Origin of the sequence: Bradyrhizobium cajani (assembly GCF_009759665.1) — a bacterium.
In the GTDB taxonomy this organism is placed as follows: domain Bacteria; phylum Pseudomonadota; class Alphaproteobacteria; order Rhizobiales; family Xanthobacteraceae; genus Bradyrhizobium; species Bradyrhizobium cajani.
In genome coordinates, this window is the sequence record NZ_WQNE01000049.1 from 1 (window position 1) to 41,380 (window position 41,380).

General features: G+C 59.6%; 35 protein-coding genes, 2 tRNA genes and 6 pseudogenes. 25 read left to right on the forward strand and 18 right to left on the reverse strand.

Annotated elements, in window-relative coordinates; genetic code table 11:
- Nucleotides 1–323: 323 nt before the first annotated feature.
- Entirely contained in the window at nt 324–977 is a 654-nt protein-coding gene (gene chpT / locus GPL20_RS35145; RefSeq protein WP_157336759.1) for a histidine phosphotransferase ChpT, read from the reverse strand.
- A gap of 196 nt (nt 978–1,173) precedes the next feature.
- Between chpT and cysQ the strand changes: the two genes are divergently transcribed.
- Nucleotides 1,174–2,004: a 3'(2'),5'-bisphosphate nucleotidase CysQ gene (cysQ, locus tag GPL20_RS35150; protein ID WP_157336762.1), complete on the forward strand. Its 831-nt coding sequence runs from the start codon at nt 1,174–1,176 to the stop codon at nt 2,002–2,004.
- Here cysQ and GPL20_RS35155 read toward each other — a convergent pair.
- Complete coding sequence (locus tag GPL20_RS35155) at nt 1,998–2,483, reverse strand: YHS domain-containing (seleno)protein (RefSeq protein ID WP_157336763.1); 486 nt, start codon at nt 2,481–2,483, stop codon at nt 1,998–2,000. The two genes, cysQ and GPL20_RS35155, sit on opposite strands and share 7 nt — an antisense overlap.
- 139 nt (nt 2,484–2,622) lie before the next feature.
- Between GPL20_RS35155 and GPL20_RS35160 the strand changes: the two genes are divergently transcribed.
- From GPL20_RS35160 to GPL20_RS35185, 6 genes are all read left to right on the forward strand, one after another.
- A complete protein-coding gene (locus GPL20_RS35160) occupies nt 2,623–3,228 on the forward strand; it encodes a DUF1134 domain-containing protein (protein ID WP_157336765.1) in 606 nt (201 codons plus the stop codon).
- Nucleotides 3,229–3,347: 119 nt separating this feature from the next.
- Entirely contained in the window at nt 3,348–4,646 is a 1,299-nt protein-coding gene (locus GPL20_RS35165; RefSeq protein ID WP_157336767.1) for a coiled-coil domain-containing protein, read from the forward strand.
- A 158-nt stretch (nt 4,647–4,804) separates the two neighbouring features.
- A tRNA-Val gene (locus GPL20_RS35170) sits at nt 4,805–4,879 on the forward strand.
- Nucleotides 4,880–5,382: 503 nt separating this feature from the next.
- Nucleotides 5,383–6,585 carry an SIR2 family protein gene (locus GPL20_RS35175; RefSeq protein WP_254126004.1) on the forward strand — a complete coding sequence of 401 codons (1,203 nt, stop codon included), beginning with the start codon at nt 5,383–5,385 and terminating at the stop codon, nt 6,583–6,585.
- Complete coding sequence (locus GPL20_RS35180) at nt 6,585–7,121, forward strand: hypothetical protein (RefSeq protein ID WP_157336769.1); 537 nt, start codon at nt 6,585–6,587, stop codon at nt 7,119–7,121. The genes GPL20_RS35175 and GPL20_RS35180 overlap by 1 nt, the downstream gene beginning before the upstream one ends.
- Nucleotides 7,118–9,184, forward strand: coding sequence for an AAA family ATPase (locus tag GPL20_RS35185; RefSeq protein ID WP_157336771.1), 2,067 nt, complete (start codon nt 7,118–7,120; stop codon nt 9,182–9,184). The genes GPL20_RS35180 and GPL20_RS35185 overlap by 4 nt, the downstream gene beginning before the upstream one ends.
- Nucleotides 9,185–9,784: 600 nt before the next feature.
- Here the strand turns inward: GPL20_RS35185 and GPL20_RS35190 are convergent.
- Nucleotides 9,785–9,925, reverse strand: a complete 141-nt coding sequence (locus GPL20_RS35190) for a hypothetical protein (protein WP_157336773.1) — start codon at nt 9,923–9,925, stop codon at nt 9,785–9,787.
- Between the two features lie 347 nt (nt 9,926–10,272).
- On the opposite strand from GPL20_RS35190, the pseudogene GPL20_RS40345 reads away from it, so the two are divergent.
- The 3 genes and pseudogenes from GPL20_RS40345 to GPL20_RS35205 all read left to right on the forward strand — a co-directional run.
- Nucleotides 10,273–10,446 (forward strand): annotated as a pseudogene (locus GPL20_RS40345) (hypothetical protein); the annotation flags it as partial.
- A gap of 383 nt (nt 10,447–10,829) precedes the next feature.
- Nucleotides 10,830–10,905, forward strand: a tRNA-Ile gene (locus tag GPL20_RS35200).
- 17 nt (nt 10,906–10,922) lie between these two features.
- Nucleotides 10,923–11,243: a hypothetical protein gene (locus GPL20_RS35205; RefSeq protein ID WP_157336775.1), complete on the forward strand. Its 321-nt coding sequence runs from the start codon at nt 10,923–10,925 to the stop codon at nt 11,241–11,243.
- 7 nt (nt 11,244–11,250) lie between these two features.
- On the opposite strand, the gene GPL20_RS35210 is transcribed toward GPL20_RS35205, so the two are convergent.
- From GPL20_RS35210 to GPL20_RS35220, 3 genes are all read right to left on the reverse strand, one after another.
- Nucleotides 11,251–11,541 (reverse strand): hypothetical protein, encoded by a 291-nt coding sequence (locus tag GPL20_RS35210; protein WP_157336777.1) that lies wholly within the window; start codon nt 11,539–11,541, stop codon nt 11,251–11,253.
- A gap of 249 nt (nt 11,542–11,790) precedes the next feature.
- A complete protein-coding gene (locus GPL20_RS35215; protein WP_246251201.1) occupies nt 11,791–12,198 on the reverse strand; it encodes an anti-phage BREX system Lon protease BrxL in 408 nt (135 codons plus the stop codon).
- A gap of 149 nt (nt 12,199–12,347) precedes the next feature.
- A complete protein-coding gene (locus GPL20_RS35220; RefSeq protein ID WP_157336779.1) occupies nt 12,348–13,301 on the reverse strand; it encodes a PglZ domain-containing protein in 954 nt (317 codons plus the stop codon).
- 123 nt (nt 13,302–13,424) lie between these two features.
- Here GPL20_RS35220 and GPL20_RS40205 point away from each other — a divergent pair, with 123 nt between their 5' ends.
- Nucleotides 13,425–13,811 (forward strand): site-specific integrase, encoded by a 387-nt coding sequence (locus tag GPL20_RS40205; RefSeq protein ID WP_205751230.1) that lies wholly within the window; start codon nt 13,425–13,427, stop codon nt 13,809–13,811.
- A 371-nt stretch (nt 13,812–14,182) separates the two neighbouring features.
- On the opposite strand, the gene GPL20_RS39770 is transcribed toward GPL20_RS40205, so the two are convergent.
- The 4 genes and pseudogenes from GPL20_RS39770 to GPL20_RS35255 all read right to left on the reverse strand — a co-directional run bounded on the left by GPL20_RS39770 (nt 14,183) and on the right by GPL20_RS35255 (nt 17,738).
- Complete coding sequence (locus tag GPL20_RS39770) at nt 14,183–14,992, reverse strand: effector protein NopP (protein ID WP_283812245.1); 810 nt, start codon at nt 14,990–14,992, stop codon at nt 14,183–14,185.
- A gap of 179 nt (nt 14,993–15,171) precedes the next feature.
- Nucleotides 15,172–15,669: pseudogene (locus GPL20_RS35240) on the reverse strand (tyrosine-type recombinase/integrase); the annotation flags it as partial.
- A gap of 231 nt (nt 15,670–15,900) precedes the next feature.
- A pseudogene (locus GPL20_RS40210) lies at nt 15,901–16,575 on the reverse strand (site-specific integrase); the annotation flags it as partial.
- Between the two features lie 905 nt (nt 16,576–17,480).
- On the reverse strand, nt 17,481–17,738 hold the full coding sequence (locus GPL20_RS35255) for a cold-shock protein (RefSeq protein WP_157336783.1): 258 nt from the start codon (nt 17,736–17,738) through the stop codon (nt 17,481–17,483).
- A gap of 1,162 nt (nt 17,739–18,900) precedes the next feature.
- On the opposite strand from GPL20_RS35255, the gene GPL20_RS35260 reads away from it, so the two are divergent.
- The 8 genes from GPL20_RS35260 to GPL20_RS35295 all read left to right on the forward strand — a co-directional run bounded on the left by GPL20_RS35260 (nt 18,901) and on the right by GPL20_RS35295 (nt 28,641).
- Nucleotides 18,901–19,038: a hypothetical protein gene (locus tag GPL20_RS35260; RefSeq protein ID WP_157336784.1), complete on the forward strand. Its 138-nt coding sequence runs from the start codon at nt 18,901–18,903 to the stop codon at nt 19,036–19,038.
- A 238-nt stretch (nt 19,039–19,276) separates the two neighbouring features.
- The gene (locus GPL20_RS35265; RefSeq protein ID WP_157336786.1) at nt 19,277–20,752 is read left to right on the forward strand and encodes an acetyl-CoA carboxylase biotin carboxylase subunit; all 1,476 of its coding nucleotides are present in this window, start codon (nt 19,277–19,279) and stop codon (nt 20,750–20,752) included.
- A 1-nt stretch (nt 20,753) separates the two neighbouring features.
- Nucleotides 20,754–21,257 (forward strand): biotin/lipoyl-containing protein, encoded by a 504-nt coding sequence (locus tag GPL20_RS40215; RefSeq protein ID WP_157336787.1) that lies wholly within the window; start codon nt 20,754–20,756, stop codon nt 21,255–21,257.
- 1 nt (nt 21,258) lies between these two features.
- The gene (locus GPL20_RS35275; protein ID WP_157336789.1) at nt 21,259–22,866 is read left to right on the forward strand and encodes an acyl-CoA carboxylase subunit beta; all 1,608 of its coding nucleotides are present in this window, start codon (nt 21,259–21,261) and stop codon (nt 22,864–22,866) included.
- 1,681 nt (nt 22,867–24,547) lie between these two features.
- Nucleotides 24,548–25,561: an anthranilate phosphoribosyltransferase gene (gene trpD, locus GPL20_RS35280; RefSeq protein WP_157336805.1), complete on the forward strand. Its 1,014-nt coding sequence runs from the start codon at nt 24,548–24,550 to the stop codon at nt 25,559–25,561.
- Between the two features lie 14 nt (nt 25,562–25,575).
- A complete protein-coding gene (trpC, locus tag GPL20_RS35285) occupies nt 25,576–26,394 on the forward strand; it encodes an indole-3-glycerol phosphate synthase TrpC (protein WP_157336791.1) in 819 nt (272 codons plus the stop codon).
- 129 nt (nt 26,395–26,523) lie between these two features.
- Nucleotides 26,524–26,826 carry a hypothetical protein gene (locus GPL20_RS35290; protein WP_157336793.1) on the forward strand — a complete coding sequence of 101 codons (303 nt, stop codon included), beginning with the start codon at nt 26,524–26,526 and terminating at the stop codon, nt 26,824–26,826.
- A 288-nt stretch (nt 26,827–27,114) separates the two neighbouring features.
- On the forward strand, nt 27,115–28,641 hold the full coding sequence (locus GPL20_RS35295; RefSeq protein WP_254126018.1) for a class I adenylate-forming enzyme family protein: 1,527 nt from the start codon (nt 27,115–27,117) through the stop codon (nt 28,639–28,641).
- A gap of 662 nt (nt 28,642–29,303) precedes the next feature.
- On the opposite strand, the gene GPL20_RS35300 is transcribed toward GPL20_RS35295, so the two are convergent.
- The 4 genes and pseudogenes from GPL20_RS35300 to tnpA all read right to left on the reverse strand — a co-directional run bounded on the left by GPL20_RS35300 (nt 29,304) and on the right by tnpA (nt 32,312).
- The gene (locus GPL20_RS35300; RefSeq protein ID WP_246251203.1) at nt 29,304–29,891 is read right to left on the reverse strand and encodes a UPF0149 family protein; all 588 of its coding nucleotides are present in this window, start codon (nt 29,889–29,891) and stop codon (nt 29,304–29,306) included.
- A gap of 21 nt (nt 29,892–29,912) precedes the next feature.
- Nucleotides 29,913–31,450, reverse strand: a pseudogene (gene tnpC, locus GPL20_RS35305) (IS66 family transposase).
- Between the two features lie 50 nt (nt 31,451–31,500).
- The gene (gene tnpB, locus GPL20_RS35310) at nt 31,501–31,854 is read right to left on the reverse strand and encodes an IS66 family insertion sequence element accessory protein TnpB (RefSeq protein WP_157336797.1); all 354 of its coding nucleotides are present in this window, start codon (nt 31,852–31,854) and stop codon (nt 31,501–31,503) included.
- Nucleotides 31,851–32,312 carry an IS66-like element accessory protein TnpA gene (tnpA, locus tag GPL20_RS35315; RefSeq protein WP_157336798.1) on the reverse strand — a complete coding sequence of 154 codons (462 nt, stop codon included), beginning with the start codon at nt 32,310–32,312 and terminating at the stop codon, nt 31,851–31,853. The genes tnpB and tnpA overlap by 4 nt, the downstream gene beginning before the upstream one ends.
- A gap of 472 nt (nt 32,313–32,784) precedes the next feature.
- Here tnpA and GPL20_RS35320 point away from each other — a divergent pair, with 472 nt between their 5' ends.
- The 3 genes from GPL20_RS35320 (at nt 32,785) to GPL20_RS35330 (ending at nt 35,572) form a co-directional block, all read left to right on the forward strand.
- Nucleotides 32,785–33,027 carry a hypothetical protein gene (locus GPL20_RS35320; RefSeq protein WP_157336799.1) on the forward strand — a complete coding sequence of 81 codons (243 nt, stop codon included), beginning with the start codon at nt 32,785–32,787 and terminating at the stop codon, nt 33,025–33,027.
- A 189-nt stretch (nt 33,028–33,216) separates the two neighbouring features.
- The gene (gene hisC / locus GPL20_RS35325) at nt 33,217–34,314 is read left to right on the forward strand and encodes a histidinol-phosphate transaminase (protein ID WP_157336800.1); all 1,098 of its coding nucleotides are present in this window, start codon (nt 33,217–33,219) and stop codon (nt 34,312–34,314) included.
- Nucleotides 34,315–34,543: 229 nt separating this feature from the next.
- Complete coding sequence (locus GPL20_RS35330; RefSeq protein ID WP_254126002.1) at nt 34,544–35,572, forward strand: LLM class flavin-dependent oxidoreductase; 1,029 nt, start codon at nt 34,544–34,546, stop codon at nt 35,570–35,572.
- Nucleotides 35,573–35,973: 401 nt separating this feature from the next.
- On the opposite strand, the gene GPL20_RS35335 is transcribed toward GPL20_RS35330, so the two are convergent.
- A complete protein-coding gene (locus GPL20_RS35335) occupies nt 35,974–36,396 on the reverse strand; it encodes an MFS transporter (RefSeq protein ID WP_246251205.1) in 423 nt (140 codons plus the stop codon).
- A gap of 29 nt (nt 36,397–36,425) precedes the next feature.
- Here GPL20_RS35335 and GPL20_RS40350 point away from each other — a divergent pair.
- Both GPL20_RS40350 and GPL20_RS35345 read left to right on the forward strand, forming a co-directional pair.
- Nucleotides 36,426–36,998 (forward strand): annotated as a pseudogene (locus GPL20_RS40350) (recombinase family protein); the annotation flags it as partial.
- Between the two features lie 246 nt (nt 36,999–37,244).
- Nucleotides 37,245–37,587 (forward strand): annotated as a pseudogene (locus GPL20_RS35345) (transposase); the annotation flags it as partial.
- Nucleotides 37,588–37,703: 116 nt separating this feature from the next.
- Here GPL20_RS35345 and GPL20_RS35350 read toward each other — a convergent pair.
- Entirely contained in the window at nt 37,704–38,708 is a 1,005-nt protein-coding gene (locus GPL20_RS35350; RefSeq protein ID WP_246251207.1) for an aminotransferase-like domain-containing protein, read from the reverse strand.
- A complete protein-coding gene (locus tag GPL20_RS35355) occupies nt 38,653–39,324 on the reverse strand; it encodes a class I tRNA ligase family protein (RefSeq protein WP_347340052.1) in 672 nt (223 codons plus the stop codon). Before GPL20_RS35355 ends, GPL20_RS35350 begins: the two co-directional genes overlap by 56 nt.
- A gap of 27 nt (nt 39,325–39,351) precedes the next feature.
- On the opposite strand from GPL20_RS35355, the gene GPL20_RS35360 reads away from it, so the two are divergent.
- A complete protein-coding gene (locus tag GPL20_RS35360) occupies nt 39,352–40,035 on the forward strand; it encodes a hypothetical protein (protein ID WP_205751231.1) in 684 nt (227 codons plus the stop codon).
- Nucleotides 40,036–40,144: 109 nt separating this feature from the next.
- Here GPL20_RS35360 and GPL20_RS40035 read toward each other — a convergent pair.
- Nucleotides 40,145–41,380, reverse strand: a 1,236-nt coding sequence (locus tag GPL20_RS40035) for a thioesterase domain-containing protein (RefSeq protein WP_283812247.1), incomplete at its 5' end; no start/stop codon positions are given.

Consider the following 41,380-nt stretch of genomic DNA (forward strand, 5'->3'; position numbering starts at 1 on the left):
CAGGCGGAAGATGTTATCCAGGATCTTGGCGTTGTTCGGCTCCTGCTCGAACTTCACCAGCTGATTGTCGACGGTGTCCAGGCTCTCGCTGGTCTCCGTCAAAAACTCCCGCAACAGATCATCCATGAAAACAGGCCTTCATACAGGGAGGGCGCGCACGAGACGTGATGCGCCATTTCGGAATGGGGCCAGCTTCACCGCAAAGCGTTTAATATTGGTTGAGTATGTGCAAAAGAACGGAACCAACAAAGAGATAAGGCGCTCCGGACAAACCGAAGCGCCTCGTCAAGATTCGATTAACAGTCTGAGAGCGATGCGCGCGTTTACGAAGCGCTAACGATGATGGCTTCGCCTTCCGGTGCGAGCTTCACGGTGAGCCCGCAGGCCTGCGCCAGCAGCCGCGTATAATAAGGCTGAATCGCGTGCGCATCCGCGGCAGGCCCGCGCTCGCCGCTCAGGAGCTCGGAGATGTTCTGCGGCAGGCGCGCATTGTGTCCGGTCGCGGTGATGCGAAAGCTCATGGACTCGCCCTCGCCGATCGGATCGATCGTCAGCATGCCGCCACGCGGGATGGTGTGCTGGGCGACGACCAGCATGTTGAGCAGCAGCTTGACGCGATTCTTCGGCAGCAGCAGCCGCGGCAGATTCCACGTGATCGTGCACTTGCCGTCCTCGATGTGGCCGCGCGCCATGGTCTGGGCATCGCCGAGATCGATCTGCGCGCCGGAAGAGCCGGCCGCGCCGAAGGCAAGGCGGCAGAACTGGAGGCGGGCGGAGGCCGTCTTGGCGCTCTTGCGAATCAGGTCGAGCGCGAACTCGCGGTCTTCCGGCTTGGGATCGTCGTCGAGCACTTCGAGCCCGTTGACGATGGCGCCCACAGGGCTGATGAGATCGTGGCAGACCCGCGAGCACAGCAGCGCTGCGAGTTCGAGCATATCGGGAGCAGTAGCGGTACCGGTTGACGAGGTGCCAGACATTAAGGGGGTCCTGGAGGGTTCCTGGAATTGCACGGCGCGGACGCGGCGAATCACACATGCTTACGGATGCCGCGGGTTCTAACATTCGCAAGCCCGCGGCAGCTAGCTTGCGATCGGCTCGAAGCGGCCCTAAAGCCCAATCGAATCAATCGGGGCGAATCAGTCGGGAAGGAACGGAACTGCCGATGAATGAGGCATGCAGGTGAAGCGGATCATCGACGGCGCGGCCGCATCCGGCCTGATGGAGCCGCTCACCGCGCTGGTGGTGCAGGCGGGCGAAGCGATCCTCCGCGTGAACCGCGCGGCGATGCGGGTCGACGGCAAGCAGGACGGCTCGCCGGTGACCGAGGCGGACCTCGCCGCCGACCGCATCATTGCGGACGGCTTGGCGCAACTTGCGGGCGACATCCCGACGCTCTCGGAAGAGCGGACCCAGCTCGCCGCCCCGCCGTTTCATGGCAGCTTCTTCCTGATCGATCCGCTCGACGGCACCAAGGAATTCGTCGCCGGGCGCGACGAGTTCACCGTCAACCTCGCCCTCGTGACTGAAGGCGTGCCGCTGCTGGGCATCGTCGCCGCACCGGCGCTCGGCCTGCTCTGGCGCGGCATCGTCGGCCGCGGCGCCGAGCGCGTGCGGTTTGACGGCGCGACCATCGGTGCCGCCGAGCCGATCCACACCCGCAAGCTGCCGGCGCCGGGCGAGCCGTGGATCGCCGCGGTGAGCCGTTCCCACGGCGACCCCAGGAGCGAAGCGTTCATCGATCGCCGGCCCAATGCCGTCAGGCGGACGGTCGGCTCGGCCGTGAAATTCGGCCGGATCGCCGAAGGCAGCGCCGACATCTATCCCCGCTTCGGGCCAACCTCGGAATGGGACGTGGGAGCAGGTTGCGCGGTCGTGACCGCGGCCGGCGGCCGTGTCACCGACGGCCAGGGCGGCGAGCTCCGCTTCGGCGAGCGGCACGATACCGGCTTCATCATCCCGGCGTTCATCGCCTGGGGCGACCCGCAGGCGGCAGGTCACTACTGACTGAGCTGCTCCTGAAGACCCGGCCAGCGCTTGCCCACCTCATAGAGGAAGCGCTCCGGGTCGGCGGCGAAGGCGTCGCGATTGGCTTCCCGGCTGAACAGATAGAGCCGCTGCGCCGCGATCACGAAGAAGCGGGGATTGCCGGCGACGGTGACGCCGCGGGCAATATCGGCCGGATCATAGCCGCCAAATTGCGGCCCATAGATCTCGGGATGGGCCAGGAAAGAGGCCCGGTTGCCCTCGTTGCGGAAGCGCCAGACCGCGCCCCAGAGATTGGCCTCGAACTCCGCCGTCCCCTGCAAGGCGCTCCCGTCGACGAAATAGGCCACGGGGTCGAAGCCCTCGATGGCGACGCCCGTGAAACGGTTGACGACGATCCGCTCGGTGGTGGCGGCCTCTGCCGGCCTCCCCGGGCAGACGATCCAAATGCCCGCCAGCAGGCAGGCCAGGAGGCGGATCAAGGCAATTCCGGGGCGCAAAGGGCTATCTTCCTGCCGTTGTGCCGTCATAGTTGCTGCGGATAACATCCGAGTCGAGGGGACATCCGGCGCAGCCTAGAACCGTGCCTGTTGGCACCAGGTTAAGGACGTGATCGGTTTCGATACCAGGGGTTCTTTGATGACTTTCGCATCACGCTTCGCCGCGGTCGCGCTTGCCGCGCTGGTCGGCTGGATCGTGCCGGCCTCCGCCCAGCAGGCACCGCCGCCGAACCTGCCGCCGCCGCAGCGGACCCCGACGCCCAGTACCTATGGGCCGGACGAGCTGGTGACCGCCGGCCACCGCTTCTTCGGCAACGTCTCGCGCGGTCTCGCCTCGATCATCGAGAAGGCGGTCAGCCAATGGGGCCTGCCGAACGGCTATATCCTGGGTGAAGAAGGCTCCGGCGCCTTCGTCGCCGGCCTGCGCTATGGCGAAGGCACGCTCTACACCAAGAATGCCGGCGACCTGCGCGTCTACTGGCAGGGCCCCTCGCTCGGCTTCGACTGGGGCGGCGACGGCGCGCGCACCATGACGCTGGTCTACAACCTGCCCGCCACCAACGCGATCTACCAGCGCTTCGGCGGCATCGACGGCTCGGCCTACATCATCGGCGGCTTCGGCATGACGGCGCTCACCGCCAACAACATCGTGCTGGTGCCGATCCGCTCCGGGCTCGGCCTGCGGCTGGGAGCCAATATCGGCTATCTCAAATATACGCCGCGCGCGACCTGGAACCCGTTCTAGGCCTCCCCCTCCCGTCTGGGTACGGATCAAGGTTAACGACAGCGCGGGGCTGGCTTTTTGCCGGCCCGCCATGGCATTGTCGTTGGTAAATTTTTCCTTAGCTCTGGGAGTTCTGGCCCATGGTCGAACCGATCATGTACCTGGCGATCGGTTTCCTGCTCTCGATGCTGTGCGGGCTCGCCATCGTGCCGCTGGTGCATAACCGCGCCGTGCGCCTGACCACGCGCCGGCTCGAGGCCGCCACGCCGCTATCGATGGCCGAGATCCAGGCCGACAAGGACCAGCTCCGCGCCGAATTCGCGATGTCGGCGCGGCGGCTCGAGATGAGCGTCGAACAGCTCAAGAACAAGACCACGAGCCAGCTCGCCGAGCTCGGCAAGAAGAGCGACGCCATCAACCGCATGAAGATCGAGCTCGGCGAGAAGAACGCCACGATCTTCGCGCTGGAGGCGCGCGAGAAGGCGGTGAAGGAGCAGCTCCGCGCCACCGAGGAGGAATTCAACACCAAGACCGAGGCCCTGCGCGCCGCCGAGCATGCGCTGACCGACAAGCAGGGCGAGCTCGCGAAGATCAATTCCGAGCTGTCCGACCGTTCGATGATGGCGGAGAGCCGCCAGGTCGAGCTGGTCGCGGTGCGCACGCAGATCCAGGAGCTGAAGAATCGCGTCGGCGACGCCGAGAAGGAATTCGCCGCAACGCAGGCGCGGCTGGCGCAGGAGCGCCTGGAATCGGAAACCGCCTCGCGCGAGCTCGGCGAGGCGCGCGGCCGCGTCGAGAATCTGAGCCAGCGCGTCAACGAGCTCGATCGCCAGCTGATCGTGCAGGTGAAGGAGGCCGAGATGCTGTCCGGCCGCGTCGCCGATCTCGAAAGCCGCCTCGCCACGCAAGGCAAGCTGCTCGCCGAGCGCGACTATGAGAACAACCAGCTCCGCCAGGCCAATGACGGCAATGAGCGCATCATCAAGGAGTTGCGCGTCGAGATCGCCGCCTTGAGCGGCGGCAAATCCTCGGCCGCCTATGAAGCGCTCCGCACAGAGAAGGCCGCTCTGGAAGAACAGCTCCGGACCGCGCGCGACGAGCGGGCCAAGCTCCAGCGCGACATCAACGGGATCCAGCAGCAGGCCGAAAGCTCCTGGGCGACCGAGCGGATGGAGAATGCGCTGCTGCGCGAGCGCATCAACGACATCGCCGCGGAGGTCGCCAAGCTCGCGATGCAGCTCGAAGGCCCGAACTCGCCGATCGAGGCGCTGCTCGCGGCCGAGGCCGGCCAGCCTCCGAAGCCGGCGCCGCGCCCGGCCAATGACGCCGCGACCAATGGCGCGGCCGGGCCTACCCTGCCCGAAGGCGGCGGAACGCTCGCCGAGCGGATCCGCGCACTCCAGGCCCACGCCTCCCGCGCCCGCCAGCAGGGCGCGTAAGCGGGCCGAAACGCGGTTTCCTTACCGATTGCGTGACTTGCGGAAGGTTTTCCGCCCTAGCTGCGCCTGGAAACTTGACACCTTCGGCCCGCACTTCTAAATCGCGGGCTCCGATGTGCTGGCCGGCCGCAAGGTCCGGCCGCCTGCATGATGGTCCCGGGCGCATAGCTCAGCGGGAGAGCGTTCCCTTCACACGGGAGAGGTCCAAGGTTCGATCCCTTGTGCGCCCACCATTTCCCCTCTTCAATCAGTAAGTTAGCGACCTTGTTCCCTTCAAGTGTGCCCCGAAAAAGTTGGGGCACAGCAGGGGCATAACGCGCCTCGTGCAAAAATCGCTCTGCCGGGGTGCCCCTCACCGGCACCATTCAAGAGAGCCCGCAATGACCGTTGCACAATATCCGTAAGGATGTCGGCTGCAGCAACTATGATCGCTGGTGCTACCATGCCCGAGAAGCGCGCAGGCATGGCGCGCTGGGACAGCGCTCGTGCTCGCGCTCCTGAAAAGAAAGCCAACAGCACATTGATGAAGGCCGCGTGAGCTGCCGTATCGACTTCTTGCCGTTCAGCTTGCATTGTTCGAAACAATCGCCCAAACCGATTATTATAGGTTGGGGTGGAATAACTTGACTCCAGAAACAAAGGCTCGGCTTCTCGCCTCTATGAATGCGGGGCGGCTACTGGTGGTCTGCGGGGCAGGCCTGTCGATGGCGGCAGCAGTTTGCCTTCCGCGCGATCAGTGGCAGAGCAGTGCTTTGATAAGTACCGACTGGAATCAGATCCGAACTGCGATATCGCCTTGCGAGCCGACCTCGAGGCTCTCGCGGAACATTTCGCAGGGTTGAATACGCTGCAGTCGGTGTTCATTAAACACTTGGTCCCATGGCGGGCCTTTGTCCGACCCCCGAACGCGGGCCATGCCGCGATTGCTGATTTCCTCATAACCCGAGCGGCCATTGCCGGAATATCGAGCAACTACGACGCACTGATCGAGCGTCGGGCATGGGACTATGGGTCCGACTTTCAAGGCTCTCTGGACGGTGACGAAGCGACGGTCGATGCAACTCAGCACGGCCCATTGTTGAAATTCCACGGATGCTCTCATCGCGATCGCCTTTCAACGATCTGGGCGCGTTCTCAGCTGACCGAGCCAACGATTGCCGCGCGCATCCATAGAAGCAGAATATGGATGGCCGCGAATCTGCGGCAAAAGGATCTCCTGATCGTCGGGTTTTGGTCTGATTGGGAATATCTCAACGCCATCATCAGCTCGGCGTTGGAGAGCGTGCAGCCACTCTCGGTAACTGTGGTCGACCTCTCGCCGGCCGACGTCCTTCAGCAGAAAGCCCCTGAACTCTGGCAAATCGCACACGCTGAGAATGTGACATTCGAGCATGTTCAGGAGTCGGGCGCCGATGCGTTAGACGAACTGAGGCGCGCGTTCTCTGCAAATTACCTCCGTCAAGTTCTAGCCGCCGGCCGCGTGATTTTTGAGCAAACAACTGGTATCGTCTGCGATGCGGCTTGGCTCGACATGGCCAAATTCGATAGCGAGACGTTGTACGGATGGCGAAGAGACGCCGAAGGAGTGTCCACCGCCGAGCCGGCAACCCGAATACGCCCTGGCAATTCGGAAGCACTTGGATTCTTCCACCTTTTGCTTCGGCGGGCCGGTGCTACGCAGAGAGCGGATGGCTATGACCTCAATGGGCGTGTCATTCGTGTCATCAATGGCGCGGAAGCAGTCTTAAGCTCTCTCCGCGCCAAATTTGTCGAGCCTCCCGTCGCCATGACGGCAGACATCGTGGTCGCGGCAGGCGCTACGGATCTGGGTGTTCCGAGCAATGTCGTTCGCTCGGGGCGGCCGGGTGACCTCGTCCGGCCTGAGACCGGTGGAAGGTGGCTCGACTTGCCAAGTGCCCGGGCGGAGCTGAACATCTGATGGATATTCAAACTCAAGCCGAAATCGTCTTGCGAGACGCCCAATACGAGACGTGGACCTGGACCTGGACGGGACCAACCTCGCCGGTGACCTGTTTCGAGAGCGCGGCCCTGCTCGGGTTCGTCCACGTATTCGAGACTGCGAGTAAGCTTTTGGACGGGTGGAAGGCGAGCCAGCAGTCGTCACTGGCGCGGCATGCTCCCTCGCTCCGCGCGGCCGGCTCCAAGGCCTGGAATGTCTATTCGGTTTTTCTGACCAGCGATCCGACGGCTTCGCATACACGAGCCATAGAAAGAATAGAGGAGGACTTCTCGCTCACGCGCAAGATCGCCCGGGCGTCAGTAACCACGCCTGATGACGTAGAGCGCGCCCTTCTGCCGCTAATTTCTATCCGATCAAAGCCATTGCTAGGGGCCTCGAATTTCGAAAATCGGCTTCGAAGCCGGCTCAAGGACGTCCCGCACGATGCTGTCACTGCTTTTTTGAATGACACGCCAAGCATTGAAGTTGCCCGGATCTTAGGGGCAATCTCATGAGGCTCGATTTTATAGAGATCTCCGGATTCCGAGGCTTCCGGGATAAGGTAAGGGTGAGCTTCGGTCGAGGCTTTACGGTCATCACCGGCCGAAACGGCGTCGGTAAGAGCACTCTTTGCGACGCAGTTGAGTTCGCAATCACCGGCTCGATTGATAAATATGCGGTGGAGAAGGCGGCGAAGGAAAGTGTCAGTGATTATTTGTGGTGGAGGGGCGATGGCACACCAAACGCGCACTACGTCACTGTCTCATTCATCACCGATAGCGGGGAGCCGTTTACGATAACGCGCACGCGTGAATCTGGCTCGAATCGTTCGGAGGGCGAGATTCGCGCGGCTTTGTGCGTCGAGCCAGCGCCCGAGGACGCGCTCAAACAACTAACGCGCACATCGATCATTCGAGATGAGTGGATTGCCGCACTTAGCCTCGATCTAACTGAAACTGAGAGGTTCGACCTCGTCCGCTCAGCTCTTGGGGCACTTGAAGGTTCGGAGTCGGGAGCCAAGGCCAAGGAGGTTGTCGCCGCCGCCGAGGCGGCGCACACCCGGAACGATGCGGCATACGAAGCTGCGCGATCGAAATTATCTGATCGACTCGTTCAGCAGTCAGAGGCTCAAGCCACTCTGACCAGATCCGGCGATGTGGCAGCTGCCCTTCAGGTGGTCGCGGCCGCAGTCCCAAATGCACCCACGGAACTCTCGGCTCGGATCGCGGCAGGTCGGCGAGCCCTTGCTGATCGCCGCGGGCAACTCGGTCGGATGGGCGAAGCTCTTGTGCTCGGTCGGGACGTAGCACTTCGACAGCAGGCGTTCAACGCACCGGCCGCGGTTGCCGAGCGGCAACGGGCGTCAGATGCCTTGGAGCGCGCAAGACAGGCAAGGGACGCGGCCGAGAATGCAGTCGCCGAGGCAGAAGGCCGCTTGGCAAAAGAGGAAGCGACCGACGCAATTGCGACTTCCCTAACACTTCTCGTCGAGCACGGAGAAAAGCTGGGGCTTCATGATGATCGCTGCCCTCTCTGTGCAGCCACGCGCACGTCTGAAGAATTCGCTTCTGGCCTCGAAGTCGCCCGCCAGCGTATTGCGGCGTTGTCCTCAGAAGTTCGGACCGCACGCGAGGCCTTGGCGATCGCCAAGCTAAATGCGCGCGAACCCGCAGCGACTTTCCAGGCAGCTGAGGCCAAAGTTGCGGCCAACGCGGACGAGCAGCGAAGATTGCGGGCGCAGGAACTGGCTCACGTGGAATTCTATGACAAAGCAAGTCTGGACCACCGCTTCATCCAGGATCCTGACGGCTTGGAACAAGAGATCGCTCAAGAACGCGATCGACTCATCGAACTCGAACGGGCCCTTCTTATTCTTGATGCCTCTCAGTCTGTATCCCGGATGTCTTCTATTGAGGGCCAAGTCGCCGTGCTTCGAGACGAGATCGAAAAGCTCGCCGACGCGGTAAGTCGTTCCCAAGCTGCACTTGCATCCGCTCGCGAAATTGAGCGATCGGTCAGGCGCGTGAGCGCCGAGATCATCGATGAAAGGCTGGCCCAAATCAGCCCCCTACTCAACGAGCTGTATCAGCGCCTCCGCCCGCATGCCGACTGGAAAACCATCGACTACAGCATCCGCGGGGACGTTCGCCGGTTCCTGAGCCTAAGAGTTGGAGAGGGGCTTAATCCGCAATTCGTTTTCAGCAGTGGACAGCGCCGAGCCGCAGGCCTGGCATTCCTTCTATCTGTGCATCTGGCTCGCGCGTGGACGCCTTGGCACTCGCTTCTCCTCGACGATCCCGTTCAGCACATCGATGACTTCCGTGCTCTTCAGCTTGTGGAAGTCCTCGCCGCGCTTCGGCTCGACGGCCGCCAAATCGTCTGCGCGGTGGAGGATCCAGCGTTGGCTGATCTGCTGTGTCGGCGCCTGCTAAGCACGTCGAACGAAGGCGGGCGACGCCTCGATATAGATCTCGGTCCTCAGGGATCGACGAATGTTGTCAGTGATGTGGAAATTCCACCTATGCCTGTTGGGGTATTGCGTGGCAGTTCTAGCTTGCAGGTAGTCGGCGGCGTCTGAGGCGGTTGGCCATGATCTCCGGCGCTCGCGCATCATGCGTGAGATTGACTTGACGCAAGCATCTGAAATTTCCGACAGAACAGCCAATTAAGAGACTGTCGCACCACTGGGCTCATCCGACTGAAAGTGGCCATTCGTCGCACGATCATAGTGATTGCACCGCCTGATATCCGAACACGTGTTACTCGAACTTTACCAGGTCAACTGCGACTACAAGGCCATCGATCGATAGGTTCAAATCGGGGAGGCGCAACCACCGATACCGACATTCGGTTCAAGTTACGATCTGATCGAGGCCGCCTCCTGCGTCCCGAACGCAGTGAACATCTTCTAAGTCATTGACTTTCTTGACACCGCAAGCCCGCCGATCGCGTTCTGTTCACGATCGTTTCGTCCAATTCGTTGCGAATTCATTGCGGCATTCCTCCAGGAGAATGAGAGCCGACGACGAAATGGGATCAAAGCCATCGCTAACAGTGCGCTGATCGGGGGCGCCACGACCGAGTTGGGCGCCGGCGCCGCCGATCGCTACCGGACGGCGGTGACCTCGGACGGAGGCGGACTGCGGCTCGATGGCATGAAGTATTACGAACTGGCACGCTATACGCCGATAACTTGATCGTAGCGGCTGACCAGAGCGGCAAGCGGATCGCCGTACTCGTCGACACCAATCAGCCCGGCGTCAGCATCCACGACGATTGGTATGGCTTCGGCCACCGCGAGCGGTACAACTGATTTCAAGAATGTAGCTGTCCCCGAGGACCGAATTCTTGGTCCCAGATTTAGGACGGAGAGCCGGTTTTTTGGAACGGCATATGTTCAGCTGGTCTTGCTTGCGACCCTCGCTGGAATTGCGCGGCGCGTCGCTAGCGACACGACGGAGTGGATTAAGGCGCGAACCCGCACGTTCACGCACGCCGTTGCCGACCTGCCGCGGAACGATCCCTGGTGCAACAGGTCATCGGCAAGCTTTTTCAGCGCTGCTTTTGGTGCGCGTGCAGCAGTCCTCGCCGGCGTCGACGAGCTCGCGAGAACACTCGACAGGCCGCTAACAGGACCCGCAACAGCTTGATGCGTCTGAGCTCGCGGCAGCACAGGCACAGTTGTCGTCTCTCGCCGCAACGACCGAGCTTTTCGAGGTCGGCGGAGCTTTCTCTGATCTCCGAGAACTCGCGATCGACCGGCATTGGCGGAACGCGCGCACCATCGCCTCACACAACCCGGTGAACTCAAGCTCCGCGCGATCGGCGGATATGAATTGAATGACGAGCCCTGCTATACGCGTGGAGCGCAGGTATCCGAGCGACACGACAATACAGCAGCTAACCACTGGCTTTTCGGCAGCTTCATGCTTTGCCAGGCGAGGCCGCTCGGACCCCCGTGGATGCGATTGCCGCGGACGTCGACCTCACCATCTGCGACGGGAGCAAAGGACGCGGTGAGCGGCCGTGCTCACCGTGTCTCGGCGAAACTGCCGGCGCTCCTGCTGTAGGAAGGCGAGATGCTCGCCTGGCCGATCTGCCTGTTCTGGTCCGCGGTGAGACTTAGCCTCGCACTTGTTCTAATTGGCATTGCAAGGATGCCAGCCACCCGATAAACGATCCCCTGCAACCTTGCTGGCTGCTTTTCGGTGGTCGCCAGGACTGGGCCTGTAGCTCAATGGTTAGAGCCGGCCGCTCATAACGGTCTGGTTGCAGGTTCGAGTCCTGCCGGGCCCACCATTATTTTCGAGGGCGGCTTGCGGGCCGTTGCAGGTCTTGGTGCTTCCCTCAATCCACGTGTGTCGGGAAGGAATTCCGTTGCAGTCCCCCGGATCGAAGAAGGCAGCCGTCTGCTTCATGTCCGCTATGAGCTTCCCGTTCTTTTGGGCCTGACAGAATTCCGGATGGTCAATCCAACGGTTGATGGTGCGCTCATCCTTCTCGAAAAAGGCGGCTATCTCGGCATCCGTGGCGCCGAGACGGCAAAGCTTCGCGGCCTGGTCTGCAAACTCAGGTTTGTAATCGGAGGGACAGCCGGCTTTTTGCCACGCATCATTATGCGCACAGTGGAGGGTTAGTTGGCAATCATACCCGTTCTGTCTTTTGAGAGATAAGCAACTTTGCATCGGTCGGCTTTGAGACGTCTCGGACGTAGAACTCTCTAGCGTATTCAATCGGCTCACGCACATCTTTAGGCAAAAAGCTGATCAGTGCTTGAATAGCTCTCCAAGCATCGTCCTTCAGTTTTGCCCACGCCGGCATCCGTCCCGGCACCGTCCAGGTGTTCTCGCCATCGCGATACGTCGCCGGCCGCTTAGGACGCGCTGTGGATGGCTTTGATGTGACGAGCGCACCGACCTTCTCGACCTCCGCCAAAAATGCTCTTTCTGGCGCGCGGTCGCTGCGCTAGCGCTGCCAGCTTCCCGGAAGAAGAGCCGGGCTGCGCACAGGACTGCCGGCATATCAGCAGCGGGCTCGTCGTTCGCTGCCATTCCGGTTATCATCATTACTGCCAAGCCAAACCAACTTTAAACAACACTACGACGCAACCGAACGCGAACAAGCACGGCTAATCCTCGTCAAGTTCACCAGCCTTTTCAATATCTCGCTGGATCCCCTTCCCGCTCATAACGGTCTGGTTGCAGGTTCGAGTCCTGCCGGGCCCACCAATATTTTCAAGGGTGTGCGGACACCGAAAGACTGACTCGATTCCGCTATAAGAAGTCGGAATCGACCAGGCACCTTGTCGATGAAGGTACAGCCACCTTTCTCCTTGACCTTGCTCTGAGCCTTCATCGACTCGTCGGAGCGGATGTAGTTGTTGGCCAGCGTGTCGTTGACCACCTGCAGGCCCATCTGGATGGCCATCTCGTCGGACGATGCGCAGTATTTACCGAGCAGGAACTCCAGGACGAAGACCGGCACATTGGCGCCGACCTTCACCTTCCGGACGAGGTCCTTACGGACCACCTTGCCAGCGAAAGTGCGATTGACCTTGTCGTCGAGAGCGTCGCGTGCGGGAACGTTACTCATCACCTAAACTCCCAAACGAACGGGAATGTCTTTCTTCGAAACGTACAGGACGGCGTCGGTCTCGGCGTCCAAAACCTGGATGCGGACGTGTCTGACCGTGTCGTCGGTCAAGATGAAGCCGACGTTCGCCTTGACGGCGGGCGGCAAGGTCAGAACGCCCTCCGCCAGCTCTGCGCCGGTCGCAATGGCTGCGCGGGCGACCGGCCGATCGTCGGATATGCGATCGCGCGAACCTTGCGGGCGCCGGCGAAGAGGTCCTTGGACGCCGCCCCCAGCTCGATATGAACCGTGAAGATCCGGTTCGTAACCGCGTCGAAGTCGTGGGTGAGGATTACGGCGTCCTTTTCGGCCTTGGCGCTCCCGTCGACCTTCAGCTTCACGGCGATGACGGGAATGATCATTTCCTGAAGCGAAGTGCCCCCATGGTGATAGCAGAGATCCCCTCCGCTCTTGAAGACGGAGGTGCTGGCGGGGAAAGCAAAATCGAGATCGGTCGCGTAGCCGAGCTTCGCCCCCGGCACCCTGACGGATCCGGCCGGCGTGGCACCGCCGCGGCCGACCCAACAGCGACGATGCAGATCGATCGCATCGCCGCCGGGCGTGTCCAGGCGCATGGATGGGTCGCGATCGGCGGCGAAGAAGAGATGGCCGTGGTCGGCGGCCACGACGGCCTCTCCGACCCCAATGGCCGCCGGACGGCCGAGGCACCGGGCGAGGTCTTCGACGACGTTGTCCATGAGCCGGCGGGCATACGTCGTCGTGGTGGCGTTTTCGCCGGCGGCGTCGATCTCCGTGGAGCGGATAATGATGACCTTCGAGTTCCCGATCTTCTTCTGCAGCGCCTTCGTGCTCATCGAGATCACCTCGTCGAGCGTAAGGTCGACCAAGTCGGGAATGTGCGACTTCAGAAACTTCTGGCGGGCCGAAAGATCCGGCAGGAAGGTGCCGTCGATCGAAGCGCCGAGCTTATCCTTGTTCGAGACGACCGAGAAAGTCGCGGAGGCTCCCGGCAGCAGCGCGGCCATGCCGACGGGCGTGATGGAAGGAAGCGCAGCCAACGCCGGATGCATCTGGACTTCGGAGGCTCGCGTGGTCAGCGGCATCTTCTACCGACTGGCGATAGGCAAGCGCGCGACACCAAACGCCAAACGCCCGTGCCTTTGCCGCGGCGGCTCCTCACGCACTTGCGGCGGTGGTCGCGGCTGGGAATCTCAAAGAGCCACTTCGTGGAATGGAACGGCCAGCCCGTTGCTTCTGTAAAGACGGGCTTCGCTTCAGCGGTTCGATTGGCAAAGCCCGATGTGTCTCTTGGCAACGTGACGCCCCATACGCTGCGGCACACCGCGGCAAGGTGGTCGATGCAGCGTGCGGCGCCGATGTGGGAGGCCGCCGGCTTCCTAGGTATGAGCGAAAAGACGCTTCGCGAAACCTACGGCCATCACCATCCCGACCATCTGCGAGTTGCCGCGAACGCTAGGCATCGCAATGTCGCGAATTTCTGGTTCAGGACACTAAAGCAGAATGAGGTGGGCGTGCTGGCATCTGCTCCTTTTTTGATCATTGCCATGCGTCCGCTGCCGGCGAGCCCGGGTGGATGGTCTCGTTGTCGATGAGTTGGCCCGACACTTCTCGAGATTACCGCCTACGAAGAAAACGGCCAACGAAGCCCTCCTCACCCAGTGAACCCGGAAAGATACCGAGCCATTTTGATGGCGAGGACACAATGACGCTCGCGCCTGCCATAGGCAATCCGCTCCTCCCGCCCGGGCGGCAGTCGAAAACCCCGGCTGGAACCTGGGGTTTTCTTTTGTACTATTATAGGCACCAACTCTCGTAAACTGCCGCGGTGCGATCAGTACAGAGCACCTCACGGATTGAGCCGAATTGGCTTCGGCTTCATTCCGTCCAAGGCTCGATCGTAAGCCGCAGGTGTCGGTTGGTCTGCGCTCCTGCTCCACCTCAATGGATTGGTGGAGATCTCAGGTCACATAAAGTCTCCATCCGAGTCGGAGTCTGATGAAGGTTCATCATCGCTCCGCGTTTTGACTTTGGAGAGATACGCCGGAGAATTGGTTGCGCGCTGCCATTCACCATCCCTATATCTCCACTGTCTGGACTGGGTGGGATCAAGTACCATATCATTGCCATCTACATCAACGAAGCCCATTTGTTCTGCACGGGCTCTCGCTTCGTCATTAGCAGGACGCCAGTTCACCAGCGGCCGTTCGCCGTCTCGCCGTAGTTGGTGCTCGAGCAGAATGTCGCCGGCGTTGCCGACGAGCGGATGAGCAACTTGAAAATCCACGATTGATGTGACGTGAGTTCGTCCGGGGAACTGCTCTCGCCACCCTTGGCTGGTGAACTCAGTCTCCATAGGAAATCCGGCTTCCGTTCTTTGGAGGCCGACGCTCCTATTCCCTAGTTGGTAGCTGTAATATCGGGCGGCATCAGAATCCCTTCGGATCCCGAAACTTGAAGCGACATCCGCGGTGCGCCTAGCTCTCTCGGACACAAATTCTGAGTATTCCTGCGGATTGTTGGCGATATTATTGATTTCATCACCATGAAAGCTCCTCACCCGTTCCCGGAATTGGGCTTGGTCGATCTCAATAATGGGAGGTCTTGAAGTGAGGTAATAACTCGGCTCCGAGGATGAGCTGGCACCCGAATCCTGCAATCCCATTCTACCGAGCGCGTCCGCGAAATCGTCGGCATTCCTGTGCTCCGAGGAGCTTGCGTAATGATACTCATCATCGGATGGAACATCCGACCAATTGTTAATTCGACCGTCCATGACGACCACACTCCTATGGCTGTTGCATTGTGTTAAGGTCATTAGACCTGACTCCGCAGATAAGCAGCTTGGCTGTCCGTAAGCTGACGGCAAATAAAACGGAAAACTAAATTCGCTGAGACGATAGGGCGAGCCGGCGAGAGCGCGCAGTTCGGCGCCGCCGGCATCCCGGTCAAGGCCAGCTCCGAGAGGCGCAAGCCCGTCTGGGCCGCAACCAGCAGCAAGGCGTGATCGCGGCGACCAAGCCACGTCGTTCGATCGGGCGCGGCGAGAACGGCCTCGATCTCGGGGCGCGTCAAGAAGTGAACCTGCCGCTTGTCATGGTGCTTGCTCGGTATGGCGAGCACGCGCTGGATCAGCGCACTGTGTGCCGGTTCCTCGAAGGACACGAACCTGAAGAAGGATCTGATGGCCGTCAGACGCAGGTTACGCGTCTTCACGCTGGCGCCGCGCTTTACCTCGAGATCGGTGAGGAACGCGTCGATGAACGCTGCATCCAGATCGGCGAGCGTCAGCGCCGATGGGGACTTACGCAGCCGCGCCTGTGCGAACATGAACAGCAGCCGGAACGTGTTTCTGTAGGAGGCGATCGTGTTGCCGCTAACATTGCGCTGGCGTATGAGGCGCTCGGTGAAGAAGCGCTCGATCAACGTGGCGACATTGCAGGCGGGCTTCATGGCGTCACCTCCCATCGCCGATCGAGACGCCGCGCCGCTTCTTCCATCAACTCGGGGCAGGCCGAGAGATACCAGTAAGTATCGCGACACGCAGGCGTGGCCGAGGTAAGTGGAGAGGACTGGGAGTTGCTGCTCGACGTCCTTGCCTTCGCGATACCAGTCGAGCAGCGTCCGGATGGCGAAGCGATGACGGAAGTCGTGCACGCGTGGCCCGCTACGATCACCTGGGTGCCGCAGCCCGATCTCTCTGGACAATCGCCAGAAGACGCGATGAACGTACTGGTGCAGCAAGCGGCCTCCCTGTTCGGCAACGAAGAAGGTCGAGCCGCAGCGTGATCCGAGCAGCGCATCGCGCCGATCGGCGTAGTCGCGCAGCGCAGTTCTCCTCGTCGGATGCAATGGCACGAGTCGCGACTTGCCGAACTTGGTCAGCCGGACCGTCAGCACGCCGGCGTCGAGGTCGACGTCATCACGCTCATATGCGCACGCTGTCACCGCGATCAGCCCGAACAGGGTATGGTAGGTCCATCGGCGCAGCCCGTCCGCTGGCGGCAGAGCCAGCGCCGCCATCAGCATCGCATCGATCTCCGCGTCGCTGTAGACATAGGGCTTGGCGTGCTTCCATCCAGGCAGCATGCCGACGGGCGGCACCTCCGTTCTCGGATCGAAGTTGGCGACATGGCGCGCGAACCCGCGCACGTCGCTCAATCGCAACGACCAGGATGCATGACGATCGGGCGGCAGCGTTGCCCATTCCATTGCCAGCTTCGTCGTGATGATGCTGGCTTTGCGCTTCTCCATGAAGGCGACGAAGTCGGCGAGCCGACGGGTCTGGTGCTCGTACTTGTATCCCAACCCCTTGCGCATGCTCAGGTACTTATAGAGTGCGGAGCGCAGATCGGTCATTGCACGCCTCCCGGCCCGGGCAGGCTCAATTCTCAGCGCATCGATGTCGACCTCGCGTAGATCCGGGTGGTGTCGTGGTTCTCGTGCCGCAGCAACTGTCCGATTTCCGACAAGGTCGCCCCAGATCGGAGAAGCTCTGTAGCGAGGCTAGCGGAAGATATGGGCGCCGCGGTGGGCGCAACCTTCGATTCCAACGCGATCGAGAGCGGCCTTGGCGATCATGGTGATCGCGCATCCGGAAGCAAACCCGACGTGTGGCGCGAGTGTGCGGACGAACAGCCGTCGGCACGACGACTTTGAAGGCCATCCTGCATGCCAACCTCATTGCGACTGCTTCGTTAACACGAACGCTGTCGTCGTCCCTGGTCGGCCCAACGCCGCTGGTGGGGAACACTGGCCGATCCCGCTCCGAGGGGCCCTCTTGGAGTCTGGTTCGGCATTCGCGCGAGCGACCCTCGCTCTCGTTCCTTCTAGGCTTTTAGATGAGCGACTTCGGCCTTGGCTGCACGCCTCCTAAGCGCCCTTTTCCATCGCTACCGTCTTCTTATCGGTGCGCTTGAATGAAAGATGTTTCAGCGGGGCAGCACAGGCTACGCGCGACACTTGAGCGATCAGACAGGTCTGGCACGATGTCGCTGTCCCTTGCGGTCACATCTGACGCTGATTGCTCCTCAGCGCGGCGTGAAGTTCCAGGTAGGGGTCTTCAAGATCCTGGCCAGCTGTCCGGTTGAACCAAATGAGCGGATGTCTCATGCGCCTGGCTTGTTTATGCCCCCTCCCGCGCAAGTGTCAGGCGCCAAGCACGCGGCCCTGCAGGCTGGCTTTAGCTTTTCATACCTTCGCGACGATTTGCCATGGTAGTGCAGGCGCAACGTTCGGGGCATCGAGGCTCACGACAGCAGAGCTTAACCAATGCGCAGGTTTTCTGCCGATGTTTTGCCAGGGCGCCCGGTCCCTCGTTCGTAGCTGATCTTGCCTCCCTCTGGCAGTTCGCTCAGCCCCGCTTTCTTGACCGCAGATATGTGCACGAACACGTCAGAACCGCCTTCATCTGGCTTGATGAATCCATAGCCTTTGATTGCATTGAACCACTTCACAGTCCCCATCGCCAATTTTGTATCGCTCCTTGATAAAAAACGCTCGCGCACTGGGTATAGCTGCATTCGCTCCACCGCAACGGAAATCGCAACAGGATCGGAATCAAGGGATCACAACGACCCTTCTCGCCCATTTGTACGCATCGTATCCGATGCACGTCGCCGGCGTCGACAACCGGCAATGGATGTAACGAGTCCATCGGTCGTACAGTCAAGATCGGCTTTTCGTTTCGCCTAAGCCTCACGCGGGGCGGCACCCGCGCCATAGGCAGGAAGACGAAAGGTGGATCAATCGGCTGTTCAAGAATTCATGACGGGCGGCATCATCCTTTTCGGAAGATCGCCGCGGCCAGCACAACAAGCTCTTACACGTGAGCGATCGGTCTGTCGTGTAAACCGCGGAGCATTGCTCGACGACAGCTCGACTTGATCTCGTCACGGCTAACAGTGTTGCAAAGTCCCGTGTCTTGGCTTCCAAAGAGGAGACGTGGATGACACACTGGCACCAAGGAGCTTGATTGTCGACCGCACACCTGTAGAGCCCCGAAACCTCGCGATCGCAGGACCGCTTCAGCACGACGCCGCCAGTGTTTGTCGTCGCAGAACATTCCCTTCACGTTCATGCAGACGAACAGCATCTAATGGAAGAAGACAATGCGACACGTGTCCTGTATAAGAGCCCGTAGGCCGCGCTCCACATTGCCCATTTGTCGCCGTCTGTCGATCACTTTCGATGATAGCTTGGTATTCGGTGAGCCGCGCAAAGCATTCAAGCGCAGCGAACACGCTTCTTCAGATCTCCGCACCGCTCGACTTGGGCCACTCAGCGGCCACCGATGACGCTTTCTGTCGTTCTATCCACCCTGTCGTTGGTGGAATGTACGGATCTCGACATAACGCTTGAACCGCACGTGGCGTCAGATTGTAGGATCTTAACGCAGGCGCGACCGTGTCTGGCCACCCAACGGCTTCCGGCTAATGAGAATCGCGAATGTCTCACAATCTTTTGCGCACTTTCCGCCCCAGCCTGTCCCGGAGAACTTCCACGAAAGGTCCGTCGCCCCTTCAATGCCCCCCGGTTTCCTGGCTTGATGCGCTGGGGATTAGAGACTTTCGTCAAATACATCAGCCAGCGGACGGACGCGGCTCTTCGCCTGCAGCACCTACCAGAGAGATTTCACCCCGCGCTTGTCGGATCTTTGGCTCCAACGAGAAGGAGCTTGCGCATGTGGCGCTCGGTTTCAGCGAAGGAGCGAGAGAAGACCATCCTTCCGCGATCATCGTGCTGATCGCCAAGGAAGCCGATGACCATGCCAACGAAATATCAGCAGGAGCGCGCGCAGTTGATCAACAGTTCCATAAGTAAGCAGGCCGGGCCGTCCGTGATAAAGCGTCAATGGCGACCTACGGCTTGAGAGAGCTGCGCGTTACGACCTCTTGCAGCTCGAATTCGACCATCGGAATTCCGAGTCCCTCGGCCCGCAGGCTCCGAAGCAATTCAACTCTTCCAAGCCGGCACCCCATGGGCGGGCCGCCGTCGCACCTGACGACAGCGCCGTTAAACGAGGCCTAAGTCGGCTTGGCTTTTGACGAAGATGTGGAAAATGAAGCAATTGCCCTTTGATACAGTTTTGATCGCTAATAGAGGTGAGATTGCTGTACGTATCATCAAGACCCTACGCAAGCTCGGGCTTCGCTCTGCAATCGTGTACCACGAGATCGATGCGGACACTCCCGCGGTCTCGATGGCCGACGCTGCTATACCAATCAGCGGGCGTACACCCATTGCGGCATATCTCGATATCGCCCAGATCATCGCTGCTACTCACAAAGCGCGGGCCGGCGCCCTTCACCCTGGCTATGGCTTTCTATCAGAGAATGTCGAGTGCGCCCGCGCGGTTATAAAGGCTGGCATCACCTTCATCGGTCCGGCTCCCGAAAGCATAGAACTGATGGGCGATAAAATTCGCGCTCGCGACTTCGTCCAGCGGAACGGATTTCCGGTCGCACCTTGCGCAGTTGAAGAAGACGATCCAGGGACATTCTTATCTCGCGCGCGAGCAGTCGGAGCGCCTTTGCTCGTCAAACCTTCGGCGGGCGGCGGTGGTAAGGGAATGCGGATTGTGCGCGATCTCGGATCGCTGGAGGACGCGATTGCGCAAGCTCGCAGTGAGGCTCAGCGATACTTCGGATGCAGTCGGCTTTATGTCGAACGATACATCGAACATCCGCGGCATCTCGAAGTTCAGGTGCTCGGCGACACGTTCGGACACGTTTTGCATCTTTTCGAGCGGGAGTGCTCGGTCCAACGACGATTCCAAAAGATAATCGAGGAAACGCCCTCGCCAGCGTTAACCTCCGATATGCGTCAACGATTGTGCGACGCCGCGGTCGGAATCACGCGTGCAGCCAACTATCATAATGCCGGAACTGTTGAGTTCATTTTTGACGGAACAGAGTTCTATTTTCTTGAGATGAATACGCGCTTACAGGTCGAGCATCCAGTGACCGAATTGATCACCGGCATCGATCTTGTTGCCGAACAAATCTATGCCGCCGCCGGCTGTAAACTCGGATTCTCGCAATCCGACATCTTGCAAAGTGGTCATGCGATCGAAGTCCGGTTGTGTGCAGAAGCGCCGGAACGAGGGTACGCACCCACAACCGGCAAGATACTTATGCTCGAGTATCCGGAGGGCGACGACATACGGATCGACAGTGGCATCTCGGAAGGTCAGAGAATTACGACCGCATTCGATCCCTTGCTCGCTAAGATTATCGTGCATTCGCCCACACGCTTGGAAGCTGTGCAGAAGGCAGGTCGCGCTATCCGGGAATTGGTACTTCTCGGCTGTGAAACAAACGCGAGCTCCCTGGCGCGCATCCTCGCGGACGAGGGCTTTCTACGCGGCCAAGTTCATACGGGATATCTCGACGCGAATCCGTTGCTTGCAGAGAGTGGCTCGGGGGTCGCACTGCCGCCCTTCTTGGCAGCAGCCGCTCTGCTGACAAGACAAGTCCGAGACTCCGCGGATGCTGTACCCGAGCTTCACGCGGCGCTAGGAAGCTGGAGAAATTGAGGTGAAACACTGCTTTGAAGTCAATGGCGTAGAATATCCGGTATGGCTTGTACGCCACGAAGACGGATATCGCCTTCGCTTGGAGAATGAGGTGATTGCCTCACTGAGGTTCTCCCGCCAAACTGAGCGTCGCGGTACCCTCACTATAGCAGGTGAGCCCGAGCCAGTTAGATTCGTTGTTGATGGTGAGACTGTCCATTTGCATATGCGGGGCCTGGCGCGCAGTTTGCGTTATCGCGATCCCATGCGGGCCCCTGCTTCGGCTAGCCAGGAAACAAATCAGCTGATGGCCCGTGCGCCAATTCCTGGGATGGTGTTAACCATCAACATTGTGCCGGGACAGTCCGTGGCCGGCGGCGCAGCCTTGATGACTATCGAGAGCATGAAGTTGGAAACCATCATACGCGCTCCAAAGCATGGCGTCGTCAGCCGCATTCATTTCAAAGAAGGCGAAAGCTTCGAGCGTGACGCTGTACTTGTTAGCCTTGCAGAGGAAGGAATTTAGAATGCAGCGGATCGCCTCTCTGGTAGACCCGAGATCGGAAGGGTTTCGCGCCAACGAACTTCACAATAAGCGGCTTGCAACCGAGTTGAAGGCGCTCCAGCATGCCATCCGCTTCGACCGGCCAGCGCGAGAAATCGAGCGGCTGCAGCAACAGAACAAGATGTTCGTTCGTGATCGGATCGAGGCATTACTCGATCCTGATACGCCGTTCCTGGAGCTCTCGACGCTGGCTGGCAACAGGGCGTACGACGGTGAGGTGCCGAGTGCGGCCCAAGTCGTTGGCCTAGGAATCGTTGCTGGTCGCGAGGTTATCGTTCACGCGGATGATCCCAGTGTGAAAGGGGGGGCCTGGTATCCGCATTCGGTCAAGAAGATCGTGCGAGCTTTGGACATAGCGATCGAGAATCACCTGCCTGTGATTCATTTGTGTGATTGCGCTGGCGGTTTCCTACCGATGCAAGCCGAGTTTTTTGCGGATAAATACCATGCCGGACGAATCTTTCGGAACCAGTCCATACTCTCGAAGATGGGAGTGCCGCAGGTCGCTATCGCAATGGGTCATTGCACCGCGGGGGGCGCCTACGTTCCGGCACTCAGTGACTACAACATTATCGTCGAGGGCACGGGAGCGATTTTTCTCGGCGGCCCCCCGGTTGTCAAGGCTGCCACCGGCGCGGTAGTTACTGCCGAAGAGCTTGGTGGCGGCCGCGTGCACACCAGCGTATCGGGGACGTGCGACTATCTCGCCAGGTCCGAGGCACATGCGATTGCGATCGCTCGTGACCTCATCGCTCGCTTCCATCAGCCCGCGAAGACCCTGATCAACCGGGCCGCCCCGGAGCCGCCGGCCTACGACGTGTCAGAACTGTATGGTATCCTTCCAAGGGATCCACGCGCGCAGCTCGAGATGCGAGAGGTCATTGCCCGTCTGGTCGATGGCAGTCGCTTCCACGAATATCAGCCTTGCTACGGCGAGACTCTGGTGTGCGGCTTTGCACAGCTCCACGGCTATCAAATCGGTGTCCTGGCGAACAATGGTGTGCTCCTGAGCGAAAGCGCACTGAAAGGTGCTCATTTCATTCAGTTGTGCGACAAGAACCGAACACCCCTTCTCTTCCTGCAGAATACCACCGGTTTCATGGTTGGCCGAGACTACGAAAGGCGAGGCATAACCAAGGATGGCGCTAAGTTGATCATGGCGGTGGCTGGAGCGTCTGTGCCCAAATTCACGCTCATTTGCAGCAGCTCCCATGGAGCCGGCACCTACGCTATGGCAGGACGGGCCTTTGACCCACGCTTTTTGTTTTCCTGGCCGAACTCTCAGATCTCAGCAATGGGCGCCGAACAAGCGGTGGGCGTGCTCACACATGTCAAGGCAAAGCAATTGGCGTGCCGGGGTAGGCGACTTTCGGAAGAGGAGCTGACGGCCATTCGTCAGCCCATTGTGGAAGAGTATCGGGAGCGGTCGAACGCCTACTATGCGACATCCGAAATATGGGACGACGGAATTCTTGATCCGGTGGACACCAGGACCGCCCTTGCTATCGTTCTTAGCGCCTCGCTCAATGCGCCCATCGCGGCGCCCCATTACGGCGTCTTCAGAATGTAGTGGCGGCACCGGAGATCGAGATCAGATGAAGGCAAGACACGATGTTCCTCCGCTACACCAGAGCCGGCGTGCCATTCGCATTCCCAGACGCGCGGCCAAAGCGCCGTGCTCGCTCCCACTCACGAAGGAGGCCCTGCGTCGGAGAGCTCCACACACACCGTCGGCGTATAATCCGCAAGACTTGGGTCTGGGCGCACTTTAAGGGATTAGGTATGGCGTTGCGCCCGGCTCGACGGCAGAGCGAACACTCACCAGGCTTAATCAGCCACGAACCTCGACTTGAGTCGGCTTCGCACGGCCCAGTTTGAAACGGCTTCCTCCCATATGTCGGGATTCTACGGCGCACGCCTCGATCGTGTTGTTCGTCTCTGGCGCCTGCAGGCTGGCTTGTGCCCAACCCTGATGCAGACGTAGAGCCCAAAGCACTCGTGCAGCCGACTACGACATCGCGCGAAGCTCAACAGTCAAGGAATCTGCGTCTATGCTGTGCCCAAAATGTCACTCGAATAAATGGTGCCAAAGCGCCTTGCACGATCCCTGGACTGGCCGACCGGTGAGGGCGTGTAGTGCTTGCGGCGAGCATGCCGATTACGACTGCCCGCGGCGCAACAAAGCGATTGCGCTCATCGCCGGCGCGTTATCGGATGACCTCAACAAAGAACATCAGGGCAGTCCGCGAGTGGCTGCGGAGAACATCTTGGATGCTCTCGAGAAAGCCGGCCTGACAGTCGCTCGCACTGAGACGATATGGACACGTCTTTGGCGGAGTTAAGTTCCCTCCCCGCCCGTCAGGGAGCTTGCTGCTCCGATTGACGTCGGCCTGCAGCCGTAGCGCTGATGGCTCTTGCCTTCAGACCTGGATCGTCATTAGGAGAGCTGCACTGCGCTCTAGTGATAAGTGAGTGCGATGGTGGAATTTCCGCGGCCCGATACAGCTTATTCGCGTCACCTCAAACGCGACACCAATGCCTACTACGTCGAATTTGAAGCGTCGTTCGGCGACTCAACGATCGCGCCGGTCGCCCAAGTGGAGAGGCGCTCAACGCTTCACTGAGCTCGACGCAGGCCAGGCATTGTAGGTCCCGATGTCATTCTCGAAATTGGCTGATCGGAACGATCGCCATCGTGCGATGGTATTGAGGTACATCGCCGCTTCGCCTTCCCGACTGTCAATTCGCGTGATCCTTCTACATGTCTGTGGTTGGCGTCGGCAGATGATTGTCGCTTTGCGAGCGTGAACGACCGTCCGGCAGAATAAGCCGCTAGAACGCCATCGCAGGGCTTGAAACGCACGTTGCGTCAGGTTGTAGCCTGTACGCTATCGTGGCGCCAACCTCGATCTATTTGGCCCCGACGGTACTAGCGCGATTGGGCTTATAAAGAGCAGCATAGAGGAAGGTCCCGTGTGCATCGACTTCTGACTTATGACGCGAGCGGCAGGACACTGGGCGGACGGTACGCCGCGCAAGAACGAAACGGCCGCAGCCGAAGACACCGTCTTTCCCTGCGGCTGCGATGGCCTGGAATCCGGCGAATAGATGTATTTGTCGTGAGTTCCTGAGGGAGGTTCGGCTTTTTGTCGCGAGATGAAGGGCCGATGGCACCCTTCGTCCACCCGACTACCAGATCACCCACCAACTTCCGCGACCAGCAGCAACCAAGATTGGGGCTCGCACTCACCATGGACTCCCTCAAGTCTAGCATTGGGAAAGTCGCCACCGGCGCCGGATTGACCCACGAAGAAGCAGCATCGGCATTCCAAATAATCATGTCTGGCGAGGCCACGCCTTCACAGCTTGGTGGGCTCCTGATGGCGCTGCGGGTGCGGGGCGAAACCGTCGAGGAGATCACGGGAGCGGTTTCGGCCATGCGCAGCAAGATGCTCCGGGTGAGCGCGCCCGCCGAGGCAATCGACATTGTCGGCACCGGAGGGGATGGTTCTGGCACCGTGAACGTGTCCACATGTGCCGCTTTCATTGTCGCAGGCGCTGGCGTTCCAGTTGCAAAACATTGCAACGGAGCGGCCTCCTCGCGCTCAGGTTCCGCCGACGTCCTCGCGTCGCTCGGCGTGAAGCTTGATCTGGATCCTGATCGCGTTGGCCGGTGTGTGCGCGAAGCTGGAATTGGATTTATGTATTCGCCCATCCATCATCCCGTGATGAAGCACGTCCGCTCGACACGGGCCGAGCTTGCGACTCGTACCATCTTCAATATGCTGGGCCCGCTAGCCAATCCGGCAGGGATCACGCGGCAGCTTGTGGGGGTTTTTTCGCGACGGTGGGTGCAGCCTTTCGCGGAAGTGTTGAAGACTCTTGGCGCTGAGTCGGCCTGGGTCGTGCATGGTTTGGATGGGCTCGACGAGCTCACTCTTACCGGTCCTACTCTAGTCGCCGCACTTAGCGAGGGCAGTATCCGCACATTCGAGGTGACGCCGGAGGAAGCAGGCCTCACTCGTTGTGGCGGAGAAAGTCTAAAGGGCGGCGATGCCGACGCTGGCGCAGTGGCGCTACAACGCGTGCTGGAAGGCATACGAGGCCCGTATCGGGACATCGCGATTTTCAACGCCGCAGCAGGGCTGGTGGTCGCCGGCCACGTCAAGACCCTAAAGGAGGCCGTCGCCATTGGAGAGCAATCACTCGATACGGGCGCCGCAGCGGCCCGACTGAAGCGTCTGATCGAAGTGTCAAACGCTTGACGACGGGATAGCCAATGTCGGACTTTCTGAGCAGGATCGAGGCCTATAAGCGCGAGGAGATCATCTACGCCAAGGGAGCAGTTCCGCTATCAGAGGTCGAGGCGCTCGCACGGCGTGCTCCGGCGCCACGCGGATTTGTCAGCGCGATCCGCAACAAGCATGTTGCGCGCGAGTACGCACTAATTGCCGAGATAAAGAGGGCATCCCCCTCTAGAGGCCTCATTCGCGCCGACTTCGATCCGTCCTTGCTGGCGAAAGCCTATGAAGCCGGCGGAGCAGCCTGCCTCTCGGTCCTGACGGATGGGAAGTCCTTTCAGGGACATCTCGATTTTATGATGGCAGCGCGAGCTGCAACAAGTCTGCCGATACTGCGAAAGGACTTCATCTTCGATACCTATCAGGTAATCGAAGCGCGCGCCTATGGATCTGATTGCATCCTGATCATCATGGCGGCTCTCGACGACGGCGCTGCCCGCGATATCGAAGCCGCCGCACACTCATATGGTATGGACGTCCTAATCGAGATCCATGATCGGGAGGAGCTCGAGCGCGCGCTAAGGCTTCATTCGCCCATGATTGGCATTAACAACCGTAACTTGCGTACCTTTGTGACAACCCTAGCGATCACAGAAGCGCTGGCGCCGCTGGTTCCACGAGACCGTTTAACCGTCTGCGAAAGCGGCATCTTTGCGAATTCCGATCTGCAGCGGCTCTCACGGGTAGGCGTCTCAACTTTCCTCGTCGGCGAGAGTTTGATGCGACAGTCCGATGTCACGGCAGCAACCCTTGCGCTGCTATCGCAGCGGCCTGCCGTTAGGCCCGGAACGCATTGATGCACGCAGAATCCTCCGCTCCGACTCGATTAGCTCCCGTTCGGCAAGACCGGCATCGGCCTATGCGCGTGGCAGCAATCGCCTCGGCCTACATTGACGGTCCGGCCAACTCTTTCGAAACGTATCGCAATGATCATCGAATACTCACGTAAACGTGGCCTACACCTGCACGATCCCTTCGATTTCCGTAAGCTTAAGCTCGTATTCAAGGCTGAAGCGCCTGTAGGATCGCCTGCTTTAAGAGGGATTGTCATCGCGGACAGGGACAATGCACTGGTACCTGTTGATCTTATTCCCGTTCTGCCAGGCACCCCGCATGACGATAACTCCTGGGCAACAGCTTACCGAAAGATGGTTGAATTGGCCCGCGAGCTAAACTGGATCGATGTCGACGCAAACGCAATTCGCGTGCACATCGAGAAAAAATTCTGATTATGGACGCCCCACTCCCGTAGCGAGGCGGCCGGTCCAGTAGACGTTACCCCCGGGTTGCCGCAGGTATCTGCCGCCGGCCGTCATCGGGGAGCAAGGGGATTGGTCTGGTGGCGTTCCAAATCGGATTTTGAATGGCTTGGCGTAGCGGCCCCGCGACCGCCTGGGAGCCGCTCCTCAATCAACCGATGACAACGCAATCGAACTCCACGACCCAGGATCTGACTTTCCATTTGGCCACGTCGGAACGACGACGATGTCAACGACGAAAACGGCGAGCGACTGATGATAAATCTTAGCACTCTGGTTGAGAGCAACGCGGCGTTCGAGGCCGACAAAGCCGCAATCCATTTTGAGGGGACCACGTTGACCTATGGCGCTCTCTTCGGCCGTATCGAACAGGCCGCGCGAGCCTTGAAAGTCCGGCTCGGCGTCGAGAGAGGTGACCGCATTGCGATCCTTAGCCTCAATCGGCCTGACTATCTCGTTCTGCTGTATGCCTGCGCCCGGCTCGGCGCAATTCTCGTACCGTTAAATTGGCGGCTTGCGATCGCCGAGCAGCTCTTCATCCTGTCCGATGCTGGTATCAAAGTCCTTGTGCTTGAACCGGCCTTTGAGAGACTCCTCCCGACGCTAGCGGAGCAGTTGCCCTCGGCAACCATTATAGGATTCGACTTTGACCCAGTCGGCGGAAGCAAATGGTGTGAGCTGCTCGAGGAAGCGCGCGGTGATGACCGCAACGCGTATGTCGATCTGTCCTGCCCACTCCTGATCGTCTATACGTCGGGAACTACGGGACGACCCAAGGGCGCTGTGCTGCGCCAGGAAGCCTTGCTTTGGAATGGCGTCATGAGTCGGCACATGCATGGGCTCGGCCCCAGCGATCATATCCTGTCCGTGTTGCCTTTGTTTCACGTCGGCGGCCTCAACATTCTGACCACGCCAGCGCTGCATTACGGCGCAACCGTGACGCTCCACGGGCGGTTTACGCCAGAGGCAACGCTTGCAGCGTTTGAGCGCGATCAACCCACTTTAACTGTATTGGTGCCAGCGACGATCCAAGCTCTGGCCGGTCATCCCGGGTGGCCGATGGTCAACGTATCCTCACTGAAGGCCATCTCCACCGGCTCAACCATGGTGCCAAGGCACGTCATCAAACAATTGGCCGAACGCGGCGTAACGGTGCTGCAGGTTTATGGCTCGACGGAAACCAGTCCAATTGCTCTCTATACACGGCGAGGCGGCGATCTCACACGTGATGGTTCGACCGGACTGCCGGGCCTGTGCTGCGAAGTGGCAATCATGAATGATGCCGGCGATAGGCTGCCGCCAGGCACTGCAGGCGAGATTGCAGTACGCGGGCCCAATCTCTTCTCTGAATATTGGAACAACCAACATGCAACCCGCGAGGTTTTGCGCAACGGCTGGTATTATACTGGCGATGTCGGTCGCCACGATACGGATGGATATTTTTGGGTACTAGATCGCAAGAAGAATATGATCATTTCCGGCGGAGAAAACATTTATCCGGCGGAGGTAGAGCGGGTGCTTACGGGACACCCCGATGTCGCGGAGTGCGCCGTTATCGGCCGGCCCGACCCTCGTTGGGAGGAAGTGCCCGTCGCCTATGTAGTCAAGCAGCGCGGGGCCCGGATTGAGGCGGACCTGCTGATCGCCTTTGTGAAGGCGCAGCTCGCAGGCTTTAAGGCGCCACGCGAAATCATCTTTACAGATGGGTTGCCGAAGACGGAGTTGGGCAAAATCCAGCATTTCAAGTTGAAGGAGCTCGATGCCCGCACAAGCAGTCAAATCTAGGCAGATTGAATGTATAGGATTGGACACCAACGGTAGTATCTACCTTTCAAGCCCGACTTGGCTACTCAAGCCATCATCGCCTCCAATCTGCTTCTGGCCTTTTTGTGTCACACAAGATCGCAGTAATCGGTTCGGAGTTGTCGACTAAAACAGGTAGTCGTCCGTATGAATCAAGAACCTCGGACGAGCCGAGCCAGGAGAGAAACTTGGGCGCAACACCAGTTTCCCCCACGGCGAGGCCCGGAAGTGATAGCCAGCACTCGAGGACCGCGTCGATGGCGTCTCCTTCGCGATACCATCGTTAATTGCCCGTGCCGCACTCGATCTGATCTGGCGATGACCGGCTCGACAGTGGCCCCCGCGGAGCGCGCTTGGTTTGGTGGTGTAACCCGCCATTTCTGTCCGAGATGAACGCCCTTAGCGTGTAATGCGGGGAAGTCGCAGCGACAGCCTGGTCGAGCCCCTTGCGCTCGATGCTGTTTGATGACCACCTCCATCTGGAGGATGACGGTTACAAGTGTGTGATCGTTAAGCCGTTGCAGAGCATCGTCTTCACATGGGCCACGAATTGCCCGTCTTGGCGTGAACCAGCGTGTTGCCGACCTAAACTTCGGCGCCAAACGTAAGGTCGTAACCGGTATGCGCTCCCACATCCGCAGTGATCAGCGGGCGCGTGCGTAGCGTCGGCATCCAGTATTGGCGCAGCGCCTCGACGGCCGCTGGAATATCGAGGTGGGCGTTGCGGAGAAAGTCCTCGATTTCGCGGCCGCTTCGCGGCGGTCCGAGCAGCGGACCACCCGATCGTCACGACAGTGCAGCAGGACGGGCAGCAGCAGGCCGTGATTGACGTCGCTGGTGTCCAGCAACGGCGCCCACGCCGACAGCCTGAGCCGCATCGCGACATAGAAGCCCTGGCACCAGGGACGCGCATCGATATCGCCATTGGCTTCGCGCCGGTGCATCGGCGCGAACTGGCGAGGCATGGTCGAAAGGGTCTGGCGGATCTCGTTATGATGCAGCGCGACGGCGGAAATCGCCGCGAACTCCGGGGTGCCGCCGTGGTTGAAAGCATCGGCATCGATGGCGAGCAGCGGGCAGATCCAGTCGAGCGGGCTCGTCGACACCGGTCCGGTCCCGATCGCGGCGACGTAACCGTCGAGCATGGGGAGATTGGTGGCGGCGGGATGCCGATCGACGCGAGCCTGGAGCCATCGCTCGAGGTCCGTAAGCCGTATCGCGGCGGCGGCCATCGACGACGATGCGACGTGGGCTCACGCGGCTGCCTGCGCAGTGCGCTGGCGGGCAGCCTTCCAGTTCCAGGCAAGCAGCTCGTGGAGCTGATGGCTCTTGGTGCGCCCGGAGACGATGCGCTCCAGCACGTCGGTCAGATTAGCCCTGCGGATCGAGCTCATGGAGCTTTGCGGTGTTCACGATTGACGCCAGGATCGCCCAGCTCTCGGCACCGCCTTCGCTGCCGCTGAACAACGAGTTGCGCCTCCCCATGGCAATCGGGCGTATGGAACGCTCGACCGTATTGCTGTCGACCTCGACGCGGCCGTCGCGGAGAAACAACGTCAACCCGTCCCAGTGGTTGAGCGCGTAGTTGATGGCCTCCGTCAGCTTCGACTGGGAGAAGAGCTGGTCGACCATGGCGGTCAGCCGTGCCCTGAGCGCCGCCATCAACGGAGCGGCCCCGGTGCGGCGGGCGGCCAGCCGTTGCTCGGCACCGCTGCCGCGGATCTCGGCTTCGAGCGCATAGACCACCAGCAGGCGTTCGATCACCTCGCGCGCGAACGGCGACTGCGTCATTTTGAACACCTCGACGAATTTGCGCCGGGCATGGGCGAGACAAAAGGCGAGCTGGATCGCGCCGCCATGACCGCGGGCGAGCGCCTTGTAGGCGGCATAACCGTCCACCTGCAGAATGCCGGAAAAATCCGTCAATTGTCTGGCGATCTCCTCGGTGCCGCGGCCGTCGGCGAACACGTAGGCGACCGCCGGCGGCGAAGGGCCACCCCATGGCCGGTCATCCATGGCATGCGCCCAGAACTGGCAGATGCGAGTGCGATGTCGTCCGGGATCGAGCACCGGCATCGGAGTCTCGTCGCCGAACACGCGCGGCGAGGCCTGGATTGTGCGCAGCTGGAGCTCATAGAGGCTCTTGAGCCACCAGGCCGCAACGCTTCACCCAGCCGGCAAGCGTCGATCGGTCAAGATGGATGCCCTGGCCGGCCAAAATCTGCACCTGCCGGTACAGCGGCAAATACCAGGCGAACTTGGAGACCACCACGTGAGTCACGAGCGCGGTTGAGGCCATGCCGCTCTCGATCAGGCGCGGCAGCACCTTCGCTTGGACCACACCATCGGTGCAGCCGCGGCAGCCATATTTGGGACGGATCGTCCGCAGCACCCGCAGCATCGCCGGGATCACGTCCAGCACCTCGCTGACGTCCTCGCCGATCTTGTGGAGCTGGCCCTGGCAGCACGGGCAGGCGGTCGCCTCCGGCTCCAGCACCTGCTCGCAGCGCGGCAGGTGCTTGGGCAGCGCGCCGATGTTGCGGCGCGCCTTCTTGCGTAGCTTATCAGACGGCTTCGCCGCAGGCGGGGTGGCGCCGGTCTCAAGGTCGTCAAGCTCAAGCGCGAGTTGCTCGGCCACGAGCGTGGCAAGCCGCTCCGAGCGCTTCCCGAAGATCATCTCCTTGAGCGTCTGCATCGCCCCGCGCAGCTTCTCGTTCTCGACGTCAAGCGCGAGCACCATCTCGGTCAGAGCCGCCGGATCGGTCGGGAGAGCATCGGGGCGAATCGCCATGATCGAACGATACATGCGCCCACTCCATGCTCCAGCGAAATCATCACCTCTCAGCCAACAACGGCCGGCTGCTTCGCAGGCTTGGGAGAGACACGCGTCCGCTCGAGTCCCTCGAGCAGCATCGCGAGCTGCGTCGCACTTAGATGCACCACACCGTCGCGGATCGGCGGCCAGGTGAAATGCCTCTGGTGCAACCACTTCGTCACCAGCACCATGCCGCTGCCGTCCCACGCTAAAAGCTTCACTCTGTCCATGCGTTTGCTGCGGAACACGAAGACGTCGCCACAATACGGGTTCGCACGCAGCGCTTCGCTCACCAGCGCCGACAGCGTGTGCACCGACGTGCGGAAATCGACCCGCTGTGTCGCCAGCACCACCTTGAGGCCAGACCGCAGCGCAATCAACGGATGCCCCGAAGCGCCGACAGCACCGTCAAAAGCGTCGCCAGCTCCACGCCCGGCTCAACCCGGATGCGCGCCCCACTCAGTTCGATTTCGATCACTCCGCAGTCCTTCGCCGGCGGCGCGGCGATCTCCAAAGGCCTCGTCTGTGCTGGCGAACTGCGCTCGGCCTCGCCGGCCGTCTCGCCGTCGCTCTCGGCCCCAATTTGGATCGGCACGAAGCTCGACGCCTTGCCGGCTACCACCGTCGCAACCTGGCGTCGCCACACCGTGAGCAGTCCGCGGGAAACGCCATTGCGTCGCGCCACCTCGGAGATGTTCGCACCTTCCTCAAAGCTCTCCGCCGCGATCCGGGCCTTCTCCTCGCCCGTCCATCGTCGCCGCCGGCGCTCCCCGGTGATTACCTCGACGCGACGATAAGAATCGCCTTCCTGTCTGACATCAAGCATGGCATTTGCCATCGTTCCACTTCCAGCGAACCGCTCATGCCAGGCTGTATTGCGCGCAAGCCGACGGATGGCTAGGTGGGGGCGTCATGCCGCTTACGTAAGGTCGGTGTGTCCTGCTCTTTCAACAGATCCCACCTCCAGCCCGTGCAAAGTAGACTTTCGGTCCAAGTTGGTGCTGGTTCTGCTGAAGCAGGCGTCGCGCACGCGCCAGTATACACTCCAACGCCTTCGATCCTGTTGAGTCCAGGAAATTGACTGCAAGGCGCACTAGGGGCTTGAATCGTACGTGGCGTCAAATTGTACGATCTAAGACAACGAGGCGGTGGTGCATCACCACACCAACTCCAGCTAGGCCGCGGCTTAGGGTTCAGGGGCTCACTTCTCGACGGAGTGCCGGGAGAACGGATGAGATTCGGCACCACGAGGATGATTGGTCGGAAACTGCTTGAGCGAAGGATAGAGGATTGTACTGGACAGCGCGAGGATGATCGATACGGCCCCAGTCTTTGAACGAGAGACTTCGCCCGACAAGACCTGCGGACCCATTCGTTCGTGGCTGACATACATCGATAGCGCCATCAAAGGGGTCCGCCAGCTTGGAACGTCGCTCGTTGAAGAACTGGATCTCTGGATCCTTTTGCAACGGAGCTGTGTGATGCGGAAGATAATAGCTTCTGAGCTCAAGACGACGGACAGCGAACGCGTCTTGGTCGTTCAGATCAGTTGAGTTTCGTCCTGCTCACAGCATCGAGATAGCCCACCCGCACGGGTGACTTCAGCTCACCTTCGCTGGCGCCTGACCCGATGCGCTCGACCCCACTAAGACTGCTTAGTTCGAACATCCCAGCCCGCCAGCTTTCGGCGCCGTTGGCGCGCCACTCGCGCAAAACTCTTCACCGGAGAACGAAAGACAATCATGACAGACGCAAAAATACCGAGCCTGCTGTCATTGCTTACTCCGATCGCTCGCGAATTGGACGCTCTCCCGGCGGGCCGGCCAGCGCCGGCTGCTTGTTTGATGAGGCTAAATGCAAATGAGAATCCATTTCCGTTGCCAAGCATTGTGATGCGAAGTGCAATTGCAGCGCTAGAGCGGCAATACCTGTATCCAGAGCATGACAATATCACCTTGAGGGAAGCAGCGGCCGCCGCCTATGGCATGTCCGCGGATCGCGTCATGGCTGGTAATGGATCATCTGAACTTCTTAGCCTGATTTATAGAGCTTTTCTCGCTCCGGGTGACAGCATCGCAATGTTGTCGCCGGGGTTCTCGTTCAACCGTAAGCTAGCCTCGTTACAAGGGGCGCAGTTTATTGAAGTCCGCGGCAACGAACTTGACAGCCTGCCGATCGACAGCTTTCTCTTCGGACCTGCAAGACATGCCAAATTCATTCTGTTGGCAAATCCGAACAATCCGACGGGTGCCTTCGTGCCAGTCGCTGAGATCGAGCGCCTCGTAGCGAAGTATGACCGATTGGTCGTGCTGGACGAGGCGTATATCGACTTCGCGCCTGAGAACGGGCTGCACCTGGTGAACCGATATTCAAATCTTCTGATTCTGCGTACGTTCTCCAAGAGCTATGCAACCGCAGGCATTCGCATTGGCTTCGCGTTCGGACATCCCGAGCTGATTGGGAGGCTTCGTAACATCCAGAATATGTTCAACATGAATGTGATTGGGCACGCCGTTGGCATGAGCGTCCTTTCCAATCGTCGCGCTTATGACGAGAACCACAGCCACATCAAGCATGAACGGCAGCGAGTCTCGGGCGCGCTCTCCGAGTTCGGGTTCTCTGTAATACCCTCGCACGCGAATTTTCTCCTCGCCCGTGTGCCTGCGGGTCGGGACGGCAAATGGTGGCAGAGCGCTTTGGAGCGTCAGGGGATCCTTGTCGCCTTCTTTCCGGATGACGGTCTAGAAGATTGTATTCGCGTTAGCATCGGTACAAGGAACCAGATGGACCCATTTCTTGAGGCTGTCGACAAGATTCGTCGGGGAGCAGACAGCTCTTAAGTCCGGCATGTTCATCCAACCGTCGGGCACGTGAGCAAGAAGGTTTGGCGCGCCCGCCCGGCTCCTCGCCAGGCCGCCTCTTCGATCTGCTGTCGGACGTACACTCTGGATCCGCAGAGCTATCGCCGCAGGCGGCATGAACTCGGCCCTTCAAAAGCAACGCATTCGCCAAGCCGCTTCAGCTTTCGACAGTCAGCGGTCCTCAACCTCACACACCGGAGATAGTCTAGTGACTAACATCCTTGATTCAAATCTGACTTGCGGCATCTTCGATCATTTTGATGAAGATGGGCGCAGTATTGCCGATCAATATGCAGACCGTCTGGTCTTGGCCGAGACCTACGATCGCCTCGGATTCTATGCGTATCATCTCGCGGAGCATCACTGTACACCCCATGGACGAAGCCCCTCGCCCAACCTGTTTTTATCCAGCGTGATACAGCGCACCCAGCGGCTTCGCGTCGGCCAATTGGTCATGCTGCTCAACCTCTATCACCCGCTGCGTGCGTTCGAGGAGATCTGCATGTTGGATCACTTGAGTAATGGCAGACTTGAAGTGGGTATTGGGCGTGGCTCCCTCCCGATGGAACTAACTTATTTCGGGGTGGACGCGGATGTGGCTCCCAGTCGTTACGAAGAAGCTTCCCAAATCCTTCTTAATGCGATGGATGGCGGAGTTCTAAACTATCGGGGGCAGCATTTTGTCCTCGACGGTGTTCCTCTGACCCTTTCGCCCCACCAGCGTCCGCACCCTCCGACATGGGTCGCTACAAATCGGCCAGAGTCCGCCAGTTGGGCAGCAGCAAATGGCGCAAACCTTGCGTGCGTGGGGCCGTCTTCTGTTGTACGCAAAGTCAGCGACGTGTTTCGCGCTCATGAGAAAACCAAGCGCCTGGCTGAAGGTAGGGACCGGTTTATTGCTTTGCTCCGCATGATCGTGATTGGTCGCTCTGAAGCAGAGGCCTATTCGCTCGCCGCACCAGCTTACGAACGCTGGCTCACCAGCTTTAAGTTCTTATACGAGTTGAACGACCTATCCCTGCCCGCCAATCTTCCTCCGACTTTCGAGGCCGCAATCGAAAGTGAACTGTGCGTCGTAGGAACGCAAGCTTCTGTGCGGCAGACCCTTCTTCATCATCTGGAAGAGGCCGGTGCCAACTATCTTCTTTGCCAGCCCGCATTTGGAAACCTGCCTGTCGACGCAGCCGTTAACACGGCAGCTGCGATCCACTCTGAATTCATCGCCCCAGAGAGGTGATTGGTTTCGAGATCCACTCAAAACAACTATTTGCGTGAGATGCTCGATGAGCTCCAATGTGCTGCAGAGCACAGCACACCCCCAAACTGGGTCGGCCCGGCAGTGACAGACCGATCTCCTGGGTTCTCTGCGGCGCGTTCGAGAGGAGGCCGATATTCTAAGGCCTCTTCGTCATCCGTGTGGATTGGATTTCACGACTTCGAATGCCTACTCTCGGCAAATGACAGCATGGTGGCGGCGAGTGCTTAACGAGATCCGATTCGACTGGCATTCTTCGACCCCAGCTAATGTCATCGCCGGCGTGTTAGGCACCTCCTTAGGCTGTCTGCGTTCCGATATCTTTTGTTCGCAACGGCAAAACTGTTGCGCCGCCCCGCGTCCGCGAGTTGTCTTCCAGCATCCTATTCATGCCTACGCGCAGCTTCCGCCGGTTCTGCCTCGCGCACGAAGACAACCGCAAGCCCGAGGCCGACAAGGCCAATCAGTATGGACGCCCCGGCAAGGGATTTAACCCCGTTGGTTTCGACGATAATTCCGCCGAAAAACGCGCCGATAGCGATGCCTGCAAGGATGGTCGAGCTGTTCATCGCCAGGACTAGCCTCGACCTTTCCCCGGCTAAACCGAGGAGTCGGTGTTGGATGGGGACAAGATACATGTAACTCACGTTCCCCCACAGAAAGGCGATGAGCAGCGTGAGGAAACCGTGTCGCCCGAATGCAACTATTCCTACCAGTAAAATTAATTGTGCGGTGACTGCCCCGATGAGGACCTTGTAGGAGCCCAAGCGATCGGTCAGAACGCCGCAGGCCTCGTTTCCGATCAACGCTTCGAAACCATAAGCAAAGAGCGCGGATGAGAGCAGCGGGACTCCGTGAAGCAGTGAACCCGGCCCGCTACTCGTCTGAAAATCAGCGAGACGCGTCGATCGAAGATCAGTTGCGGCTCTGCCGCCTCCACGCCGAGAAGCAAGGTTGGACGGCGGTCGACAGCTACACGGACCGAGCGATCTCCGGTGTATCGCTTCTTCGCCCTGGTATCCAGGAACTGATCAGCGACGCTATGCGGGGGAAGTTTGCGGTGGTGCTTGCCGAGGCGATGGACCGCTCAGCCGCGATCAGGAGGACATTGCCGGGCTATTTAAGCGCATGGCCTTCGCTGGCGTACGGATCGTCACCCTTTCGGAGGGAGACGTCACGCATCTCCACGTCGGGCTGAAGGGCACGATGAACGCCTTGTTCCTGAAGGACCTCGGACAAGACGCGGCGAGGTCTGCGCGGCCACGTCGCGGACGGCAAGTCGGGCGGCGGGCTGTGCATCGGTTATGACGTCGTCAAGCAATTCGCCGCTAATGGCGAGCCGATCCGAGGTGACCGCGCCATCAACGAGACCGAAGCAGCTGTTATCCGCCGCATCTTTGCAGACTACCTAAGGCGCATCGCCAAGCAGGCGGCGATGATGGCGGGTCGTTATGCCCATGCCAAACAGTTCAAGCGCCATCTAAGTCGCCTGTGAAAAAGCGCCCAAACCGTTGAATACGAGTCGTTTTTTCGGGGCGGCGCTGGTTTGGACTTGCAAGCTTTCGAGGGTTAACGCCTCGAAAGCTTGCAAATCCATTTTGAAGATTTCCTCGAATCGGCAGTCGTGATTCCTTGGTCGCACCGGAGGGGAACGATGCGACCCAAGAAGCCGGAGACGACGGAAGGCGATCTGTTTCGCGCCAGGCTCGATCAGATCATCAATCTGAAGCACGAGCTGGTGCAGCTCGGTACCAGGATCGACTGGGACTGGATCGATCGCGAGATCGCACCCCTCTACAGCGAGAAAGGCCGACCGGGGATCGAGAGCCGTTTCGTCATTGGGCTGCTGTTGCTGAAACATCTACGGCTCATCCGACGAGGGCGTCTGCCAGCGCTGGGTCTACGACCCGTATTTCCAGCACTTCACCGGGTTTGAGTTTTTCCAGCACGAGTTTCCGCACGAACGAAGCGACCTCAGTCATTGGCGCAAGCGGCTCCCCACAGCCCCAAAATGATTGCAATAAGCGGCGCTTCGTTTCCGCCGAAGCTGGCGATGACAGCCTTCATAATCCGTATCGGGGTCGAGCCGCTTAAGTGCCAAGGATGGCCTGCCTTACCCCGGCTCGCAAATCCGGCTTCGCTGCAACAACCTATGTACGCCGTCACGCTTCGCTCGGTAGTGCTCGCGCAAGCGTGTTATGTGCGAGTCGAGCGCGCTCGATTGCAACAATCCCAAAACGACATTACTGAGAACGGGACTTACGCCACCGTCGCGTTTGAGGTGTGCAAGCCCGTTGATGATGTCAGACTCCGCAAGCACCCAGCCCATCCGAAGTCCCGGTCCGGCAATTTTTGAGATGCTATGGACATTGACCACGTTGTTGCCCGGCGCCAACCAATGCGCTGGACCGTTATAAGGCAACTCAGAATACACAAGATCCTGCACCAAGAGAGCGCCACTGCGGGCTAGCAGTGCCGCCAGTTTGGCCACATAGTCGTATGACATCTGGTGCCCGGTTGGATTATGAAATGCCGGCATCGTGTAAAAAAGCTTCACCCGGGTGCTGGTCTGCAGGATTGCCTCCACCTCGTTCAGATCCACACCCTCTGCGGCCATACCTAGCTGGACTACGGTTGCGCCCGCGATCGAAAACATACGCAGTGCACCCAAGTAAGAGGGGTCCTCCGTCAGGACGACGTCACCGGGGTCAATCCAGCCATCGGCAAGCAATTGCAGGGCCTGTGAAGCCCCTCCCGTCAGCATAACTTGGTCACGCCCCACACCGTACCTCAGTGCCAGCTTTGTACGAAGTTCGGGCAAGCCCGCCGAGTCCGTATACTGCGGCAGATCGGCGGGAGCCACGCCTGTCCGTCCGTCGAACGCGTCAGGCCACGGCAGTTCTGCAAACATTACCGGGTCGGGCAGCGCGTAACCGAAATTGATACCCTTCCTGGCACTTGAGGCGTCGAACGGCGCAAAACCTCGAGCGAGAGCGCTCCGTTTTGAAACGCGCATATTCATGGCTTCGTCATTCGGACCTTCATGATTGTCAAATTTTTCCTTAGCGAAAGCGCTTTTTGTACTCCAAGGCAAAGCTTGCAGGTATTGGCGCGCCAAAACGGGGCAGGTCCACCGATGCTTTTGGCTGGGCTGCTACAGCTGACCTCTCGAGGGACGGCGCCCACGCCTCGCCAATGTAGTGTCGGCCGTAGCCCATCGCGAGCTCAGTTATTACGGGATAGATTAAGCTCAGGAACAGCGAGATCTGGACAGAATTCCATGTCCCATTCTCTGCATTTGCGAAGCCAACTAGCTCGAAATATCTGTCGATGATATCAAGGGCATCCCAGAAGCGAAGGGCGGTGACCGCGGCGGCGTAATCATCAGCGAAGCGGCGGCATTTCGGGGAGAGTTCGGTGCTCTCTGCGGTGCCTGCGCTTTCTGCATATCGCCGCAATGCATCCTCCCATACCCGAATGCGTGAGGCTGCCGACATGAGCACATCGAGATCGAAATGGTTTGCGTCGGTTCCAAACGGCTTGGCCACCCGTGCCAGCGCATAACGGAGTACGTTTGGGCCCACCGCGCGCGCCACCTCATCGGCCCAGAGAGCATGATCACGACTGGTGGACAACTTCTCGCCCTCAAGCTTGTAGAAATCTTGGACGGAGTTGTTTTTTGGAATTGGATATCCATAGCTGAGGAAGCTGATTGAAAGCGCAGCTCGGCGTATTCCGCCGCGGTCTCGTTACGGTGCACGATGATTTCGCAGGACCTGCTCGGCTTCGCAACGGCGCGCAACAAGGGAACGTGCAATAACCGCTTGAACATCCGGCGCGACGCGTTGGAGGCGTCCGTACTGAGCGGTCTCCGCACGCATCTCATGGAACCCGAGCTGTTTAAGGAATTCTGCCAAGAGTTTACCCGGGAAGTGAATCGACTCAGGATCGAGCGCGGAGCCGATATCAAGGCGCAAAGGCGCGAACTCGAGCGTACCGACCGCGAGCTGGATAAAGCGGTTCAAGCTATCCTTGATGGCGTTCGGGGAGTGAAGCTGAAGGACAAGATTGGCGTTCTGGAAGCCCGGAAGGTCGAGTTAATAGACCTCCTGGCGAACGCGGCGGAGCCGCCGCCCCTCCTTCACCCGAATATGGCGGAGATCTACCGTCAACGCGTGGCCGCCCTGTACGAGAGCCTGCAAGGTGAAGGCGGGAGAGCCGAAGCGGCGGAGGTTTTGCGCGCGTTGGTCGATCAGGTAACACTTGTCCCCGATGGCGAAGAGCTGGCGATCGTATTGCGCGGCGACCTGGCCGCGATCCTGCGCTTTGCGGCGGGCAAGAAAAACCCCGACTTCCTTTCGGAAGCCGGGGCTCTGGATGGGCTTGCTATCGCAAGCATCGGTGGTTGCGGGGAGGCCCAACATCCGATTATTGCGATTGATTAAACAAATCAAATGATCTGTGATCTTGATCTGAGGCCGGACCTGACTCGATCTGGAGGAAATACGCAGTGGCAGGTCAATATCCGCCGCTCCAATCGATGCCCGAACAAGGTTAGCTCGGGGGTACCTGTGATTGCTGCCGACGGTCTGGTGAATTGGACAAGGCTATCGAAAGGCATCGAGCCAGAATTCGGCGGTTTTCTGGGATGTTCATCATCGTCGTGTGGTCACCCGGAACGGACACGGCGTGAATGGCTTCAGCACGCAAAACCCTGTCCCACCCCCGCAACGGCGAACTTGCTCCCTGACCCATTGAACCTCGTCCACGACGGCTGCGGGCAGGTCCGTTGACATAAAACTGGTTGATCTCGATTCCAAGAGGTGGAGCTTCATACAAGTCCAGTGCCCTTTGGAACTGCGCTGCCTTTTCATACGTCAGAAGAAGGCTTTCTAGATCACGATCCAGAGGTATCGCCCCAATTTGCTGTGCCTTTTGAATCAGTTGGCCAATCGAGCTGTTTGCAGCAAATCGTTCTAAAACCTGGAAGCTGTCATCGTCTAAGAATTCCAAAGAATCCAGTAGCACTTCCCGTACCATCTGGGTCAGCGATAAGCTTCGTCGATTTGCAGATAACGCAGTATCCATGAAGGCCATGAACGACACAGCTTCATCCAGATTCAGTAACTGCTGCGCAATCGCGTAAGCCAAGATTGCCCCTGATGAGTATCCAGCAAAGCGATACGGTCCACGTGACTGGATCTCTCTAACTACCAGCATTACTTCCGCGGCTATCGCCTCAAGAGTTAGTGGACGTTCGTCGTCGAAATGCGGCCATGGCAAAGCATAGACCGGACAGTCGACGTCCATTTCCTTCACAAGGGGGAGGACATAGGAACAATCGCCCAATCCTGTGGGAACAAAGAAGAGCGGTGGCTGTGATCCCGTTTCCAGAACGGAAATCACTTGCGGACTGCTGGGCTGTCGCTTCAGATGAATCTTCGATGCGAGCTCCCTCAGAACAGGGGCTTGGAAGAGATCGGCGGCGGTAAAGTTGAACCCGGCATCGAGCGCTCGACTGAGCAGCTGCACCGCCAATAGCGAGTGCCCGCCCAGTTCGAAGAAGTCGTCGTGGCGTCCGACCCGCTCCACACCCAGAAGCTCGGCCCAGATCTGTGCCAACGTGATCTCGATCTCGCCTTGCGGCGGCTCATAGGCGCGAGGCGCATACGCCTCATCGTCCGGCGCAGCCAGCGCCTTGCGGTCCAGCTTGCCATTCACCGTCAGCGGCAGCGCCGCCAGCCGCACGAACGCCGATGGCACCATGTACTCCGGCAGGTGTGCACTTAT

Excerpts from the sequence above, each read along its gene's own strand:
- chpT (WP_157336759.1), bottom strand. The coding sequence starts at position 977 with ATGTCTGGCACCTCGTCAACCGGTACCGCTACTGCTCCCGATATGCTC.
- cysQ (WP_157336762.1), top strand. The coding sequence starts at position 1,174 with ATGCAGGTGAAGCGGATCATCGACGGCGCGGCCGCATCCGGCCTGATG.
- GPL20_RS35160 (WP_157336765.1), top strand. The coding sequence starts at position 2,623 with ATGACTTTCGCATCACGCTTCGCCGCGGTCGCGCTTGCCGCGCTGGTC.
- GPL20_RS35165 (WP_157336767.1), top strand. The coding sequence starts at position 3,348 with ATGGTCGAACCGATCATGTACCTGGCGATCGGTTTCCTGCTCTCGATG.
- GPL20_RS35180 (WP_157336769.1), top strand. The coding sequence starts at position 6,585 with ATGGATATTCAAACTCAAGCCGAAATCGTCTTGCGAGACGCCCAATAC.
- GPL20_RS35185 (WP_157336771.1), top strand. The coding sequence starts at position 7,118 with ATGAGGCTCGATTTTATAGAGATCTCCGGATTCCGAGGCTTCCGGGAT.
- GPL20_RS35215 (WP_246251201.1), bottom strand. The coding sequence starts at position 12,198 with ATGAGTAACGTTCCCGCACGCGACGCTCTCGACGACAAGGTCAATCGC.
- GPL20_RS35220 (WP_157336779.1), bottom strand. The coding sequence starts at position 13,301 with ATGCCGCTGACCACGCGAGCCTCCGAAGTCCAGATGCATCCGGCGTTG.
- GPL20_RS39770 (WP_283812245.1), bottom strand. The coding sequence starts at position 14,992 with ATGGACGGTCGAATTAACAATTGGTCGGATGTTCCATCCGATGATGAG.
- GPL20_RS35255 (WP_157336783.1), bottom strand. The coding sequence starts at position 17,738 with ATGCAGCTATACCCAGTGCGCGAGCGTTTTTTATCAAGGAGCGATACA.
- GPL20_RS35265 (WP_157336786.1), top strand. The coding sequence starts at position 19,277 with ATGAAGCAATTGCCCTTTGATACAGTTTTGATCGCTAATAGAGGTGAG.
- GPL20_RS35275 (WP_157336789.1), top strand. The coding sequence starts at position 21,259 with ATGCAGCGGATCGCCTCTCTGGTAGACCCGAGATCGGAAGGGTTTCGC.
- trpD (WP_157336805.1), top strand. The coding sequence starts at position 24,548 with ATGGACTCCCTCAAGTCTAGCATTGGGAAAGTCGCCACCGGCGCCGGA.
- trpC (WP_157336791.1), top strand. The coding sequence starts at position 25,576 with ATGTCGGACTTTCTGAGCAGGATCGAGGCCTATAAGCGCGAGGAGATC.
- GPL20_RS35290 (WP_157336793.1), top strand. The coding sequence starts at position 26,524 with ATGATCATCGAATACTCACGTAAACGTGGCCTACACCTGCACGATCCC.
- GPL20_RS35300 (WP_246251203.1), bottom strand. The coding sequence starts at position 29,891 with ATGGCCGCCGCCGCGATACGGCTTACGGACCTCGAGCGATGGCTCCAG.
- tnpA (WP_157336798.1), bottom strand. The coding sequence starts at position 32,312 with ATGGCAAATGCCATGCTTGATGTCAGACAGGAAGGCGATTCTTATCGT.
- GPL20_RS35320 (WP_157336799.1), top strand. The coding sequence starts at position 32,785 with ATGATCGATACGGCCCCAGTCTTTGAACGAGAGACTTCGCCCGACAAG.
- hisC (WP_157336800.1), top strand. The coding sequence starts at position 33,217 with ATGACAGACGCAAAAATACCGAGCCTGCTGTCATTGCTTACTCCGATC.
- GPL20_RS35360 (WP_205751231.1), top strand. The coding sequence starts at position 39,352 with ATGATTTCGCAGGACCTGCTCGGCTTCGCAACGGCGCGCAACAAGGGA.